This window comes from Mycobacterium sp. SMC-21 (assembly GCF_045310825.1).
Taxonomy (GTDB): domain Bacteria; phylum Actinomycetota; class Actinomycetes; order Mycobacteriales; family Mycobacteriaceae; genus Mycobacterium.
The window spans coordinates 338105-393692 of record NZ_JBJIAO010000001.1; the positions used below are offsets into that span (position 1 = coordinate 338105).

General features: G+C 66.9%; 56 protein-coding genes and 2 pseudogenes (2 of these 58 cut by a window edge). 29 read left to right on the forward strand and 29 right to left on the reverse strand.

Going from position 1 to position 55588, the window contains the following annotated elements:
• On the forward strand, positions 1 to 189 hold the end of the coding sequence (locus ACJH6H_RS01595; RefSeq protein WP_226519841.1) for a hypothetical protein. The gene continues 1005 nt to the left of window position 1, outside the view; 189 of the gene's 1194 nt are visible here — the last part of the coding sequence; its start codon lies beyond the left edge, outside the window; it ends in the stop codon at positions 187 to 189.
• A 90-nt stretch (positions 190 to 279) separates the two neighbouring features.
• Here the strand turns inward: ACJH6H_RS01595 and ACJH6H_RS01600 are convergent, their stop codons facing one another.
• The 3 genes from ACJH6H_RS01600 to ACJH6H_RS01610 all read right to left on the reverse strand — a co-directional run bounded on the left by ACJH6H_RS01600 (position 280) and on the right by ACJH6H_RS01610 (position 1791).
• A complete protein-coding gene (locus ACJH6H_RS01600) occupies positions 280 to 792 on the reverse strand; it encodes a DUF6130 family protein (RefSeq protein ID WP_226519840.1) in 513 nt (170 codons plus the stop codon).
• Entirely contained in the window at positions 789 to 1295 is a 507-nt protein-coding gene (locus tag ACJH6H_RS01605) for a DUF1097 domain-containing protein (protein WP_226519839.1), read from the reverse strand. Before ACJH6H_RS01605 ends, ACJH6H_RS01600 begins: the two co-directional genes overlap by 4 nt.
• 73 nt (positions 1296 to 1368) lie before the next feature.
• Complete coding sequence (locus ACJH6H_RS01610; protein ID WP_226519838.1) at positions 1369 to 1791, reverse strand: organic hydroperoxide resistance protein; 423 nt, start codon at positions 1789 to 1791, stop codon at positions 1369 to 1371.
• A gap of 155 nt (positions 1792 to 1946) precedes the next feature.
• On the opposite strand from ACJH6H_RS01610, the gene ACJH6H_RS01615 reads away from it, so the two are divergent.
• Positions 1947 to 2411 carry a MarR family winged helix-turn-helix transcriptional regulator gene (locus ACJH6H_RS01615; protein WP_226519837.1) on the forward strand — a complete coding sequence of 155 codons (465 nt, stop codon included), beginning with the start codon at positions 1947 to 1949 and terminating at the stop codon, positions 2409 to 2411.
• Between the two features lie 4 nt (positions 2412 to 2415).
• On the opposite strand, the gene ACJH6H_RS01620 is transcribed toward ACJH6H_RS01615, so the two are convergent.
• Positions 2416 to 3270, reverse strand: a complete 855-nt coding sequence (locus tag ACJH6H_RS01620; protein WP_226519836.1) for a LysR substrate-binding domain-containing protein — start codon at positions 3268 to 3270, stop codon at positions 2416 to 2418.
• Between the two features lie 71 nt (positions 3271 to 3341).
• On the opposite strand from ACJH6H_RS01620, the gene ACJH6H_RS01625 reads away from it, so the two are divergent.
• Positions 3342 to 4346 carry a bile acid:sodium symporter family protein gene (locus ACJH6H_RS01625; protein WP_226519835.1) on the forward strand — a complete coding sequence of 335 codons (1005 nt, stop codon included), beginning with the start codon at positions 3342 to 3344 and terminating at the stop codon, positions 4344 to 4346.
• Between the two features lie 182 nt (positions 4347 to 4528).
• On the opposite strand, the gene ACJH6H_RS01630 is transcribed toward ACJH6H_RS01625, so the two are convergent.
• Positions 4529 to 5341 carry an amidohydrolase family protein gene (locus tag ACJH6H_RS01630; protein WP_406774108.1) on the reverse strand — a complete coding sequence of 271 codons (813 nt, stop codon included), beginning with the start codon at positions 5339 to 5341 and terminating at the stop codon, positions 4529 to 4531.
• A gap of 37 nt (positions 5342 to 5378) precedes the next feature.
• Between ACJH6H_RS01630 and ACJH6H_RS01635 the strand changes: the two genes are divergently transcribed.
• On the forward strand, positions 5379 to 5840 hold the full coding sequence (locus tag ACJH6H_RS01635) for a MarR family winged helix-turn-helix transcriptional regulator (RefSeq protein WP_226519834.1): 462 nt from the start codon (positions 5379 to 5381) through the stop codon (positions 5838 to 5840).
• Between the two features lie 60 nt (positions 5841 to 5900).
• On the opposite strand, the gene ACJH6H_RS01640 is transcribed toward ACJH6H_RS01635, so the two are convergent.
• Both ACJH6H_RS01640 and ACJH6H_RS01645 read right to left on the reverse strand, forming a co-directional pair.
• Complete coding sequence (locus ACJH6H_RS01640) at positions 5901 to 6476, reverse strand: hypothetical protein (RefSeq protein WP_133426406.1); 576 nt, start codon at positions 6474 to 6476, stop codon at positions 5901 to 5903.
• Between the two features lie 22 nt (positions 6477 to 6498).
• Positions 6499 to 7560, reverse strand: coding sequence for a ferredoxin--NADP reductase (locus ACJH6H_RS01645; protein ID WP_133426475.1), 1062 nt, complete (start codon positions 7558 to 7560; stop codon positions 6499 to 6501).
• A 155-nt stretch (positions 7561 to 7715) separates the two neighbouring features.
• Here ACJH6H_RS01645 and hsaA point away from each other — a divergent pair, with 155 nt between their 5' ends.
• Genes hsaA through ACJH6H_RS01670 form a run of 5 tightly spaced genes read left to right on the forward strand, consistent with a single transcriptional unit; the run spans position 7716 to position 12622 of the window.
• On the forward strand, positions 7716 to 8906 hold the full coding sequence (gene hsaA / locus ACJH6H_RS01650; RefSeq protein WP_053855346.1) for a 3-hydroxy-9,10-secoandrosta-1,3,5(10)-triene-9,17-dione monooxygenase oxygenase subunit: 1191 nt from the start codon (positions 7716 to 7718) through the stop codon (positions 8904 to 8906).
• Positions 8906 to 9772, forward strand: coding sequence for a 4,5:9,10-diseco-3-hydroxy-5,9,17-trioxoandrosta-1(10),2-diene-4-oate hydrolase (hsaD, locus tag ACJH6H_RS01655; RefSeq protein ID WP_133426407.1), 867 nt, complete (start codon positions 8906 to 8908; stop codon positions 9770 to 9772). The genes hsaA and hsaD overlap by 1 nt, the downstream gene beginning before the upstream one ends.
• A 12-nt stretch (positions 9773 to 9784) precedes the next feature.
• Complete coding sequence (gene hsaC / locus ACJH6H_RS01660) at positions 9785 to 10687, forward strand: iron-dependent extradiol dioxygenase HsaC (protein ID WP_064984852.1); 903 nt, start codon at positions 9785 to 9787, stop codon at positions 10685 to 10687.
• A gap of 11 nt (positions 10688 to 10698) precedes the next feature.
• Positions 10699 to 11268: a 3-hydroxy-9,10-secoandrosta-1,3,5(10)-triene-9,17-dione monooxygenase reductase subunit gene (gene hsaB / locus ACJH6H_RS01665; protein ID WP_133426408.1), complete on the forward strand. Its 570-nt coding sequence runs from the start codon at positions 10699 to 10701 to the stop codon at positions 11266 to 11268.
• A gap of 7 nt (positions 11269 to 11275) precedes the next feature.
• Entirely contained in the window at positions 11276 to 12622 is a 1347-nt protein-coding gene (locus ACJH6H_RS01670; RefSeq protein ID WP_318985426.1) for an MFS transporter, read from the forward strand.
• A 280-nt stretch (positions 12623 to 12902) separates the two neighbouring features.
• On the opposite strand, the gene ACJH6H_RS01675 is transcribed toward ACJH6H_RS01670, so the two are convergent.
• The 6 genes and pseudogenes from ACJH6H_RS01675 to ACJH6H_RS01700 all read right to left on the reverse strand — a co-directional run.
• Positions 12903 to 13709, reverse strand: a complete 807-nt coding sequence (locus tag ACJH6H_RS01675) for an Abi-alpha family protein (RefSeq protein WP_133426410.1) — start codon at positions 13707 to 13709, stop codon at positions 12903 to 12905.
• 60 nt (positions 13710 to 13769) lie between these two features.
• Positions 13770 to 14945: a pyridoxal phosphate-dependent aminotransferase gene (locus ACJH6H_RS01680; protein WP_226519827.1), complete on the reverse strand. Its 1176-nt coding sequence runs from the start codon at positions 14943 to 14945 to the stop codon at positions 13770 to 13772.
• A 9-nt stretch (positions 14946 to 14954) separates the two neighbouring features.
• Positions 14955 to 15893 carry an acyl-CoA dehydrogenase family protein gene (locus ACJH6H_RS01685; protein WP_406774109.1) on the reverse strand — a complete coding sequence of 313 codons (939 nt, stop codon included), beginning with the start codon at positions 15891 to 15893 and terminating at the stop codon, positions 14955 to 14957.
• Positions 15894 to 15895: 2 nt separating this feature from the next.
• The gene (locus ACJH6H_RS01690) at positions 15896 to 16861 is read right to left on the reverse strand and encodes an acyl-CoA dehydrogenase family protein (RefSeq protein ID WP_406774110.1); all 966 of its coding nucleotides are present in this window, start codon (positions 16859 to 16861) and stop codon (positions 15896 to 15898) included.
• 14 nt (positions 16862 to 16875) lie between these two features.
• A complete protein-coding gene (locus tag ACJH6H_RS01695) occupies positions 16876 to 18000 on the reverse strand; it encodes an acyl-CoA dehydrogenase family protein (RefSeq protein WP_406774111.1) in 1125 nt (374 codons plus the stop codon).
• A pseudogene (locus tag ACJH6H_RS01700) lies at positions 18001 to 18120 on the reverse strand (hypothetical protein); the annotation flags it as partial.
• 102 nt (positions 18121 to 18222) lie between these two features.
• On the opposite strand from ACJH6H_RS01700, the gene ipdE1 reads away from it, so the two are divergent.
• Positions 18223 to 19371: an acyl-CoA dehydrogenase IpdE1 gene (ipdE1, locus tag ACJH6H_RS01705; RefSeq protein ID WP_133426415.1), complete on the forward strand. Its 1149-nt coding sequence runs from the start codon at positions 18223 to 18225 to the stop codon at positions 19369 to 19371.
• Positions 19371 to 20159, forward strand: coding sequence for a (5R,7aS)-5-hydroxy-7a-methyl-1-oxo-2,3,5,6,7,7a-hexahydro-1H-indene-carboxyl-CoA reductase (ipdF, locus tag ACJH6H_RS01710; protein WP_406774112.1), 789 nt, complete (start codon positions 19371 to 19373; stop codon positions 20157 to 20159). Before ipdE1 ends, ipdF begins: the two co-directional genes overlap by 1 nt.
• 136 nt (positions 20160 to 20295) lie before the next feature.
• On the opposite strand, the gene ACJH6H_RS01715 is transcribed toward ipdF, so the two are convergent.
• On the reverse strand, positions 20296 to 21537 hold the full coding sequence (locus tag ACJH6H_RS01715) for a CaiB/BaiF CoA transferase family protein (protein WP_406774113.1): 1242 nt from the start codon (positions 21535 to 21537) through the stop codon (positions 20296 to 20298).
• 253 nt (positions 21538 to 21790) lie between these two features.
• Between ACJH6H_RS01715 and ACJH6H_RS01720 the strand changes: the two are divergent.
• Positions 21791 to 21962 (forward strand): annotated as a pseudogene (locus ACJH6H_RS01720) (TetR family transcriptional regulator); the annotation flags it as partial.
• A 58-nt stretch (positions 21963 to 22020) separates the two neighbouring features.
• Here ACJH6H_RS01720 and ACJH6H_RS01725 read toward each other — a convergent pair.
• Positions 22021 to 22635 carry a hypothetical protein gene (locus tag ACJH6H_RS01725; protein ID WP_318985432.1) on the reverse strand — a complete coding sequence of 205 codons (615 nt, stop codon included), beginning with the start codon at positions 22633 to 22635 and terminating at the stop codon, positions 22021 to 22023.
• A 163-nt stretch (positions 22636 to 22798) separates the two neighbouring features.
• Between ACJH6H_RS01725 and ACJH6H_RS01730 the strand changes: the two genes are divergently transcribed.
• The gene (locus ACJH6H_RS01730; RefSeq protein WP_212807241.1) at positions 22799 to 23401 is read left to right on the forward strand and encodes a TetR/AcrR family transcriptional regulator; all 603 of its coding nucleotides are present in this window, start codon (positions 22799 to 22801) and stop codon (positions 23399 to 23401) included.
• 44 nt (positions 23402 to 23445) lie between these two features.
• Complete coding sequence (locus ACJH6H_RS01735; RefSeq protein WP_226519812.1) at positions 23446 to 24600, forward strand: acetyl-CoA C-acetyltransferase; 1155 nt, start codon at positions 23446 to 23448, stop codon at positions 24598 to 24600.
• A gap of 2 nt (positions 24601 to 24602) precedes the next feature.
• Here the strand turns inward: ACJH6H_RS01735 and ACJH6H_RS01740 are convergent, their stop codons facing one another.
• Both ACJH6H_RS01740 and ACJH6H_RS01745 read right to left on the reverse strand, forming a co-directional pair.
• Positions 24603 to 24971: a hypothetical protein gene (locus ACJH6H_RS01740; RefSeq protein WP_406774114.1), complete on the reverse strand. Its 369-nt coding sequence runs from the start codon at positions 24969 to 24971 to the stop codon at positions 24603 to 24605.
• A 20-nt stretch (positions 24972 to 24991) separates the two neighbouring features.
• Positions 24992 to 25567 (reverse strand): QsdR family transcriptional regulator, encoded by a 576-nt coding sequence (locus tag ACJH6H_RS01745; RefSeq protein ID WP_406774115.1) that lies wholly within the window; start codon positions 25565 to 25567, stop codon positions 24992 to 24994.
• Between the two features lie 136 nt (positions 25568 to 25703).
• Between ACJH6H_RS01745 and ACJH6H_RS01750 the strand changes: the two genes are divergently transcribed.
• From ACJH6H_RS01750 to ACJH6H_RS01760, 3 genes are read left to right on the forward strand one after another with little or no spacing between them, the layout of a single operon-like run.
• Positions 25704 to 26486, forward strand: a complete 783-nt coding sequence (locus tag ACJH6H_RS01750) for an SDR family NAD(P)-dependent oxidoreductase (protein ID WP_406774116.1) — start codon at positions 25704 to 25706, stop codon at positions 26484 to 26486.
• A 30-nt stretch (positions 26487 to 26516) separates the two neighbouring features.
• On the forward strand, positions 26517 to 28049 hold the full coding sequence (locus ACJH6H_RS01755; RefSeq protein ID WP_318985436.1) for a wax ester/triacylglycerol synthase family O-acyltransferase: 1533 nt from the start codon (positions 26517 to 26519) through the stop codon (positions 28047 to 28049).
• Positions 28050 to 28069: 20 nt separating this feature from the next.
• A complete protein-coding gene (locus ACJH6H_RS01760) occupies positions 28070 to 29032 on the forward strand; it encodes a cation diffusion facilitator family transporter (protein ID WP_212807235.1) in 963 nt (320 codons plus the stop codon).
• Here ACJH6H_RS01760 and ACJH6H_RS01765 read toward each other — a convergent pair.
• The gene (locus ACJH6H_RS01765) at positions 29029 to 29925 is read right to left on the reverse strand and encodes a LysR family transcriptional regulator (RefSeq protein WP_212807234.1); all 897 of its coding nucleotides are present in this window, start codon (positions 29923 to 29925) and stop codon (positions 29029 to 29031) included. The two genes, ACJH6H_RS01760 and ACJH6H_RS01765, sit on opposite strands and share 4 nt — an antisense overlap.
• Before the next feature lie 92 nt (positions 29926 to 30017).
• On the opposite strand from ACJH6H_RS01765, the gene ACJH6H_RS01770 reads away from it, so the two are divergent.
• The gene (locus ACJH6H_RS01770) at positions 30018 to 32315 is read left to right on the forward strand and encodes an FdhF/YdeP family oxidoreductase (protein ID WP_406774117.1); all 2298 of its coding nucleotides are present in this window, start codon (positions 30018 to 30020) and stop codon (positions 32313 to 32315) included.
• 60 nt (positions 32316 to 32375) lie between these two features.
• Here the strand turns inward: ACJH6H_RS01770 and ACJH6H_RS01775 are convergent, their stop codons facing one another.
• The 6 genes from ACJH6H_RS01775 to echA20 form a co-directional block, all read right to left on the reverse strand.
• The gene (locus tag ACJH6H_RS01775) at positions 32376 to 33311 is read right to left on the reverse strand and encodes an FUSC family protein (RefSeq protein ID WP_406774118.1); all 936 of its coding nucleotides are present in this window, start codon (positions 33309 to 33311) and stop codon (positions 32376 to 32378) included.
• A 216-nt stretch (positions 33312 to 33527) separates the two neighbouring features.
• Positions 33528 to 34346: a lysophospholipid acyltransferase family protein gene (locus ACJH6H_RS01780; RefSeq protein WP_406774119.1), complete on the reverse strand. Its 819-nt coding sequence runs from the start codon at positions 34344 to 34346 to the stop codon at positions 33528 to 33530.
• A 504-nt stretch (positions 34347 to 34850) separates the two neighbouring features.
• The gene (gene ipdC, locus ACJH6H_RS01785) at positions 34851 to 35921 is read right to left on the reverse strand and encodes a (3aS,4S,5R,7aS)-5-hydroxy-7a-methyl-1-oxo-octahydro-1H-indene-4-carboxyl-CoA dehydrogenase (RefSeq protein WP_212807230.1); all 1071 of its coding nucleotides are present in this window, start codon (positions 35919 to 35921) and stop codon (positions 34851 to 34853) included.
• A 3-nt stretch (positions 35922 to 35924) separates the two neighbouring features.
• Entirely contained in the window at positions 35925 to 36674 is a 750-nt protein-coding gene (ipdB, locus tag ACJH6H_RS01790) for a cholesterol ring-cleaving hydrolase subunit IpdB (RefSeq protein ID WP_212807229.1), read from the reverse strand.
• The gene (ipdA, locus tag ACJH6H_RS01795; protein WP_212807228.1) at positions 36671 to 37570 is read right to left on the reverse strand and encodes a cholesterol ring-cleaving hydrolase subunit IpdA; all 900 of its coding nucleotides are present in this window, start codon (positions 37568 to 37570) and stop codon (positions 36671 to 36673) included. The genes ipdB and ipdA overlap by 4 nt, the downstream gene beginning before the upstream one ends.
• A 1-nt stretch (position 37571) precedes the next feature.
• Positions 37572 to 38327, reverse strand: coding sequence for a (7aS)-7a-methyl-1,5-dioxo-2,3,5,6,7,7a-hexahydro-1H-indene-carboxyl-CoA hydrolase (echA20, locus tag ACJH6H_RS01800; RefSeq protein WP_212807227.1), 756 nt, complete (start codon positions 38325 to 38327; stop codon positions 37572 to 37574).
• 57 nt (positions 38328 to 38384) lie between these two features.
• On the opposite strand from echA20, the gene ACJH6H_RS01805 reads away from it, so the two are divergent.
• Positions 38385 to 39149, forward strand: coding sequence for an SDR family oxidoreductase (locus ACJH6H_RS01805; protein WP_226519803.1), 765 nt, complete (start codon positions 38385 to 38387; stop codon positions 39147 to 39149).
• A gap of 13 nt (positions 39150 to 39162) precedes the next feature.
• The gene (locus ACJH6H_RS01810) at positions 39163 to 40068 is read left to right on the forward strand and encodes an SDR family oxidoreductase (protein ID WP_212807226.1); all 906 of its coding nucleotides are present in this window, start codon (positions 39163 to 39165) and stop codon (positions 40066 to 40068) included.
• 64 nt (positions 40069 to 40132) lie between these two features.
• Here ACJH6H_RS01810 and ACJH6H_RS01815 read toward each other — a convergent pair whose 3' ends face one another.
• From ACJH6H_RS01815 to ACJH6H_RS01830, 4 genes are all read right to left on the reverse strand, one after another.
• Positions 40133 to 41050 carry an LLM class F420-dependent oxidoreductase gene (locus tag ACJH6H_RS01815; protein WP_212807225.1) on the reverse strand — a complete coding sequence of 306 codons (918 nt, stop codon included), beginning with the start codon at positions 41048 to 41050 and terminating at the stop codon, positions 40133 to 40135.
• Between the two features lie 97 nt (positions 41051 to 41147).
• Entirely contained in the window at positions 41148 to 42551 is a 1404-nt protein-coding gene (locus ACJH6H_RS01820; protein ID WP_244872756.1) for a histidine phosphatase family protein, read from the reverse strand.
• 187 nt (positions 42552 to 42738) lie between these two features.
• Positions 42739 to 43233, reverse strand: a complete 495-nt coding sequence (locus ACJH6H_RS01825) for a nitroreductase family deazaflavin-dependent oxidoreductase (protein WP_293017988.1) — start codon at positions 43231 to 43233, stop codon at positions 42739 to 42741.
• A 22-nt stretch (positions 43234 to 43255) separates the two neighbouring features.
• Positions 43256 to 44407 (reverse strand): steroid 3-ketoacyl-CoA thiolase, encoded by a 1152-nt coding sequence (locus tag ACJH6H_RS01830; RefSeq protein WP_293017986.1) that lies wholly within the window; start codon positions 44405 to 44407, stop codon positions 43256 to 43258.
• A gap of 157 nt (positions 44408 to 44564) precedes the next feature.
• Between ACJH6H_RS01830 and ACJH6H_RS01835 the strand changes: the two genes are divergently transcribed.
• From ACJH6H_RS01835 to ACJH6H_RS01875, 9 genes are all read left to right on the forward strand, one after another.
• A complete protein-coding gene (locus tag ACJH6H_RS01835) occupies positions 44565 to 45836 on the forward strand; it encodes a cytochrome P450 (RefSeq protein ID WP_064859670.1) in 1272 nt (423 codons plus the stop codon).
• A 48-nt stretch (positions 45837 to 45884) separates the two neighbouring features.
• Entirely contained in the window at positions 45885 to 46889 is a 1005-nt protein-coding gene (locus ACJH6H_RS01840) for an acyl-CoA dehydrogenase family protein (RefSeq protein WP_293017983.1), read from the forward strand.
• Positions 46889 to 48052 carry an acyl-CoA dehydrogenase FadE29 gene (fadE29, locus tag ACJH6H_RS01845; RefSeq protein WP_406774120.1) on the forward strand — a complete coding sequence of 388 codons (1164 nt, stop codon included), beginning with the start codon at positions 46889 to 46891 and terminating at the stop codon, positions 48050 to 48052. Before ACJH6H_RS01840 ends, fadE29 begins: the two co-directional genes overlap by 1 nt.
• Before the next feature lie 11 nt (positions 48053 to 48063).
• Entirely contained in the window at positions 48064 to 49044 is a 981-nt protein-coding gene (locus ACJH6H_RS01850; protein ID WP_406774121.1) for a bifunctional MaoC family dehydratase N-terminal/OB-fold nucleic acid binding domain-containing protein, read from the forward strand.
• The gene (locus ACJH6H_RS01855) at positions 49026 to 49451 is read left to right on the forward strand and encodes a MaoC family dehydratase (RefSeq protein WP_406774122.1); all 426 of its coding nucleotides are present in this window, start codon (positions 49026 to 49028) and stop codon (positions 49449 to 49451) included. The genes ACJH6H_RS01850 and ACJH6H_RS01855 overlap by 19 nt, the downstream gene beginning before the upstream one ends.
• A gap of 2 nt (positions 49452 to 49453) precedes the next feature.
• Complete coding sequence (locus ACJH6H_RS01860; protein WP_226522271.1) at positions 49454 to 50608, forward strand: lipid-transfer protein; 1155 nt, start codon at positions 49454 to 49456, stop codon at positions 50606 to 50608.
• Positions 50609 to 50716: 108 nt separating this feature from the next.
• Positions 50717 to 52507 (forward strand): DUF2339 domain-containing protein, encoded by a 1791-nt coding sequence (locus ACJH6H_RS01865; protein ID WP_226519795.1) that lies wholly within the window; start codon positions 50717 to 50719, stop codon positions 52505 to 52507.
• Between the two features lie 92 nt (positions 52508 to 52599).
• Positions 52600 to 53724, forward strand: coding sequence for a hypothetical protein (locus tag ACJH6H_RS01870; RefSeq protein WP_138250840.1), 1125 nt, complete (start codon positions 52600 to 52602; stop codon positions 53722 to 53724).
• Between the two features lie 16 nt (positions 53725 to 53740).
• Complete coding sequence (locus ACJH6H_RS01875) at positions 53741 to 54502, forward strand: hypothetical protein (RefSeq protein WP_226519794.1); 762 nt, start codon at positions 53741 to 53743, stop codon at positions 54500 to 54502.
• Positions 54503 to 54581: 79 nt separating this feature from the next.
• On the opposite strand, the gene ACJH6H_RS01880 is transcribed toward ACJH6H_RS01875, so the two are convergent.
• Positions 54582 to 55588, reverse strand: partial view of a DUF1942 domain-containing protein gene (locus tag ACJH6H_RS01880; protein ID WP_406774123.1) — the 3' portion only. It continues 160 nt past the right edge of the window; the window shows 1007 of its 1167 coding nt (coding positions 161-1167); the start codon falls outside the window, past its right edge; the stop codon is at positions 54582 to 54584.

The window sequence follows — 55588 nt, forward strand, 5'->3', positions numbered from 1 at the left end:
GAGCCGGGGACCAAGGCGACGGGGGCAACCTCGTCTGACGCCGATTCGGCGGGCAAGCCGGACAAGTCGGGCAAGCTGACCGAGAAGGCGGCGAAGGCCGAGAAGGCGCAGAAGACCTCGAAGGCGCCGAAGGTCGCCAAGCAGCCAAAGAAGGCGTCGGCGACGCAGCAGTCAGCCAACGCGGGTTGATGGGGGGACGAGATCGGCGAAATGGTTGCGAAAGCCATTCGGCAGGAAACCATTTCGCCGATCTCGGCTCGCGTCCGAAGTAGCCCGGGTTCAGGGGACCACGAAGTCGGTGGTGACGCGGTCGAGCGGATGGTGATTGGCATCCGCGAGGATGATCTCGACCTTGTGCGGTCCGTGCGGCAGGCCGACCAGGATCACCGGTTCACCGCTGGCGTCCGCCCAGTGCCACGGGGCCCCGTCGACGACGACGTGGATATGGCCGATGCGCGGAGTCACCTTGAGTGCCTCGGGGCCGAAAACCGGTTCGATGCGCAGGTTTTCGGCGCGATATTGGATGAACACCTGTCCCTTGGCGAGGGCCTCGGGAACTGGTGGATCGACGATCAGTTTGGCCGGCGGCTGCGGCGCGGTCAGCGGCACCACGCCCGGAGGGCCGAGCACGTCCGCGGCGCTGGGTGCTCCGGCGGCGTGCGAAGTCGTAGCGGGAGCGGAACTCTCGTGACTCGAGTGGTCCGAGGTCTCGACGGTCGTGCCACATGATGCGATGAGCCCCGCAGTGGCCGCGATGACCGCACAGCCCATGAGGCGCGGCAGCTTCGTCATTCGTTTCCCTTCTGAAAGCGGCTCTGACAGTAGTCGGAAAGCGCTGCGCCGGTGGCTCCGACGGCTCCCGCCGTTCCGAGCGCAATCACCGTTGCGACCGTGGGCGCGTGCCCTGCGTAGAAGAAACTGGTGATGCCGAGAAAATATGCCGGCGGATAGTTGAACACGGGCAGCGCTCGCAGACACATGACAATGGCGACGAGGGCAAATATCACAATGCCGGTGGCGGCCAGACCGAGTGATGGCTGCAGTCGATTGATCACCAGCGTCGTCACGGCGCCGAAGGCCAGGCCGGCCACGTACGACGCGAGATTGGCATAGCGGTGACGCACGGTGTCGCCGGTGACGCCGTAGGCGACCCAGCCGAGAAACATCGCAGGCGCAGAGAGCATCGCCCAACCCGTACCGAACGTGACGACGGCCGCGACGCCGGCGACGATCAGCGTGATGGTGTGAAACGGGATCGCGGGCGTTCTGGCCGCGCCGGTCGAGGTGATGCTCACGTGCGTCTCCTGGTGGTTGATCGGTGCGGCTTCCGTTGGCGAAGTGGACATTTCGCTGTACTGCCGAGTCCGCTCAGGCCACGCTGAGCACGACGTCGATGTTGCCCCGGGTGGCCTTGGAATACGGGCAGGTCTGATGTGCGGCGTCCACGATGGACACGGCGGTGTCCCGCTCGATGCCCGGCAGGCTGACGTTCAGGCGCGCCTGTAGGAAGTAGGCGCCGTCGATGCTGCAGAGGTCGACCTCGGCGTCGACGGCGGTATCGGCCGGCAGTTTGACGTTCGCCTTAACGGCCGCGATCTGCATGGCTCCGATGAAGCATGCGGACCAGCCTGCAGCGAAGAGCTGCTCGGGATTGGTGCCGGGCCGGTTGCTGCCGGGGGAATCGAGGCGGATGTCGAGCCGGCCGTCGGAGCTTTGCGCGTGTCCGTCACGGCCGCCGGTGGTGCGGGTCTTGCCGGTGTAGAGGACGGCGTCCTGGGTGCTGGTGCTCATGTGTGACTCCTGGGAAGGGCGTGCGGATAATCAATCGCATCCGATTGACTCGGATGCGATGAGACTAGCGCACGACGTCGAGATGTCAACCCATCCGATTGAATCGCATCCGATAGAATCGCTTCGGGATGTCACTGAAGCGTCAGGAGTTGTCGATGGCTGTCGAGCGTCCAACCGAGGCTGCCGGTCCCCGGCTTGCCGACTTCATGTGTTTCGCGATCTACTCGGCGAATCTCGCCTACGGCAAGGCGTACAAGCCGATCCTCGACGAGCTCGGTGTCACATATACCCAGTACATCGCGATCGTCGCGCTCTGGGAGAACGATCATCAAACCGTCCGCAGCCTGGGCGAAAGCCTCTTCCTGGAGTCGAACACGCTGACCCCGATCCTCAAGAAGCTCGAAGCCCAGGGGTACGTGCGCCGCCGGCGCGATCCGTCCGACGAGCGTCAGGTCATCGTCAGCCTCACGGATGCGGGCCGGGCGCTGCGTGAGAAGGCCCTCCCGATGAACCTGGTGGCAGCGACCGGCTTGCCGTCCGATGAGTTCGACAAGCTGCAAAAGGCGGTGGTTACCCTGCGCGACAACCTTCGCGAGCACGCGCAGACGCACGCCCGGTGAACTGTCAGTGCCGCATGCGGTGTGCACCGGCGACGATGGCGTCGTGCAGCGCGATCTCGGCTTCGGATGGCGTGCTCCGGCGGTGCAACAGGACGAACTCCAGATGACCCAGGTTCGGTAGCCGGCTGCCGGCAATCGGTTGAAGCCCTTGCGGCAGAACCGATTCGGAATGCGCGATGATCCCGAGCCCGGCGAGTGCCGCAGCCTGCAGGCCGAGCAGACTGTCGCTGACGCACGCGATGCGCCAACTGCGGCGCTCACGTTCCAGTTCGCGTAGCGCGATATGGCGGGTCAGGCTCGGTGGTGGGTACGTCACGATCGGCACCGGGTCCGTGATGTCGGTCAGCCCGGGGCGGCCGGCCCACACGAGGCGATCGCGCCACAGCAGCTCGCCGTGTTGTTCGCCGGGTAGTCGTTTGGCCACCATGAGGTCCAATTCGCCTGCGGCCATGCGCGTTTTCAGGTTCTCGCTCAGGCCCACAACCAGTTCCAGGTCGACACCGGGGTAGGACCGCCGAAACTCGACCAGCACGTCCGAGAGCATGCGGCCGACCAGATCGTCGGAGGCGCCCAGCCGGATGAGACCCGTGGGTTGGGATTCGGAGAAGTAGCGGTCGGCCTTGGCCTGCGCGTCCAGGATGTCGTGCGCAAAGCCCACCATCGCGGCGCCGTCAGCGGTGAGGGCCAGGTTGCGGGTGTCGCGCCGGAACAACTCGCGGCCGACGGCCTGCTCCAGTCGGGCGATGTGGCCGCTCACCGTCGACTGGCGCAGGCCCAGCAGACGTCCGGCCGCAGTGAATCCGCCGGCGCGCTCCACGGCCAGAAAGGTGCGCAGCAAGTCGGGATCGAACACATTCATCACAATATTCGGTTAGAGATATCGAATCTATCGCCTGGAAACATTAGTCGAGGCAGCAGTACGTTTGTTCGGTGAATCTGCTCGCCAAGCTCCGCATCGATGGCTTTCTGCTCGGGCTGTTCGCCGCGATGGTCATCGGTGTGCTGCTTCCGGCCCGCGGCGACGCGGGTCAGGCCGTCGAAACCGCCACCAAAGTCGCGATCGCCGTGTTGTTCCTGCTGTACGGCACGCGCCTGGAGCCGCGCGAGGCGCTCGAGGGGCTGAAGCACTGGCGGCTGCACACCACGGTGCTGGCCGCGACCTTTGTGCTGTTCCCACTGCTCGGGCTGGCGATGAAGGTGCTGGTGCCGTCGGTCCTGACCGACGAGCTCTACGTCGGCATGCTGTACCTGTGCCTGCTGCCGTCGACGGTGCAGTCGTCCATCGCCTTCACTTCGATCGCCCGCGGCAACGTCGCGGCGGCCGTCGTCAGCGCCTCGGCGTCGAACCTGTTGGGCATCTTCCTCACCCCGTTGTTGGTGACCCTGCTGATGCAGACCACCGGCGCGGCCACGGTGTCGGCGAATTCGGTCCTGGAGATCGTCGTGCAGCTCTTGCTGCCGTTCCTCGCCGGCCAGTTGTTGCGGTCCAAGCTGCACCGCGTGCTGGCGCACACCACGCTCACCAAGGTTGTCGACCGCGGTTCGGTCTACCTCGTCGTCTATGCGGCGTTCAGTGCCGGCATGGCCGAACACATCTGGGTGGGCATGAAGGTCACCAACGTGCTCGCGGTGATCGCCGTCAGTGTGGTGCTGCTCGCCGTGGTGCTGGGCATCACCGCCGGGGTGGCGCGGCTGCTGAAGTTCGATCGCGCCGACCGCATCGTGATCATCTTCTGTGGATCTAAGAAGAGCCTCGCCACCGGTCTGCCGATGGCCACCGTGCTGTTCGCCGGACATCCGGTCGGCCTGATCGTGTTGCCGCTCATGATCTTCCATCAGATTCAGCTCTTCACCTGCGCGGTCCTGGCCGGCCGCTGGGGACGGCAGGCTGACGCCGAGGCGGAGCGGCAAGAACTCGCGGTCGCGCCGAGCTGATACCTGGACCTGCGCGCGGGTGCACCCGCGCCCGTTGGCATCGAACAATCTCGGCATCTTGGCCGCGGACGCGTTGGTGGGCGCCGTCAGGTCGCTCGACTCGAAGTCCTGACACGCGGCAATTGATCTGCGGCAGCGAGTGATTCGGTGCCGCAGATCAACTCGCGGCACAGTACTGGCTGTCAGACCCGGAAAACCCGGGCCGCATTCCCGCCGAGGTAGAGGTCGCGCGCCTCGGTATCGAGGTCCAGGCTGTCAAGCTGTTCCAGGCACCGCTCGGCGGACAGCATGGGCCAGTTGGTGCCGAAAAGCACTCGGGTGCGGCCGGATCCGCGCATGTAGTCCACGAGCGCCGCGGGTAGGCGGTGCACGGCGTAGGCCGAGGTGTCGATGTAGAAGTTCGGAAACTTCTTGGCCAGGAACAGGACTTCGTCGATCCACGGTGCGCCGACATGGCCACCGATGACCACGAGTTCCGGGAACTCGAGCAGAACCGTCTCCAGGTAGGGGATCGGCCGGCCGGGTTCGGACGGGCACAGCGGGCCGGTGTGCCCGATCTGCGTGCAGAACGGGATGCCGAGTTCGACGCAGGCCTGCAGCAGCGGATAGTAGCGGCGGTCATCGGGTGGCAGGTTCCACAGCCACGGGACGACCCGCAGTGCCACCATGCCCAGTTCGGTTACCGCCCTGCGTAATTCGCGGACAGCGTCGACCGGCCGGGTGAGGTCCACGGCGGCGACACCGGCGAACCGGTCGGGATGTGCGCGCACGTGCGCCGCCGTCTCGTCGTTGTCGATCAGTGCGCCGTGCGGCCCGACCCATGCGCACAACAACGACTTCTCGACGCCGGCGTCATCCATCGCTTTCAGGGTGACGTCGATGGGCAGGGCCGGCAGGTCTTCCTGGCGGGTCCAGCGCAGCAGCGGCCGAAGCCAGGGCTGCCGCATGAACAACTCGTTCGGCTGCTGGGACCACGCGTCGATCACTCGTGTCATACCCCAATTACTTCACTAGTGAAGTAATAATGCAAGAGTGTATCCGAAACACAGGTCACCGGCAGGCAGGCGGCGCGCGTACTTCCAGCTGCAGACCGTCGCGCAGCGGCTGCGCACCACCGCCGACCGGCTGTTCACCGAGGAGGCCGGCATCACGACGGCGCAGGCTGCCGCACTGATGCTCATCGCGAACCACGCCGGGTGTCGCCAGTCGCTCATCGCGGCACAGCTCGGCCAGCGGGAATCGGCGGTCACGGCGATGGTTGGCCGGCTGGAGGCCGCGGGGTTCGTCGAGCGCAGGCCCAGCCAGAGCGACGGCCGCGCCTGGGAGCTGTGGCCGACCGAATCCGGCGCGGACGCGCTCCGGCGACTGGACGCCGCGCTGGCCACCGTCAACGGTTACATCGACGAGGCCTTCGGGGTCGACGAGGTCGACGGCGTCGTCGACGCACTGCTGCGGTTGAGCGATCTCCTCGACGGCACCGACAGCCGAACGTGAACTTGATCGCGAAAAATCAGCGAAAGTTCGCGATCTACTTCACGTTCGGCGATGCGATGCTCAGTTGTAGTGCGTCGTCGCGCACGCGGTCGGCGTCGTGAGGTTCACGCCGGGGTAGGTGACCTGAATGTCGGCGCAGGCAATGAAATTAGCCTCGGTGTTGGGCCTGCCGGTCCGCACATCGAGCGTCAGCGACGTGCCGTCGACCGCGAACTCCTCGAACGTACCGCCACCGTTGAACGTGACCGAGACCAGAGCGCTGTTCTGCGACTTGAGCTGCCGTGAGTTCACCGGGCCGTTCCACGAGCCGCGGTTGATCGGCGGGGCTCCGGTCGGTGCACTGTACGAGACGTCTTGGTACACATTGCGGTTGGAGCTGCGCAGCGTGATGTTCTCGCGCGCCCAGGTGTTCGGCGGCAGCGGAACCGGATTGCCCCCGACGACCAGGTTGGCGGCGGTGTTGAAGGTGCACGCACCTCCCGAGCACTGTGCCGTCACGTGAATCTGAATCTTCGTGGCGTCGTCGACGGGCACGAAGGCGTCGGCCGAATTGACTGCGGCAGCAGCCGTCGCGGGGGACATCAGAGCCGTCGCGGTCAGCACAGCGGCCGCGGTTGCTGCGGTAAGCCGGTTCACAGTCAAGAAAGTAATCCGTTCGCTACTCGTCGTAGGTGACTTCGACGGAATCCGTCTTGGGCACCGCCTGGCAACCGAGGATGAGGCCCTCTTCGAGGTCGGACGGCTCCAACACGTCGTTGATCGCCATGTCGACGTCGCCCTTCTTCATCAGCACCGCACATGCCCCGCAGTGCCCCTCGCGGCAGGAGAACGGTGCGTCCAGTCCCTTGTCGAGCAGCACGTCGAGCAGCACGGCCTTGCGCGGCCACTGCAACTCGTGCGTCTCACCGTCGAGCGTGACGATTGCGGTGGCCGGGCCCTCATCGCTGTCATCCTCGGCGAGTACGACAGCGGCGAACGGGTCGGAGTCCAGTGACTGGAACACCTCGAGGTGCACATTGCTCTTGTCGGCGCCCGACTTGAGGAGCGCCTCCTCGGCGGCGGCCATGAACGGGGCCGGGCCGCAGATGAACGTCTCGCGTGTGGTGTAGGGCGCCAGCTGCGTGGCCAGGATGGTCGGGTTGGGCAGGCCCTGCACCGACTCGAGCCAGTGCACGACGGACAGCCGGTCGGGGTACAGCGACGTCAGTTCGCGCAGCGCCTTGCCGAAGATCACCGACTTCTCGTCGCGGTTGGCGTAGAACAGCGTCACCTTGCCGGTGCCCTCGGACAGCGCGGACTTGAGGATCGACAGCATCGGGGTGATGCCGCTACCGCCGGCCAGCAGCAGGAAGTCGGTGTCGAGGTTCTTGGGGACGAACGTGCCGGACGGCGCCAGCACGTGCATCCGCATGCCGACATGTGCGTTGTCGCACAGCCAGTTCGACGCGTAGCCGTCCGCGGTGCGCTTGACCGCGACGGTCAGCGCCTCGTCGGCATGCGGCGAGCTGCACAGGGAGTAGCAGCGGGCGACCGATCCGGTGCGGGTGCTCGGGACGCGCAGGGTCAGGAACTGACCGGGGGAGTACTTCAGTCGCTCTGGCGGGATGTCGCTGCCTTCGGGCGTCTTGAACACCAAGACGCGCGCGTCGTTCGTCTCGGCGACGACATCGGCCACCACAAGTTCCAGTACGTGGCTGCCCAGCGGCTCGTCCACAACGATCACCCTTCGTTCGAACCGGCCTGACGGCCAGTAACTAGAACAGGTTACAAAAGTGCAGTTATGCGGGTCTACCTGCTGCAGTACCGCCATGCTCGACACAAATCGTAACGTGTTCTAATCTTCTGTCTAGACGACCACTCCCCGGGAGGCAATCCGTGACGTCAATTGAACAACTCGACGTGCAGGCCGTGCTGGCTGGCATCGACGACCTGCTGCCGGTGCTGCGCGAACGCGCACAGCTGACCGAGGACCTGCGCCAGGTGCCGCAGGAGTCTATCGACAGTCTGAACGAGATCGGCTTCTTCAAACTGCTGCAGCCCGCCCAGTGGGACGGCCTCGAGGCCGACCCCACTGTGTTCTACGAGGCGGTCCGCCGCATCGCCAGTGCCTGCGGTTCCACCGGCTGGGTCGCGTCGATCATCGGCGTGCACAACTGGCACCTGGCGCTGTTCGATCAGCAGGCCCAGGAAGACGTCTGGGGCGACGACTCGACCGTCCGCATCTCCTCGTCCTACGCCCCGATGGGCGCCGGCGTGGTGACCGAGACCGGCGACGGCTACATCGTCAACGGCGCCTGGAACTGGTCCTCCGGTTCGGAGCACGCCACCTGGGCGTTTCTCGGCGGCCCGGTCATCAAGGACGGCCGCCCGGTCGACTTCGGCAGCTTCCTGATCCCGCGCACCGAATACACCATCGACGACGTGTGGAACGTGGTCGGCCTGCGTGGCACCGGCAGCAACACCATCGTCGTCAAGGACGTGTTCGTGCCGCGGCACCGCTTCCTGTCCTACAAGGCGATGAACGACGGCACCGCCGGCGGCTACCAGACCAACACCGCCCCGGTCTACAAGATGCCGTGGGGCACCGTGCACCCCACCACCATCTCCGCCCCGATCGTCGGCATGGCCTACGGCGCCTACGCCGCGCACGTCGAGCACCAGGGCAAGCGCGTCCGTGCCGCGTTCGCCGGTGAGAAGTCCAAGGACGACCCGTTCGCCAAGGTCCGCATCGCCGAGGCCGCCAGCGACATCGACGCCGCCTGGCGCCAGCTGATCGGCAACGTCGCCGACGAGTACGCCCTGCTCGTCGCCGGCAAGGAGATTCCGTTCGAGCTGCGGGCCCGTGCCCGTCGTGACCAGGTACGCGCCACCGGCCGCGCCATCGCGTCCGTCGACCGCCTCTTCGAGGCCGCCGGCGCCACCGCGCTGGCCAACGGCACCCCGCTGCAGCGCTTCTGGCGCGACGCCCACGCCGGCCGGGTGCACGCGGCCAACGAGCCCGAGCGCGCCTACCTGATCTTCGGTAACAACGAGTTCGGTCTGCCCCCGGCCGACACCATGGTCTGATGACCGCCGCGGTATCCGAGGTCACTTTCGAGTCCACTTCGCGGTATGCGCAGGTGAGCGATGATTTGCGCCTGCACTACCACGAGGCCGGCGACCCGGCCGCCGAGACGATCGTGCTGCTGCACGGCGGCGGCCCGGGTGCGTCGAGCTGGTCGAACTTCTCGAAGAACATCGCGGTGTTGGCCGAGCGGTTCCATGTGCTGGCCGTCGACCAGCCGGGCTACGGATATTCGGACAAGCCCACCGACCACGTGCAGTACCACCGCCACAGCGCGACGGCGCTGCTGGCGCTGTTCGACCACCTCGGTATCGAACGGGCGGCGCTGGTGGGCAATTCGCTCGGCGGTGGCACGGCGGTCCGGTTCGCGCTGGATCATCCGGAGCGGGCCGGCCGGCTGGTGCTGATGGGCCCCGGCGGGCTGAGCGTCAACCTGTTCGCGCCCGATCCCACCGAGGGCGTGAAGCTGCTCGGCAAGTTCGCCTACGCACCGACGCGCGAGACCCTCGAGGCGTTCGTGCGCATCATGGTCTTCGACCAGAGCCTGGTCACCCCGGAGCTGATCGACGAGCGGTTCGCCATCGCCAGCACACCCGAGTCGCTCGCCGCACTGCGCGCGATGGTCAAGTCCTTCGCGGGGCCGGACTACGAGCTCGGCATGATGTGGCGCGAAGTGCACAAGCTGCGGCAGCGGGTACTGCTGATCTGGGGCCGTGAGGATCGGGTCAACCCGCTCGACGGCGCGTTGGTGGCGCTCAAGCAGATTCCTCGGGTCCAGCTGCACGTGTTCGGTCAGTGCGGCCACTGGGCACAACTAGAGAAGTTCGACGAGTTCAACAAGCTGACCCTCGATTTTCTGGGCGGCTAGAGGAGACATGGCATGACGACGATCAAGGCCCTTGGTTACATGCGCATCGAGGCCACCGATGTGGCGGCCTGGCGCGAGTTCGGGCTCAAGGTGCTCGGCATGATGGAGGGCGAGGGCACCAACCCGGATGCCCTCTACCTGCGGATGGACGACGTCGCGGCGCGTCTGGTGATCGTGCCCGGCGAGAAGGACCGGTTGCTGGCCTCGGGCTGGGAGGTCGCCGACGCGCCTGCCCTCGAGCAGCTGAAGGAAACCCTCAGCGCCCACGGCGTCCCGTTCAAGGAAGGGACCAAGGAAGAACTGCTCGACCGCAAGGTCGAGGGCATGATCAGCTTCCAGGACCCGGCCGACAACACCCTCGAGGTCTACTACGGCATCCAGTACCTGGGTCGTCGCTTCGTCAGCCCCTACGGCCACAAGTTCGTCACCGCCGAGCAGGGCCTCGGCCACGTCGTGCTCACCTGCAATGACGACGCCGCGGCGCAGGCGTTCTACCAGGATGTGCTGGGCTTCCGGCTGCGCGACTCGATGCGGCTGCCCCCGCAGATCGCGGGCCGCCCGGCCGACGGCGACCCGGTGTGGCTGCGCTTCTACGGCTGCAACCCGCGCCACCACGCGCTGGCGTTCATGCCCATGCCCAACCCGACGGGCATCGTGCACCTGATGGTCGAGGTGGAGAACTCCGACGACGTCGGCCTGTGCCTGGACCGCGCCAACCGCAAGAAGGTCAAGATGTCGGCCACGCTGGGCCGGCACATCAACGACAAGATGCTGTCCTTCTACATGAAGACGCCGGGTGGCTTCGACATGGAATTCGGTTGCGAGGGACTCGAAGTCGAGGACGAGAGCTGGATCGCGCGCGAGAGCGTCGGCATCAGCCTCTGGGGTCACGACTTCAGCGTCGGGTTCAAGTAGGCTCGCGCGGCATGACTTCGACCCCGCAGATCGACCCCCGCACATTCCGTAATGTGCTCGGGCAGTTCTGTACCGGCATCACCGTCATCACCACCGTGAATGACGGTGTGCCGGTCGGTTTCGCCTGCCAGTCGTTCGCTGCCCTGTCACTGGACCCGCCGCTGGTCCTGTTCTGCCCGACGAAGCAGTCCCGGGCCTGGAAGGCCATCGAGGCCAGTGGCAAGTTCTGCGTCAACATGCTGCACGAGAACCAGCAGCACGTCTCGGCGCAGTTCGGCTCCAGGGCCGAGGACAAGTTCGCCGGGATCGATTGGAGCCCTTCGGGATTGGGCTCCCCGGTGCTCGACGGCACGCTCGCCCACATCGACTGCACGGTGCACTCGGTGCACGACGGCGGTGACCACTTCGTGGTGTTCGGCGCGGTGCAGTCCATGTCCGAGCCACAGGCCATCAAGCCGCGTCCGCTGCTGTTCTACCGCGGCGAGTACACCGGCATCGAGCCCGACAAGAACACCCCGGCGCAATGGCGCGACGATCTGGATGCGTTTCTCACCACGACGACCGAGGACACCTGGCTATAGTCGCGCAATGAGCGCGCCGATCCGGTCCGGATTGCGTCGGGTCGTCCTGGCTTCCATGGCCGGCACCGTCGTCGAGTGGTACGAGTTCTTCCTGTACGGCACCGCAGCCACCCTGGTGTTCAGCAAGGTGTTCTTCGGGCAGAGCGGCAGCGATCTCGACGCGATCTTCGCCGCCTTCGTCACCTACGCGGTGGGCTTCGTCGCCCGGCCGCTGGGTGGCGTGGTGTTCGGTCACTTCGGCGACAAGTTCGGTCGCAAGACCCTGCTGCAGTTCTCGCTGCTGCTGGTCGGTTCGGCCACGTTCCTCATGGGCTGCCTACCGACCTATGGCCAGATCGGCTACTGGGCGCCGGCGCTGCTGGTGGTGCTGCGGTTCATCCAGGGCTTCGCGGTCGGCGGTGAGTGGGGCGGCGCGGTGCTGCTGGTGGCCGAGCACAGTCCCGCGCAGAGCCGCGGATTCTGGTCCAGTTGGCCACAGGCTGGGGTACCGGTCGGCAACATCCTGGCCACCGTCGTGCTACTGACGTTGACGAAGACGTTGTCCGAGCCGGAGTTCCTGTCGTGGGGCTGGCGGGTCGCGTTCTGGCTGTCGGCGGTCGTGGTGCTGGTTGGTTACTACATCCGTACCAAGGTCACCGATGCGCCGATTTTCGTTGCGGCACAAGAAGAAGCGGAACGCGTCAAGGCGTCGTCGATGAGCGTCGTCGAGGTGCTCCGGTACTACCCGGGCAAGGTGCTGACCGCCATGGGGCTGCGGTTCGCCGAGAACATCATGTACTACCTGGTGGTCACGTTCTCGATCACGTATCTGAAAGTGCATGCGGGCGTGGGTACTTCGCTGATCCTCTGGTACCTGCTGGTGGCCCACGCGGTACACCTGGTGGCAATCCCGTTGGTGGGCAGGCTCTCCGACCGCATCGGCCGTCGCCCCGTCTACCTCATCGGGACGCTGCTGACCGCCGCCTGGGGCTTCGTCGCGTTCCCGATGATGGACAGCAAGCACTACTTCGTCATCATGACGGCGATCACCGCGGGCCTGGTCGCGCATGCGTTCATGTACGCGCCGCAACCGGCGCTGATGTCGGAGATGTTCCCGACCCGGATGCGCTATTCCGGTGTGTCCCTTGGCTATCAGGTGACGGCGATCTTCGCCGGGTCACTCGCACCGATCATCGCGGTCCGGCTGCTGAAGGACTACCACTCGTCGGTGCCGATCGCGATCTACCTGGCCGGGGCCTGCGTGGTGACGCTCGTGGCGCTGGCGTTCGCGCACGAGACCAAGGGCATCGACCTGGCGGATGTGGATCGGGCCGACAATGAGCGCGTTGTTGCCGCCGGCGTGCCCCGTCCGTGACGGTTCGCGCGCCGAGTGTGCGTACAGATCGTCATATCCGTGGCTGAGACGCGCTGTACGCACACTCGCGCTGATCCCTGATTCAGCGACTTCGCGAGTGTGCCCACAGATCGTCGGATCCGCGGTTGCGCCGCTCTGACTGCACATTCGTGTGCGTGAATGTGCTGGGCACTCGACAAGCAAATGCCTTGTGGGCGTTGACCGTGCGCGGGCGCATGCAAAGTGCGAGAAGCGAAGACCCAGGGCGCACGATCAACGTGTGGCCGACGGGAAAGGTCGACTACGACTCGTCCTGCATCGCGGCTTCCCACAGCCCGCGGCCCAGCTCCGACAGCCGCAGCGCAAGCTTCTCGACGCGCGCGGGGAAGGGGCCCCGCGAGGCGTCCTTGATGGCCTTCAACACCATCGACTCCGCGCTGAGAATCTCGTAGTCGGCCTTCAGCTCGGGGTCCTCGGGAACGGTCTCGACCAGCCCGAGCGCCAGCAGGTGGCTGACGTACTGCGGCACCATCTGCGGCAGCGCGACGTTGGCGGTGCGGCCGATCAGGCACGCGTTCTCCAGCGTCGCGACACTGCGGTTCCGAGGGTAGATGTTCACCAGCGGCGACGACTCGTTGTCGGACAGCGCGCCGATGATGCGGGCCTCGTCGGCAACCAGCTGATCGAGCAGCCGGTGATAGAGCTCGGTCTTCCCGTCGGCAGTGCTCTGGTCGAGGGCGCGGTCCAGCAGGCCGCCGAGCTTGCCGTGCAGGGACTCCTTGGCGGGCTGTTTCTGCGGGGCGGGAGCCGGCGTGCGTTCGGGGGCCATCTCGATGGCCTCGACGGTGGTCTTGGTCGCGATCGCAATCTGCTCGCCACCCCAGGCGGCCAGCTTGAAACCGAACTTCGCGACGCCGAGGGCGCGGTTGGCCAGGCCGAGCGGGTCGAATCGCTTCGGGATCGCCAAACCACCGCGCGGCGTCGAGATCGCGATGGCGATCTCACCGATGGGCGTGGACAGCTTGATGCCGTGCCGTTCGAGGCCCTCGCGGTTCACCGGTAAGTCGTCGGTAACTTCCGGTTCTGGGTTGTCGGTTTCCTGGGACATTGCGGACCGATGGTACCGGCCTGCCGATTGTTCTCGCCCCTTGTGTGGCAAACGCGACAGCTACCCCTGCCGGTATGCGGCGAGCCAGGGACCCAGGCGACGCAGCGCTTCTTCGATGTCGGACTTCGGTCCGGCGAACGACAACCGAACGAACGATCCGCCGTGCCGGGTGTCGAAATCCACGCCCGGCGCGATCGCCAGGCCGGTGTCGGCCAGCAGCTTCTCGCAGAAGGTCAGGGAGTCCGTCGAGTACGCCGAAATATCGGCGTAGACGTAGAACGCGCCGTCGGCGGGTGCCAACTTGTCGAGCCCCACGTCGGCCAGCCCGGCGAGTAGCAGCGCGCGGTTCTCGGCGTAGTGGTGGACGAGGGAGTCGGCTTCGGCGATCGCCTCCGGCGTGAACGCCGCGACGGCCGCGTACTGGGGGAGTGTGGGAGGGCAGATGGAGAAGTTGCCGGTCAGGCAGTCGACGGCCCGGCGCAGCGGCTCAGGCACCAGCAGCCAGCCCAACCGCCAGCCGGTCATGGCGAAGTACTTCGAAAAGCTGTTCACCACAATGGCGTTGCGCGAGGTCTCCCAGGCGCAGCTGGTCGCGGGCGCGTCGTCGTAGATGAGCCCGTGGTACAGCTCGTCGCTGATGAGCTGCACCGAGTTGTCGTCGCACCAGGTGGCGATGGCGGCCAGATCCTCGGCAGGCAGCACCGTCCCCGTCGGGTTGTTGGGGCTGGCGATGATCAGCCCCTTCACTGGCGGGTCCAGCTGCTCCAACATGGAAATGGTTGGGTGGAAACGGGTTTCGGGACCACACGGTATTTCGACGACCTCGCAACCGAGCGCCGACAGGATGTTCCGATAGCAGGGATAGCCCGGGCTGGCGACCGCGACGCGGTCGCCGATGTCGAAGCACGACAGGAACGCGAGCAGGAATCCGCCGGTGGACCCGGTGGTGATGACGACGGCGTCCGGCTCCACCTCGACGCCGTACCGGTCGAGATACGACTTGGCGATGGCCTCCCGCAGCTCGGGAATGCCCAGCGCGACGGTGTATCCGAGGTTGTCATTGGCCAGCGCCTCGGCGGCGGCGGCCCGGATGGGCGCCGGTGCCTGTGCGGCGGGTTGTCCCGCCGACAGGTTCACCAGGTCGCCGTGGCTGCGCTGGCGCTCGGCCGCGGCCAGCCACACGTCCATCACATAGAACGGTGGGATGCCTGCGCGCAGCGCTACCGGATTGGTCATACCTCGACGTTAGGCCAGAACTTCGGCTTCGAGGCGACGCAGGTGCTCCCGCGACGACCCGAGCAGCTGCGCACTGCCGTGCGCGCGCTTGAAGTAGAACTGGATGTCGCTCTCCCAGGTGATCGCGATGCCGCCGTGCATCTGGATCGCTTCGCCGGCAACGGCATTGAACGCCTCGGTGGCCATGTAGCGGGCCAGCGACGCATTCGTGGGGGTCGGGTCGGCGAGGGCGTCGTTGACGATCGAGCGGGCGGCCGAAACCTTGACGTACAGGTCCGACATGCGGTGCTTGAGCGCCTGGAAGCTGCCGATGGGCCGGCCGAACTGCACGCGGTCCTTCGAGTAGGCGACGGTCAGGTCCAGGCAGCGGCTGGCTGCGGCGACCTGCTCGACGGCCATCAGGATGGCCGCGGTGTCCGCCAGGCCGGGGTCGGCACCGAGGGTGGTGGTGCTGCCCGGGCTGACGGCCGCGAGGCGACGCGTCGGGTCCATGGTGGTGGCCGGGGCGACGGTGTTGTCGGTCCAGCGGGTCAGCTGACCGTCCTGCGCGGCGATCACCACATCGGCGACGTCGCCGTTGATGACATAGCCGGCATCGAAAACGACGGTGCCGATGGACGTGCCCTCGGCCAGGCCCTCCAGCGGCTCTTCCGCACCGACGGCGAGCAGCGCCAGTTCGGCCAGCGTGGTGCCGAGCAGCGGCGTCGGGACCAGCCCCTTGGCCAGTTCCTCGAGAACGACTGCGGCGTCACCCAATTCGCCGCCGGCGCCGCCAAGCTCCTCGGGCACGACCAGCGCCGCGGCGCCGACCTGCTCGCACAGCATCTGCCAGAGCTTCTCGTCGTAGCCCTTTTCGGACTCGATGGCGGCGCGCACGGCCTCAGGGCCTGCGTGCTTCTCGACCAGCGCTGCGACGGTGGCGCGCAGCATCTCCCGTTCTTCGCTCATGCTCACAGCCCTTCCAGTACGCGGGTCCGGTGCCACGTCGAGTCGCCCCACGCCGAGCGCAGTGCTTGCGTTCGCAGCAGCAACAGGGACAGGTCGTGTTCCTGCGTGAAACCGATGGCGCCGTGCGTCTGCAGCGACGACCGGGCGGCCAGCAGCGCGGCTTCGTTGGCGGCCACCTTGGCGGCGCTGACGTCGCGGGCCAGCGTGGGCGACCCGTCGGCCAGGGCCAGGGCCGCGCCGTAGACCAGCGGACGGGCCAGCTCGACGGCGATGTGCACGTCGGCCAGCTTGTGCTTGATGGCCTGGTACGAGCCGATCACGGTGCCGAACTGCGTGCGCTGCTTGGCGTACGCGACAGCCATGTCGAGCATCGCCTGGCCGGCGCCGACCAGCTGCGCTGCGGTGGCCAGCGCACCGAACTCGAAAGCCTTTGCCGTATCGGCCGATTGGGCCTCGCCGGTGGCGGTCACGTCGAACAGGTGACGGGCCGGGTCGACGGACTGGTGGTCGGCGCCGATGGTGGCGTCCTGCACCTGACCATCCCCGGCCAGCAGGATCAGACCGGCGGTGTCGGCGTCGACGGCCCGCGGGGCCAGCGGCGGCAGGGCGACGGTGGCGATGAGCTCGCCGGAGGCCAGGCCTTCCGATCGCTTATCTGATGCCAGCAGCACCGGAGCCACGGCAATGGATTCGGTGACCGGACCCGGCACGGCCCAGTAGCCCAGACGCTCGAGGGCGACAACCAGATCCACCGGATGCGCGCCGATGCCGTCGAGCTCTTCCGGCACGTTCAGTGCGGTGACACCCAGGTCGGCCAGGGTTGACCACACCTTGCGGCCGGGTGCGGCGTCGGCCGCCTTCTCGACCCCGCCCCACGCCCGAACGGCGGCGGGCACGTCTGCCGCACCCAGCGCGGCGTCGATGCTCGCAGCGAAATCGCGCTGCGATTCGTCCAATTCAAAGAACACGTGAACAATTCCTCTTATTTGCGGGGCAGGCCCAGCAGGCGCTCGGCGATGATGTTGCGCTGAATTTCGTTGGTACCGGCGTAGATCGGGCCGCCCAGGGCGAACAGCAATCCTTCGGTCCAGTGGTCGTACAGCTCGGCGTCGGGGCCGCGCAGGTCGAGTGCGGTCTGGTGCAGGGCGACGTCGAGGTCGGACCAGAACACCTTGGTCACCGAGGACTCGGCGCCCAGCTCGCCGCCGTTGGCCAACCGGGTGACGGTGCCGAAGGTGTGGAGGCGGTAGGCCTGGGCCTTGATCCAGGCGTCGGCGACGCGCTCGGCGTAGGCCGGGTTCTTGTCGGTCTTCCATTGCGCGACAAGGTGTTCGGCCGGGGCGACGAAGCGGGCCGGGCTGCGCAGCGACATGCCGCGCTCGTTGCTCGACGTGCTCATGGCGGCGGTCCAGCCGCCATGCACCTGACCGATGACGTCCTCGTCGGGCACGAACACGTCGTCGAGGAAGATCTCGCCGAAGCCGGTCTCACCACCCAGCTGGGCGATGGGCCGGACGGTGATGCCCTCGGCCTTGAGGTCGAACATGAAGTACGTCAGACCCTTGTGGCGCTGCGCTTCCGGGTCGGAGCGGAACAGGCCGAAACCGCGCTCGCCGAACGGGGCGCGCGAGCTCCAGATCTTCTGGCCGTTGAGCTTCCAGCCGCCGTCGACCTTGGTCGCGGTCGAGCGCAGGGACGCCAGGTCGCTACCCGACTCGGGCTCGGACCAGGCCTGGGCCCAGATCTCTTCGCCGGAAGCCATTTTCGGCAGTACGCGCTGCAGCTGCTCCTTGGTGCCGTGCGCGAACAGCGTCGGCGCCAGCATCGCGGTGCCGTTGGCCGAAGCCCGGCCGGGGGCGCCGGACTTGAAGTACTCCTCCTCGTACACCACCCACTGCAGCATGGTGGCGTCGCGGCCGCCGTACTCCTTGGGCCACGCGATGACCGACAGGCCGGCGTCGAAAAGCACCTTGTCCCAGGCACGGTGCTGCTCGAAGCCCTCGAGGGTGTCGTAGGACTTGGTGGGGAACTTGTCCCTGTTGGCCGCCAGGAAGTCGCGGACCTCGGCCCGGAACTCCTCGGTTTCGTCGTCGAATGTCAGATCCATTTACCGATTCATCTCTCGCAGTTGTGGTTTGACCACTTTGCCCCCAGGGTTGCGTGGCAGCGTCTCGAGGAACGCCACCGAACGCGGCGTCTTGAAGTTAGCCAAATGTTCTTTGGTGTAGGTCTGCGGTGGGGTCTGCCGACCGGGCTGCTGGGTGCCGTCGGACCCACTCATTGGAACTCCCTCTAACAAAGCAAGTGCTTGGTAGGTTAGCCTATAAGGGTGATAGAGGTCCAGACGTTCCGGGCGGAGGTCCGGCAATGGCTCGCAGACAATCTCGTCGGTGAATTCGCAGCTCTCAAAGGTCTTGGTGGCCCCGGCCGTGAGCACGAGGCATACGAAGAACGACGCGCGTGGAACCAGCACCTTGCCGCGGCAGGCCTGACCTGCCTGGGCTGGCCTGAGGAGCACGGTGGCCGCGGGTTGTCGGTCGCGCACCGCGTCGCCTTCTACGAGGAGTACGCCAAGGCGGACGCCCCGGACAAGGTCAACCACCTCGGTGAGGAACTGCTCGGCCCGACGCTCATCGCGTACGGCACCGAAGAGCAGAAGAAGCGTTTCCTGCCGAACATCCTCAACGTCACCGAGCTGTGGGCCCAGGGTTACTCCGAGCCCGGCGCCGGCAGCGACCTGGCCAACGTCTCGACGTCGGCCGAACTCGTCGGCGACGAGTGGGTCATCAACGGTCAGAAGGTCTGGACCTCGCTGGCGCACTGGGCGCAGTGGTGCTTCGTGGTGGCCCGCACCGAGAAGGGCTCGAAGCGTCACCATGGCCTCTCCTACCTGTTGGTGCCGCTGGACCAGCCGGGCGTCGAGATCCGCCCGATCGTCCAGCTGACCGGCGACTCCGAATTCAACGAGGTGTTTTTCGACGACGCCCGCACCGAGGCGTCGCTCGTCGTCGGTGAGCCAGGGCAGGGCTGGGGCGTCGCGATGGCGACGCTCACGTTCGAGCGCGGCGTTTCCACACTGGGCCAGCAGATCCGTTACAAGCGCGAGCTCGAAGGCCTGATCGGTGTCGCCAAGACCACCGGCGCCATCGACGATCCGCTGATCCGGCACAAGCTGACCGAGTCGTGGACCGGCCTGCAAGCCATGCGGTCCTACGCCATGGCGACCATGGACGTCGAGCAGCCCGGTCAGGACAACGTGTCAAAGCTGTTGTGGGCCAACTGGCATCGCGAGCTCGGTGAGATCGCCATGGACGTGCAGGGCATGGCCGGGCTGACGCTGCCCGGCGGCGAGTTCGACGAGTGGCAGCGCCTCTACCTGTTCTCGCGTTCGGACACCATCTACGGCGGGTCCAACGAAATTCAGCGCAACATCATCGCCGAGCGCGTGCTCGGCCTACCCCGAGAGGCCAAGGGCTGATGGATCTTTCAGTTGCTCCTACCGAGGTTGAGGGCCACGGCCTGCTGAAGGGCAAGGTCGTCCTCGTCACGGCCGCCGCCGGCACGGGCATCGGCTCGTCCACCGCCCGTCGCGCACTGCTGGAGGGCGCCGACGTCGTGGTGTCCGACTACCACGAGCGTCGCCTGGGCGAAACGCGTGACCAGCTGGCCGCTCTCGGCCTGGGCAAGGTCGAGGCCGTCGTCTGCGACGTCACCTCGACCGAGGCTGTCGACGCCTTGATCACCGCGGCCGTCGAGAAGATGGGCCGGCTGGACGTCCTGGTCAACAACGCCGGCCTCGGCGGGGAGACCCCGCTGGTCGACATGACCGACGACGAGTGGGACCGCGTCCTCAACGTCACTCTGAACTCGGTGATGCGCGCGACCCGCGCCGCGCTGCGGTACTTCCGCGGCGTCGAGCACGGCGGTGTGATCGTCAATAACGCCAGCGTGCTGGGCTGGCGCGCGCAGCACTCACAGTCGCACTACGCTGCCGCCAAGGCCGGCGTCATGGCGCTGACCCGTTGCAGCGCAATCGAAGCCGTCGAGTACGGGGTGCGGATCAACGCGGTGTCCCCGAGCATTGCGCGGCACAAGTTCCTGGAGAAGTCGGCCGATGCCGCGCTGCTGGACCGGCTGTCCTCCGACGAGGCCTTCGGCCGTGCCGCCGAGCCATGGGAAATCGCCACCACCATCGCGTATTTGGCCAGCGACTACTCCAGCTACCTGACCGGCGAGATCATTTCGGTGTCGAGCCAGCGGGCGTAGTTTTCATCCGGCCGCGAGGTTCGGATATGTGCACTTGCCCGCCTATTTGCGACAACGCTGTCGCAATTAGGCGGGCATTTTCATGTGTGGCAGGCTCGCGATCTCGCGAGCCTGACCTGTTGGCGGACCCTCTCCATCAGATGATCGCCTGCTCCTGCAAGCCCGCGATCCGCGCCGCGTCATAGCCCAGTTCACCGAGTATCTCCGCGTTGTGCTCGCCGATCACTGGCGGCGCGAGGCGGATCGTCGCTGGCGTGGCACCCATGCCCGCCAGCGGGCTGCCGATCAGGTCGACCGATCCGGCGGCGGCCCATGCATGCGGCGTCGTCGCGCGCAGGCCCCGGTGCTGCACCTGCGGATCTTCCCAGACCTCGGCCAGATCGTTATAGCGCGCGGCCGGGATGCCCACGCTGTCGAACTTCGCCTGGAGCTCCTCCGTCGTGAACTGCCGGCTCCACACGTTGATGATGTCGATCAACTCCGCGCGATTGATCTTGGCCCGCTTGGCGTTGGTGTCGAAGCGCGGGTCGTCGTAGAGCTCGGGCTGGCCCATCAACTCCGACATGCGCCGCCAGTGAGCGTCGCTCCCGGCCGTGATGTACGTCATGCCGTCGCGCGCATGGATGAGGTCGGCGGGGCCGCCGCCGTTGCCACCATTGCCCAGACGCTCCGCCTGGACGCCGCTGATCAGATAGTCCTGCATGATGTGGCAGATCATCGCCACGGAACTGTCGAGCAGCGCCATGTCGATGTACTGGCCCTCGCCGGTGTTGTTGCGATGGTTCAGCGCGGCGAGGATCGCGATGGCGCTGTTGTGGCCGGTCACGAAATCGACCAGGCTGGGACCGGCTTTCACTGGCCCCGCGCCGGGTTGGCCTTCGGGTATGCCGGTCACGGCCATCATGCCGCCGCTCGCCTGGAACAAACCGTCGTAGCCCGCGCGCGCCGCCATTGGCCCGGTCTGGCCAAAGCCGGTGATCGAGCAGTAGATGAGGCGGGGATTGATCGCCTTCAGGCTCTCGTAGTCCAGCCCGAACCGCTTGAGGTCGCCGACCTTGTAATTCTCGATCAGGATGTCCGCGGTCTTGACCAGGGCACGCAGGATGTCCTGCCCTTCCGGCTTGGAGTGGTTGACCGTGATCGACCGCTTGTTGCGGTTCGACGCGGTGAAGAAGCCGGACTGGCGAAGGTCCTTGCCGTCCTTGCCCTCGACCGAGGCAAGACCGTAACCGCGCCCTTCGTCACCGCTGCCCGGTCGCTCCACCTTGATGACGTCAGCGCCGAGGTCGCCCAGTATCTGCGCGCTGATCGGGCCGGCGAAGACGCGGGTCATGTCGATGACCCGGATACCCTCCAGGGCACGCTGTGTCGTGCTCATGATCTCCTGCTACTCATCCATTTCAAGTCGTGCTGCGCGCAAGCATAGGACTGCGAATCGCAGCGCCCGACGCTTTACGCGCCCCACCTATCGGTCGCGGTCGAGAACCGCGCTTGTGACCTCGCCCGCTCTCAGAGCCGCGATCGCCTCAACGCGCGCGACCCCTGTGAGCACTCGTTCTTTGTGTACGTAGTGGCCAAGTCAACACCGGCCCGACCTACCCTAGCAAGCGCTTGGTTTCCATGCTGTTGCGATGGCGTCTGAATCGCCCAGTCAACCCGCGAGCAGGCGCGACGAGCTTCTTGAGCTCGCCGCGGCCACGTTCGCTGAGCGTGGGCTGAAGGCAACCCACTGACCGGGACATCGCAGACTCGGCAGGAATCCTGTCAGGCAGTCGCTACCAGCACTTCAAATCGAAGGAACAGTTTCCCGCGCCGAACGTGAGCTTGTGTGCGAAAAATTTGCGATTCTTCGCACACAAGCTCACGTTCGACGACGCGCTTGTCGTTCGTACGCGGCAGTTTTCGTGATCGAATGCCGTCCGCCGTAGTACATCGCCAGGTACCCCAGTGGGAAGAGCGCGATCGTCAGAATCGAGACGAGCCCGAACTGGATGTATTGGCCGGCCGTAATCGGGTTTCCGAGGAGTCGGTCGAGGTAGCCGAACCGCATGCCGACGAGGACCGTGCCTGCGACATAGGCGACCAATTTCCAATCGCGCACACCGTCGTCGATGAGGGCGAGCACCGGGTACATGAAAACTATCGCCACGACCACGAGCAGCCACCACGTCTTCGGCGTGCTGAGGTTCATGCCGTAGGGCTCGGGCTCGGCGCTGAATAGCGTTCGGGTCTTCCCTCCGACCTTGAGATACGGCGTCCGGACGTACGTGCACAACAGGATCAAGCACACGGAGAGGAGAAGCCCCTCGAGCGCTCCTGACCAGCCGCGCGGGATGCCGATGAGGGTTGCCGCCGCCGTGGTGATCGCCGCACCGGTCCAATAAATGCGGGCGGCCGTGGCCGGATCGTCTCGGAACGCGGCGACGCCCATGACGACAAGCCCGACCACGAACGCCCCGACAGCGATGTCCCCCACCTCCACAGACTATTGCGCCGCCACCTCGTCGAACGTGAGGATTATGGCGATATTCAGGCGATTTCTCGCCATCAAGCGCAGTTTCGGCGGGGAAATGCGCAGTGGCGACAGTCACCAGCCTCCACAATCGACCTAACAAGCGCTTGGTTGCTATGCTGTGTCGATGGCGTCTCCATCGCCCAGTCAACCGGCGACCAGGCGCGACGAGCTTCTTCAGCTCGCCGCGGCGATGTTCGCTGAGCGTGGGCTGAAGGCAACCACTGTCCGGGACATCGCAGACTCGGCAGGAATCCTGTCAGGCAGTCTCTACCATCACTTCAAATCGAAGGAACAGATGGTCGAAGAGGTCATGCGTGACTTCCTCGATTGGCTGTTCACCCGGTACGAGCACATCATCGCCACCGAGCCCGATCCGCTGGCGCGTTTCAAGGGTTTGTTCATGGCGTCGTTCGATGCCATCGAGCACCGGCACGCGCAGGTCGTCATCTATCAGGACGAGGCCAAGCGGCTCGGGGTCCTGCCGCAGTTCGCCTTCGTCGACGAACGCAATCGCCAGCAGCGCAAGATGTGGGTCGACGTCCTGAAGCAGGGCATGGCCGAAGGCGTCTTCCGGTCCGACCTCAACGTCGATCTGGTCTACCGCTTCATCCGTGACACCACCTGGGTCTCGGTGCGCTGGTACCAGCCGGGCGGCAAGTTGACCGCGGAAGACGTCGGGCAGCACTACCTGACCATCGTGCTCGGCGGCGTCGCGGTAGCCCCGTAACGCCTTGCCGCCAAATGAGTTTCACCCAAAGAAGGAGATGAGAAATGGCCGCATCTGAGGCGTACGTCATCGACGCTGTGCGCACCGCCGTCGGCAAGAAGGGCGGTGGCCTCTCCGGTTACCACCCGATCGATCTCGGTGTGGAGGTGTACCGCGGGATCTTCGCGCGCAACGACGTCGACCCCGCCGCGTTCGACGACGTCATCGTGGGCTGCGTCGACGCCATCGGTGGGCAGGCCGGCAACATCGGCCGCCTGACCTGGCTCGCCGCCGGCTACGACGAGGGCGTGCCCGGCACCACCGTGGACCGGCAGTGTGGTTCGTCGCAGCAGGCCATTTCCTTTGGCGCGCAGGCCATCATGTCCGGCACCGCCGACCTGATCCTGGCCGCCGGCATCCAGAACATGAGCCAGATTCCGATCAGCTCGGCGATGATCGTCGGTGAGCAGTTCGGCTTCACCTCGCCGACCAACGAGTCGAAGCGCTGGGTGGAACGCTATGGCGACCAGGAGATTTCGCAGTTCCGCGGCGCCGAGATGATCGCCGAGCAGTGGGACATCTCCCGCGAGGACATGGAAGAGTTCGCATTCAACAGCCACCAGCGGGCGTTCACCGCGATCCGTGAGGGCCGCTTCGACAACGAGATCATCCCGGTCGACGGCTTCAAGGTCGACGAGGGCCCGCGCGAGAGCACCCGCGAGAAGCTGGCCTCGCTGAAGGTCCTGGTCGAGGGCGGCCGGCTGACCGCCGCGCTGGCCAGCCAGATTTCGGATGGCGCGTCGGCAACGCTGCTGGCCTCCGAGGCAGCGGTCAAGGCGCACGGCCTCAAGCCGCGGGCCCGCATCCACCACATCAGCTGCCGCGGCGACGACCCGGTGAAGATGCTGACCGGCCCGATCCCCGCGACCAAGTACGCGCTGGAGAAGACCGGCCTGACCATGGACGACATCGACGTCGTCGAGATCAACGAGGCGTTCGCGTCCGTCGTACTGGCGTGGGCCAAGGAGCTCGACGTCGACCTGGCGAAGGTGAACCCCAACGGCGGCGGCATCGCGCTGGGCCACCCGCTCGGCGCCACTGGTGCCAAGCTGTTCGCCACCATGCTCAACGAGCTGGAGCGCACGGGCGGCCGCTACGGCCTGCAGACGATGTGCGAGGGCGGCGGCACCGCCAACGTCACCATCATCGAGCGCCTCTGATATCACGCACGACGAAACTGCCCCTTTCCTCCGGGAGAGGGGCAGTTTTGTGTCTGTCCGGGTTTACCGGTTCGAATGAACGGGCATTCGGCAATCATGTTGAGGTCCATCGTCGTCGTGTCCGCGGCAGCAGCAGCTGCTCTCGGTGCAAGCGCCTGTTCGGACGAGTCGCCACCGCCGTCGCAGCCCACCTCCAGCACGAGCACGACGGTGACTTCGACGGAGATCATCCCGGGAGTTCCGGTCGGTCCGTCGACGCCGCCGACGACCCCGTCGACGAGGGCCAGCACCAGCACCGTCACCGTCACGGTGCCGCCGCCCAGCGTGACGATTCCCAATCCACCGCCGGTGCCGGCTGTGCCCGGACCCATGGGCCCCGGGCGGTAGGGAATTACGTGGGTCGGTGGCCCAGCAGCGCGCCGATGGCCTGCTCGGCCTTGCCGACCTCCAGCGGTTCGCCGGTGATGATGTCGGCGTAGAGGAACGACTCCACGATGCGGACGATGAGGAACGCGAGGTCGCGCGGGGGCAGCGGCGGGTCTAGTTGACCCGCGGCGATCTCGTCGTTGAGTAGCTCTTCGATCGCGCCGACGAGGCGGCCCTGCAACGTCCCGGCACGGGTGGCCAGAATCCGTAGGGCGCGTTCGGGTTCGCGCCGCAGGAACGCCTGGAAGAAGCCGGCTTCATCGATCACGGTGGCGAAGTGGCCGACGGCCCGCGCGATGTGCGCGGCGCCGTGCCCGGGTGCCGCGTCGATAGAGGCCTGGAGTGTCGGCTCGGCCAGCGACCACAGGATTTCCGCGATCAGTTCGTCACGCCCGCCGACCCAGCGGAACAGCGTGGCCCGGTTGATGCCGAGTTCGGTTGCCAGTTCCTGCATTTCGATGCGGCGACCCTCGATGAACCAGCGGCGCGCGATGCGGAACGCCTCGAGTGGATCGGGGCGCCGGTCTGTCGACGCGAGCATGCGACCCAACGGTGTCTCGCTGATGGCGCACCTCCTGTTCATCTCGCAGTCTCCGCATCATGGTAGCGGCTGATGTCTGAGTGAGATATATCTCGATCAGTCTCGTCTGTGCAACGTATCTGGATATGATGCACGAGTGACCCAGAGCGACGCAGCTTCGATCCTTGATCTCTTCCGTCTCGATGGCCGCGTCGCGGTAGTCGCCGGCGCCTCGAGCGGCCTCGGCGTCGGATTCGCGCAGGCATTGGCGCAGGCCGGCGCCGACGTCGTGCTCGGTGCGCGTCGAGAAGACCGGCTGGCCGAGACCAAGGCGTTGGTGGAAGCCGCCGGTCGCCGGGCCGTCGCCGTGCGCACCGACGTCACCAATCCGGACGACTGCAAGGCCCTCGTACAAGCTGCGGTCGATTCCTTCGGACGGGTCGACATTCTGGTGAACAATGCGGGAGTGGGCACGGCCGTCCCGGCGACGCGCGAAACGCCCGAGCAGTTCCGGTCCGTCATCGACCTGAACCTGAACGGGTGTTACTGGATGGCGCAAGCGTGTGCCACCCACATGCAGCCCGGCAGCTCGATCATCAACGTCAGCAGCATTCTCGGCCTGACCACCGCGGGCCTCCCGCAGGCGGCCTACGCGTCATCGAAGGCGGGCCTGATCGGCCTGACGCGCGACCTCGCCCAGCAGTGGACGGGACGCAAGGGCATCCGCGTCAATGCCCTGGCGCCGGGATTCTTCGCCTCCGAGATGACCGATCAGTATGCGGACGGCTACTTCGAAACCACCGTCCTGCCCCGGACCCTGGCCGGAAGGCTCGGGCGCACAGAGGAACTCAGCGCCGCACTGATCTTCCTGGCCAGCGACGCCAGCAGCTACGTCACCGGAATCACCCTGCCCGTCGAGGGTGGCTTGCTCACCAGCTGAGCTGGAAACCCAACAAGGAGAAGAACACTCGTGAAGCAGCTCAGCGGCATGGACGCCACCTTCCTCTACCTGGAGACGCCGACGACGTTCGGTCACGTCACCGGGCTGATGATCTTCGAGCGGCCCAGCGAGGAGTTCGACCCCTACGCGGCCGTGCACGCCAAGTACGCGTCGCTCATCGGTGAGCTCGAACCACTGCGGCGGCGACTGGTCGAGGTGCCGCTGGGTCTCGACCATCCCTACTGGGTGGACGACCCGAACTTCGATCTGGACTTCCACATCCGCGAAATCCATTTGGCCCGACCGGGAATGGTCGATCAGCTGGCAGACCAGGTGTCGCGCATCGTCGGCCGCCCGATGGACCGGAGCCGGCCGCTGTGGGAGGTCTACGTCATCGATGGCCTGGACGACGGGAACTGGGCGATGCTGACGAAGTATCACCACGCCACCATCGACGGCGCCGCCGGGCAGTTGATGCTCAACATCCTGACCGACACCGATCCGAACGCCACGCCGCCCGCTCCCGGCCGGGCGTGGGAAGCCGAGCCGCTACCCAGCGATATCGATCTGCTCCGCCGCGCCGTCATCAACCTGGCGGGCCATCCGGTCAAGGCATTGCGGTTCCAGACCCGGCTGGTCGGCCAGCTCGCCGACGCGGCCGGCATCGACAGCATCGGCAGCGCCGCCAGCAAGGCCGGTTCGGCCATCAAAGCCATTGCGCGCCTTGGCAAAGAAGACGGCCCGAAGATTCCGCTGCCCACCTCGGCGGCGCCGCCGACGCCGTGGAACAAGCCCATCACCGGGCATCGCCGGTTCGCCATGCGCACCGCGTCGCTGGAAAACGTCAAGCAACTCAAGACCGCAACCGGCGGCACGGTCAACGACATCGTCATGGCGATCTGCGCCGGCGGCCTGCGCAGCTACCTGCTCGCCCACGACGCGCTGCCCGACGGTCCGCTGCGCGCCATGGTGCCGGTGTCGATCCGTACCGGCGACGAGGAGGACCCGTGGACCAACCGGGTGTCCGCGATCTTCCCCGAACTGCCGACCGACTGCGCGGACCCGCTCGAGCGCGTGGCCCGCTGCCGCGAGGCCATGCTCGACGCCAAGCGTCTGCTGGACCTGGTGCCCGCCAGCCAACTCGGCGACATGGCGCAGGTCTCGGCACCGGTGCTGTCGACGTCCGCCATGCGGCTGGCGTCCCGCTTCGGGCTGGCGCACCGGATCGCGGCCACGCCGTTCAACCTGGTGATCTCGAACGTGCCCGGTCCGCGCAAGCCGCTGTACTTCGCAGGCGCGCAGCTGGTCCATCAGTTCCCGGTGTCGATCGTCACCGAAGGACAGGGACTGAACATCACCGTGGTGAGCTATCTGGACCGGCTGGACTTCGGCTTCATCGTCGACCGCGAGCTGGTGCCCGACGTGTGGGACCTGGCCGACATGCACATCGATGAGATCGGCCGGCTGATGGCGGCCAGTGGCGCCGAATGGGTGCAGGAGCCGCAACCCCCGGCGCCGCGGCGTGGACCGGTCCGCATCGTGCAACCCGGCGACGCCTACTGACGGGCTCTAGTGTTCAGGGCATGAGTGGATCGGACGACAACAGCTTCCTCACGGTGGTCGTCGCACTCGGTGCCAACGCCCTGATCGCGGTGGCCAAGACCGTCGCCGCCGTCGTCACGGGCAGCGCGTCGATGCTCGCCGAGTCCGCGCATTCCTGGGCGGACACCGGTAATGAGGTGTTCCTGCTCATCGGCACCCGCCAGTCGGACAAGCCGGCCGATGCCCAACATCGGCTGGGTTACGGCCGCGCGGGCTACATCTGGTCGATGTTCGCGGCTTTCGGCCTGTTCACCGTCGGCGCCGTGGTGTCGATCTGGCACGGCATCCAGTCCCTCAAAGGCGAAGCCGAGGCGACGTCCTACGGCTGGGCCTATGCGGTGCTCGCGGTTTCGTTCGTGTTGGAGGGATCGTCTTTCCTGCAAGCGTTTTCGCAGACGAAGTCCGGCGCTCTCGAACGGCGGATCCATCCGTTGCGCTATATCCGCGTCACGTCGAACCCCATGCTGCGGGCCGTCTTCGCCGAGGACCTCTCGGCCCTCATCGGCATCGTGCTCGCGACGTGCGGCATCTTGGCGCACCAGCTCACCGGCAACGCGGTCTGGGACGCCATCGGCTCGATCCTGGTCGGTCTGCTGCTCGGGGGCGTGGCGCTGTTCCTCATCGAGCGCAACATGGATTTCCTGACGGGGGAGACGGTCACGCCGCTTGCGCGCAACAACGCGCTGCTGGCCCTGCTGGACCATCACGACATCGAGCGGGTCAGCTATCTGCACATGGAATGGGTTGGGGCGAACCGGATCTACCTCGTCGCCGCCGTCGACCTCGTCGGTGACGCGGCCGAATCGAACGTCGCCGCACGGCTCAACGCCATCGCCGACGCGTTGGCCGCGCGCCCCGAGATCGTGCGGGCCGTGCTGACGCTGACCCGGCCGGGGGACACCACCGATCTGCGGCCCAGCGAGCTTCCCGGGTGGTATCGCTAGTCGGGCTTCATCGGCGCGCGGTGCGCCGTCGCGACCAATGCTCGCGCCAGCACCGAACCGGGTTCGGCAGCGCTGGTGACCAGCGCGACCGTCGCCGTCACCTGAGGTTCCTCCAGCGGCACCACTCGCACGCCGTCCGGCGGGCGCAACGTGTGCAGCCAGGTCTGGGGGACGATGCTCGCCCAGCGGCCACCGCTGACGTGCGCCAGCAGGGACACCACCGAGTCGGCTTCGAGCCGCGGTGTGGCCGTCAGGCTGTGCGCCGCCAGGACATCGTCGAGCAGCTGCCGGCCCCGCATCCCCGTGTTCAGCAGGCACAGCGGGAGTTCCAGGGCGTCGGACCAGGTCAGCGGATTCGGCTGGCTGGCAAGCAGTTCGGCGCCCGCGATCAGCACCTGCCGTTCTTCGTAGAGCGGTGTGACGGTCAGGCCTGTGGTGTCGACGCCGTCGGGGTAGATGATGCCCGCGTCGAGTTCGAAGCGGCGGATGCGCTCGACGATGCCCGCCGAGCGCAGGCTGCTCTCCAATTGCACTCGTACCAAGGGGTGTTCGAGGCAGAACGGATCGGTCAGCAGGGCCACCGTGCCCGACGCGGCCGGGATGACGCCGAGCCGCAGCTCGCCCGTCAGACCCGTCTGCAACGCGGTGACCTCGTGGATGAGGGCATCGTGATCGGCCAGGATCCGGCGCGCCCACAACACCAGCCGTTCACCTTCGGGCGTGAGGCCCTCGAAGCTCTGCCCGCGCCGCACCAGTGGGACCTTGAGTTCGTTCTCGAGCTTGCGGATGGCCTCGGACAATGCCGGCTGCGAGACGTAGCAGGCGGCAGCGGCGCGCGCGAAGTGCTTCTCGCGGGCGAGCGCCACGAAGTATTCGAGCTGGCGAAACAGCATGGACTATTCGACCACGGTCGATAGGCGATGCCTATCAGGCTCACGGAAATTGCCCTTGGACTCAGGCGTCGGTTTCCGAGCAGACTTATCGCATGACCGACCGGAGCATTGAGCAGCGAGTCGATACCGAGGGACACGGCGAGCCCGAGTTCCATCCCTACCACCATCCCGCGGCCGGCTGGGGCGCGGCGATCAGCGTCACGAAGTTCCTGGCCCGCGAGCGCGAACCCATCAGCGGACCGCACGCGATCATGAAGATGAACCACGAGGACGGTGGCTTCGACTGCCCGGGCTGCGCCTGGCCCGACGACATGAAGGGCCTCAAGCTCGACATCTGCGAGAACGGCATCAAGCACGTCACGTGGGAGATGACGCACAAGCGCTGCGGGCCGGAGTTCTTTGCCCAGCACACGGTTTCGGAACTGGCGGGGTGGAGTGACTTCGCGCTCGAAGACACCGGCCGACTCACCGAACCGATGGTGTACGACGCCGAGACCGACCGCTACAAGCCCATCAGCTGGCGCGACGCCTTCGACCTCGTCGGCCGGGCGCTGGCGGAACTCGACGACCCGAACCAGGCGTCGTACTACACGTCGGGCCGGCTCGGTAACGAGGCGACGTTCCTCTATCAACTGATGGCCCGCGAGCTGGGCACCAACAATCTGCCCGACTGCTCCAACATGTGCCACGAGGCCAGTGGCCGCGCCATGCAGGCGGCCCTCGGCACCGGCAAGGGCACCGTCGACCTCGAGGACTGGGAGACCGCCGACGCGCTGTTCGTCATCGGCGTCAACGCCGCCTCCAATGCGCCCCGCATGCTCACCGCGCTGTCGGAGGCCTATCGCCGCGGCGCGCAGATCGTGCACATCAACCCGCTGGTCGAGGCCGGCGCCACCAAGACCATCATCCCGCATGACTTCCTGCGGATGGCGACCTTCAAGTCCACCAAGACCAGCACGCTGAACCTGCAGCCCCGGATCGGCGGCGACATGGCCCTCATCCGTGGCATCGCCAAAGCTGTTCTGGAACAAGCAGAAACGGATCCGAAGGCGCTCGACATCGAGTTCATCGAGCGGTACACCACCGGGTTCGAGGCCTATCGGGCCGCGGTCGAGGCGACGTCGTGGGACGAGATCGTCTACAAGTCCGGGGTGTCGCAGCGCGATATCCGCAGGGCCGCCAAGATTTACCGCGACGCGGACCGCAGCATCATCAGCTGGTGCCTCGGCGTCACCCAGCACGAACACGGCGTCGACAGCGTCCGGGAAATCGTGAATCTGCTTCTGCTGCGCGGCAATCTGGGCCGTGAGGGCGCCGGACCGTCGCCGGTGCGCGGGCACAGCAACGTGCAGGGCAACCGCACGTGCGGTATCGACCACCGGCCGACCGAGGAGTTCCTGGACCGGCTGGCCGAGGTCTGCGGCATCGACCCGCCCCGTGCGCACGGGCTCGACACCGTCCACACCATCGAGGGCATGCACAGCGGTGACGTCAAGGTGTTCATCGGTATGGGCGGCAATTTCGCCAGTGCCGCACCGGATACCGCGTACACCTTCGAGGGCCTGCAGAAGTGCGACCTCACCGTCCAGGTCAGCACCAAACTCAACCGCAGCCACGTGATTCACGGCCGTCAGGCCCTGATCCTGCCGTGCCTCGGCCGCACCGAGAAGGACCAGCAGAAGGAGGGCATCCAGTCCACGTCGGTCGAGGACTCGATGAGCATGGTGCACCTGTCGGTCGGCATGAAGAAGCCGGCGTCACCGCACCTGCTGTCCGAGCCGGCGATCATCGCCGGTATCGCCGCGGCCGCGCTGCCGAACAGCCAGACGCCGTGGCACTGGTACGTCGAGGACTACGACCGCATCCGCGACACCATGGCCAAGGTGCTCAACGGGTTCGAGGACTTCAACCGGCGGGTGCGGCTGCCGCTGGGCTTCCGGATCAAGCAGCCCGCGCGGGAGCTGGTCTTCCTGACGCCGTCGGGTCGCGCCGAGTTCTCGGCCGTCGAGCTGCCCGACGACACGGTCAGTGAGGGCACGCTGATCCTGGCGACGCTGCGCTCGCATGATCAGTGGAACACCACGGTGTACTCCGACAACGATCGCTACCGCGGTATCAAGAACCTGCGCACGCTCATCTTCATGAATGAGCGCGACATGGCCGACCGCGGCATCAAGGAGTTCGACGACGTCGACATCGTCGCCACCGCGCGCGACGGCAGCGTCCGCTCACTGCGCCGCTACAAGGCAGTGCCCTACGGCATCCCGCGCGGCAATGCGGCCGGCTACATGCCGGAGATGAATGTGCTTTGTGCCATCGGTGATTTCAGCTCGCAGAGCGACCAGCCCATCATGAAGAACGTCAAGGTGACGGTGACGAAGTCTGCCTAGTCGAACCTGAGCTTGTGTGCCAGATTCCCCGCGGGACTGGCACACAAGCTCATGTTGGCGCTAGTCGCGGGCACCCGGCAACAGCATCGACACCGCGATCGCGGCGGTGACGCCGATGATCGTGTCGATGCCACGAGCGGTCAGCAACACCAGCGGTTCGGTGGGCGCGGCAAGGTCGGTCATCAGCATGATCAGCGGCGTGAAGAAGCCCAGCGCGACCGCGTGGTGGTGCGCCATGAACAGTTCGGTTGGGAACAACAGGACCATGACGCAGATCGCCAGCACATACTCGCTGGGCCCCGGCACGAGCAGTGCGGCCGCCACGGCCAGGCCGATGAAAGTGCCACCGAGGCGGTGGATTCCGCGCCTGATGCGACCACTGGCGTCGGCGGCCGCCAATGGTCCGGCCGCGGCAGCGATGGCCAGCGCGTAGCGGCCTGCGTGGATCAGCACATCGCGCCGGTTCGGCAGGGAAAGCCGGGCAGGTGGCGTCACGGCTCGCGGCGCGTCGAGCACACCCAGCAGGACGCACAACAAAGCTGTTGCGGCACAGAGCAATATCGCCGATGAAGACGTGACGCGGCCGGCGGGCACCGTGGCGATGGCGCCGAGCGCGAAGACACCGTAGAACGGCCCCTCGGGCTTGAGCGCGAGGTAGTCGGTCACCACCGAGCCGATGGATGCGAATGCCACGGCGGCGATGACCAGGACCGCCGGTGGCACATGGGAATTGGCCAGCGCCACGCCGATGGCCACGCCGAGGACCAGGATCACGCCGCCCTGGGTCTGATGCGCGAACCGCCGGCCGCGCGTTTCCGTGCGGCCGTACATGCCGGTGATCGCACCGAACACCGCGTAGATGATCAGGTCGGGGCGTCCCGCGGCCAGCAGCGCGACACCCGGGATGGCCAACCCGAGCGCGACCCGTAACGCGGGCCGGTGGTCTTCCGTCGGTGGGGTTATGGCCCGGCGCACGCGCAGGTAGACGGTGCGCATGGGCCCACTCCGATCGATGACGATGTCAGCCCCAATAAGGTTTCCGCAGCGGGGAACGGCCGTCAAAGTGGAAGTTCCGAGCACGTGATCGGCGGTGCCTATCGGCCGACGGCAGCTACTCGCGAGCAGACGCAAAACTGTCGTTTTGGTGGGGAAATTGACAGTTTTGCGTCTGCTCGCGGCCGGCGTGAGGTGCCCTACTCGCGGGGGCAACCTTTACCCGAAGACAGGGAAGCTGCGGCGCTTGGCCAGCCGGTCCATGCCAGACTGGATGGCGAACTGCACCTCGTCGTACACCTTATCGACGTAGGCGGCATCGTTCGCGCGCTCGGGGTCGGTGTCGACGTAGATGGGGTCGAGCAGCTCGGTGCGGATTTTCGCGGGCAGCGGCAGGTGCATCGGCAGCACCTCGACCGCGAGCGGGAACGGGAAGCCGGCGATGATCGGCATGTTGGCGCCGCGCAACCGCTTTCCGAGGCCGCTCCACTTGGCCAGGAACTTGCCTTCGTTCAGCACGAAGACGGTGTCGTGCCCACCGATGGTGGCCACGGGGACGATCGGCACACCGGACCGGATCGCCTGCTTCACAAAGCCTTTGCGGCCGGCGAGGATCGCCTTGTCACGGTCGCGCCAGGTGCGCATCGCGTCGAGCTCACCGCCCGGCCACACCACGACGTCGCGGCCCGCAGCCAGCGCGTTGGTCACCCCGTCGCGCGACGCGGGTATGACGCCGACGGCACGGAAGTAGTCACCGAGACCGGGGGCACCCATCAGTACGTCGTGCGCGGTGCCATGCAGGACGCGCTGCCCGTCGAAGTGCCGGTACCAGGAGTGCACCAGGGTCCAGGCGTCCATGGTCAGCGAGCCGCCGGAGTGGATGCCGATCAGCAGCGACGGCTCGTCGGGCACCTTGTGCCAGCCGTCGATCTCGAGCCGGAAGTAGTGGTCGCACAGGAAGTTCCAGATCGGGTTCTGGACGTACCGCATGAACGTCGGGTTGGGGACGGCGAGCGGTGCGGCGGTCGGCGTGGTCATGAGTCCTCGTTTGCGGGGTCTGGCCGTCCGCGGCGCCTACCGATCGCGCGGACTATGGCGTTGATCGCGGCAAGGGTCAGAACGGGGAGCAAGGTGACGACGATGTAGGCCACACCACCGATGGCAGTCATTCGACCGGTTACCTCTCTGGTGCGGTTTGTCGAGCCTGTTATAGCAGGTAGGAACCTTGCCGCTGGGGTCGATGGCTACGCTACGGAGCTCGGGGAGGAGTTTCGACATCCTCGGCAGCCGAAGATTCGGCACGGATCCGGCGATATGTTGTCGCGAGAAGCCAACGTCCACGGCCGGGGTTGACAGGCCGGGCGAATGTTGCTGCTCGCGTTGATCCTGTGTCCAGGAGAGGCTCGCGACTGTGCCGCCAGCGCGTCTGAAGAGTGGAACTGACGATCTGTACGCACCCTCGGCGCGAACCTCGCTGCCGCGCACAGGCGTAAGCCCCCAAATCCACAAAGATCTGGGGGCTTACGACTGCTCGTGCAGCAGTTAGACGATGTAGCTCGTCGCAGCCTGCAGGTGGGCGATGGCCTCGTCGGCGATCCGCGGCACCAGCTCGGCGCACGACGGCAGACTGTCGATGATGCCGGCCACCTGGCCCGAGGCCAGCACGCCCGCCTCGGTGTTGCCTTCCACCAAACCGGCTTTCAGCAGCATCGGGGTGTTGGCCGCCATGACGACCTGCGACCAGGTCAGGTCCTTGCCGTGGCGCATGGCCAGGCCGTCCTTGATCATCGACCGCCAGGTCATGCCCGACATCTTCTTGAACTTCTGCGCGTTGCCGACTGCGGCGACGAAACCGCGCACCGGAGAACCGCTTTCGAGCTTCTCGACCAGACCCGTGCGCAGCACCCGGTGCGGCATGCCGTCGACGCGGGTCGACACCACGGTGCCGTCCAGTGCGGCTTCCAGGTAGCGCTGCTTGACGGCGTCCGGCACGGTCGAGTCCGAGGTCAGCAGGAACCGCGTGCCCATCGCGACGCCGGCGGCGCCGTAGGACAGCGCGGCCGCCAGGCCACGACCGTCGAAGAAACCGCCCGCGGCGATCACTGGCATACCGGTGTCCTTGACCGCGTCGAGCACCGACGGCAGCAGCAGCGTGGTGGCGATCGGGCCGGTGTGGCCACCGCCTTCGCCGCCCTGCACGATCACCGCGTCGGCACCCCAGCTCGCCACCTTCTTGGCGTGCTTCGCCAGGCCGACCGACGGGATCACCACGACGCCCGCATCTTTCAGCTTGGCGATCAGCTCGGGCTTGGGAGCCAGGGCGAAGGAGGCGACTTTGACTCCTTCGCGGATCAGGAGGTCGCAGCGGGCATCCGCATCGCCGGCGTCGGCTCGCATGTTGATGCCGAAGGGCTTGTCGGTGGCCGCCTTGACCTTGGTGACGGCGGTCTGCAGCTCTTCCAGTGTCATCGTCGCCGACGCCAGAATGCCGAGACCACCGGCGTTGGAGGTGGCCGCGACCAGTCGCGCGCCGGCCACCCAGCCCATGCCGGTCTGCACGACCGGGTACTCGATGCCGACCAGTTCGGTCAGCGGTGTCCTGAGCTTGCCCATGACTTAGGCCTTGACCTCTTTGTCCCGCAACGACTTCGGGTCGATGACCTCACGCAGCAGCTGCAGTTCCTCGGCGGTCGGCAGGCGGGTCTCGCCGGCGGCGTCGAGGCCGTGCACCTCGAACGAGGTGTTGTCGGCGACCTCGTCGGCCGTCACACCCGGGTGCAGCGACACGGCGCGCATCTGGTGCTCGGGTCCGTTGAAGTCGAACACACCCAGGTTGGAGACCACCTGGTATACGTTCAGGAAGCGGTATGCCGGGTTGGCCGGATCGACCTTGTCCCAGCCGATTCCGGAGACGATGTCGACGGACTCGGCGAACACGCGCTTGGTGTGGTTACCCACGAAGTAGCTCGTGGCGTGGTTGATGCTGTTGCCGGGCGCGCCGCGGACACCGAACATCTGGCGCGTCGGCTGCTGGATCGGGCCGAAGGCCGACAGGTTCTGGTTGCCGTAGCGGTCGATCTGGTTGGCGCCCATGACCACATGGCGACGGCCCCAGGCCAGCGTCTCGAAGACGCGGTTGAACGGCATCCAGCCCTCGACGGCGAACGGGGCGCCGATCGCCGGGGTGTCGGCCAGCATGCGGGCCTCACCGTCGGTGATCACGATGTCGGGGGAGAAGGTCAGCCGGGCCAGGCGGGCGCCGATCTGCACGACGGTCGTCATGGGACTGGCCATGATTTCCCCTGCGTCACGGAACAATTCGGCACAGGCGACGGCACAGACCTCGGCGCGGGTTGCGTCACTCACTTGGCGGCCTCCTTCTGGGCTGCTTGGGCCTCGGCGAACTTACGGACCGCGGCCTGGTAGTCGGCCTCGGTTCCGGACAGGTAGGTCTTCACGAACTCGGCCCACGTCTCGTCCGAGCCGGCGGCCTCGGCGTAGTGGCGCTGGAACTTCTCGTCGCGCCGGTAGTCGGGCTCGTTGGTGGTGAAGTGGGCGCCATTGGGGGCCTCGACCACGGTGTCGACCATCATGCGGTTGATGATCTGCTGCTGCGGCACAACCGATTTCACCAGTTCTTCGGTGGAGACGATCTTCTCGACCGACAGGTGGCGGCGCTTGGCCGACATCAGGAACAGGTCGTCGAAGTAGGGATCGATGCCGGTGTAGGCGGCATTGCCCTTCACGTCACCGAGGTTCATGTGCACGAACGCGGCGTCGAGGTTCAGCGCCGGCATGGCGATGAGTTCCTCGTGGGCACCGTCGGTCTCGTACGGCGAGGTGACGGTCTTGAGTTCGTCACCCCAGAAGGCGCGGACGTCGCTGCCCAGGCCGGCACGGATCGGCAGGAACGGAAGACGTTGTGCGGCAGCCTGCAGGCCACAGCGCAGCATGCCCTCGTCCATCTCGCGGGCCTCGATGGCGCCTTCGGTGCGGCGGCGCGCGAACCACGGGTCATAGAACGGCGGCGAGTCGAGCGACACGAAGCCGTAGTAGACGCGCTTGACCTTGCCTGCGGCACAGAGCAATCCGAGATCCGGGCCGCCGTAGGTGACGACGGTCAGGTCGGTCACGTCGGTGCGCAGCAGCGCCCGCACGAACGCCATCGGCTTGCGGCGCGAACCCCAGCCACCGATGCCGATGGTCATGCCGCTTTCGATCTCGGCTACGGCCGCATCGAGAGTTGTTGTCTTGTCTGCCATATTATTTCGACCCCTTGTTGGTCCCCGCGAACTCGTCGCGGTGCTCGTCGGACACGCCGGACAGATTCAGTTCGAAGGTGAAGCCCTGCTCCATGCGGTAGCGCGCGTTGACGGGCTGCACGTCGATGAAGTTCAGTGCCTCCTTGGCGGCGCGGATGACGCGGGTGTCCTTGCTCGCGATGTCGCGGGCGACGCGCAGCGCGGCCTCGTCGAGTTCTTCGCGCGGGACGACCTCGTGCACCGAACCGAAGTGCTGCAGCGTCGAGGCGGGCACGGTCGCGGCGGTGAAGAACAGCCGGCGCATCATGTGCTGGGGGACCAGGCGCGACAGGTGGGTCGCCGCGCCCAGGGCGCCGCGCTCGACCTCGGGGAGACCGAACTTCGCATCGTCGGACGCGACGATGACGTCGGCGTTGCCGACCAGGCCGATGCCGCCACCGACGCAGAAGCCGTTGACGGCCGCGACGACCGGGACCTGGCATTCGTACACCGCGCGGAACGCCTCGTAGCAGCCGCGGTTGGCGTCGATCAGCGCGCCGAAGCCCTCGGTGTTCTGCATTTCCTTGATGTCGACGCCGGCGTTGAAGCCGCGCCCCTCGGCCCGCAGGATCACCACGTGGGTGCTCTTGTCGCGCCCGGCGGCGGTGATCTGGTCGGCCAGCTCGAACCAACCGGCCGACGGGATGGCGTTGACCGGGGGGTAGTTCACGGTGACCGAGACGATGCCCGGTTCGACTGTCTTGGTGGTGATGGTCATCAGTCACTTCCTGGGGGACGGGTACCTAAGCAAGCACTTGCTTGGTACGCTAGCACAGTGACTGCTGGAATCAATCTGCAATTGGCCGGTCGCGTGGTGCTGGTCACCGGCGGTGTGCGCGGCGTCGGCGCCGGCATCAGCGCGGTGTTCGCCGAGCAGGGCGCCACCGTGATCACCTGCGCGCGGCGCGAGGTCGAGGGCTTGCCCTACGAGTTCCACGCCTGCGACGTTCGTGACGACGCGGCGGTCAAGGCCATGATCGACGCCATCGTCGCCAAGCACGGCCGGCTGGACGTCGTCGTCAACAACGCCGGTGGCTCGCCGTTCGCGCTGGCCGCCGACGCGTCGGCCAAGTTCAGCACCAAGATCATCGAGCTCAACCTGATTGCGCCGCTGCTGGTTTCGACGCACGCCAACGCGGTGATGCAGCAGCAGGACGCCGGCGGCGTGATCGTCAACATCTCCAGCGTCAGCGCCCACCGACCAACTCCGGGCACCGGTGCGTACGGTGCCGCCAAGGCCGGCATCGACAGCCTGACCACGACGCTCGCCGTCGAATGGTCGCCCAAGGTCCGGGTGAATTCCGTCATCGTCGGCATGGTCGAGACCGAGCAGTCCGAGCTGTTCTACGGCGACGCCGAGTCGGTCGCCGCCGTGGCCGCGACGGTGCCGCTGAAGCGGCTGGCCAAGCCCACCGACATCGGCTGGGCCGCAGCATTTTTGGCCTCCGAGGCCGCGTCGTACGTCAGCGGCGCGTCCCTGCAGGTCCACGGCGGCGGCGAGCCGCCGCACTACCTCGAAGCGTCAAGCGCCAACAAGTAAAGGGAGAGATCAAATGGGATTGCTCGACGGCCGCGTGGTCATCGTGACGGGTGCCGGTGGCGGAATCGGGCGTGAGCACGCGCTCGCGTTCGCCGCGGAAGGTGCCCGCGTCGTGGTCAACGACATCGGTGTCGGCCTGGACGGTTCGCCCGCCGGTGGCGGCAGCGCCGCGCAGAACGTGGTCGACGAGATCGTCGCCGCCGGCGGCGAGGCCGTCGCCAACGGCTCGAACGTCGCGAACTGGGCGGAGGCCGAGGCCCTGATCCAGCAGGCCGTCGACACGTACGGCACCCTCGATGTGTTGGTGAACAACGCCGGCATCGTCCGCGACCGCATGTTCGCCAACGCCACCGAAGACGAATTCGACGCCGTCACCGCGGTGCACCTCAAGGGGCATTTCGCCACCATGAAGCACGCCGCCGCGTACTGGCGGGCCAAGTCCAAGGCCGGCGAGACCGTCGATGCCCGGATCATCAACACCAGCTCGGGCGCCGGCCTGCAGGGCAGCGTCGGCCAGGCCACCTACAGCGCCTCCAAGGCCGGCATCGCGGCACTCACGCTGGTCGCCGCGACCGAGATGGGTCGCTACGGCGTCACCGCCAACGCCATCGCGCCGTCGGCCCGGACCCGCATGACCGAGACGGTCTTCGCCGACATGATGGCCACTCAGGACCAGGCCTTCGATGCCATGGCGCCCGAAAACATCTCGCCCCTGGTGGTGTGGCTGGGCAGTGTCGAGTCGCGTGACGTCACGGGCAAGGTGTTCGAGCTCGAAGGCGGCAAGATTCGCATCGCCGAGGGCTGGGCGCACGGCCCCGAGATCGACAAGGGTGCCAAGTGGGACCCGGCCGAGCTGGGCCCCGTCGTCGCGGATCTGCTGGCCAAGGCACGTCCCGCGGTGCCGGTCTACGGCTCGTAACCGCCACGATTGCTGAAGCGTCCCCGCAACCAATCATGTTGCGGGGACGCTTTTTTGGTCTGCTTCACAGCGCGGCGGCGACATCCCAGATCGGTTCGAGCGCTGCGATGCCCGTGCGGACGAGGGGACTGAGCACGACATCGGTCGCCCCTGCCGCGAAGTAGCGGCGGAGTTGAGTCGACACCTGCGCGGCAGTACCGACGGCCGCGAGATCGATGACCGAGTCGACGCCTTCGCGTTCGATCACCTTCGCGTACGACGGGATGGTCGCGTAGAACTCGAGGGCCTCCGCGGCGGTGGTCCGGCCTTCGTCGACGTCGTCGGTCACCAGGACGGGTACCGCGGCAATCACTTTGGGCGCGGGCCTGCCGGCTGCGCTGGCCGCTTCGGAGATGGTCGGCACGATGAATTCCTCGATGGTGCGCGGCCCGGCCAGATAGGGCAGCGTGCCGTCCGCCAATTCTCCTGTCACACGTAATGCCTTGGGTCCCATGGCCGCGACGTAGACCGGCAGGGGCGTGCCGCCGGCGACCGTCACCGGAAACTCTGGGGCGGCGGTGAATTCGTCGCCGTGGAAGTCGACGGTGCCGGTGTCGAGGATCGACCGGAGCACCTGCAGGTGTTCGCGCAGCCGGCCGATGGTGTTGGGCCATGCGGTGCCGAAAGCCACCTGTTCGGGGCCGTGCGCTCCCAAACCCAGACCGAGGCTGAAGTTCCCGCCGGTGGCCGCTTGGGCGGTCAGGGCCTGCGAGGCGAGCGTCAGTGGGTGGCGCGGATTGATCGGTACGACGAAGGTGCCGACGGCAAGGCCGGGTACCGCGGCGCCGACGTATCCGGCGAGCGAGATGGCGTCGTGATCGAACTGCTGGGCGATCCACACCTGGCCCACGCCGGCGTTGTAGGCGCCGCGGGCCTGGTCGATCGCGGCAGCGACATGATTGGGGGAAGTACGGTCGGGGTCCAGCACAACTCCGGTTGGCATATCAACGACAACGACCGCTGCCGAGGCACTCATTCCGTCTCGGAAAGAAAAACTCCCCCAGAACGAAACTCGTTCTGGGGGAGCCTCTTTGCTGTTGTTACTTGGCGGCCTCGGCCTTGGCGGCCTTGTCCTTCTTCTGCTTCTTCGGCTTTTCGACCTTCGGCTTTTCAGCCTTCGGCTTGTCGGCCTTGTCGGACTTGTCCTTCTTCGACTTGTCCTTCTTGACCTTGGTGCCCTGACCTTCGGTGCCCTTGTCGTCGGCTTTGGTGCCGCCCGCGGTCGCGTCGTCGGCCTTGGTGTCGCCGGCCTTGACGTCGTCAGCCTTGGTGGTGTCGGCCGGGGTGTCGTCGACCTTGGTGGTCTTGACGGTCTTGTCCTTGGCGCCAGTGGTGGCCGGCTTCAGGGCGGAGACCTGCTTGGCGAGCGTCGGCGTCACCGCAGGCTTGTCGGTGCTGTCGGATTCCTTGGCCGCGGCCGCATTCGGGGTGACGGCCTGCACCGACGAAGGCGGCGGTGCCGCCTTGAAGACGGTGCCGGTCTGGACGGACTTCACGACGCTCTTGACCATGTTGACGGGGAGGTTCACGACGGCCTTGGCGGTATCGAACACGCCGTCGCGAATGGCGTTGGCGATGTTGGAGATGTTGCCGGTCCGCAGCGCCTTCGCCACGTTGTAGAGCGCCATCTGCGGCACCTTGACGGCGTCGCGGACGTTGACGAACAGCTTGGTGGGCAGCGCCGGGTTCTGCGTGACGGCGATACCGCCCCAGTTCTCCAGGGTCCAGCCGTCTTCGGGGTTGCCGGTCACGGTGACGATCTCGGTGTTGCCCAGCGGGTGCTTCAGCATCAGCGTGAGGTCGGGGTTCTCGACGTTCATCAGCGTCCACGCCATGATCGACATGCCGTGCGCGAAGGCCACCGGGTTCTGTGCGCCGCTGTTGTAGATGTCGTCGACCGCGCCGTTGAATCGGTCCTGGAAGACCATGCCGTTGGCGTCGGGCGAACCGGGCATCGGCATCAGGAGGTTGCCGGTGGCCCACGACAGCGGGATCAGCGCGTAGAGGATGCGGGCGAAGCCGGAGTCCTGCGACTGGCCTTCGAAGATGCCGGCCTGCACTTCATGGAGACCGCTGAGCACCGTCACCGGCATGCCGGTCGCGGTGGCGTACGGCGCGGCGGTCTGCTGGGTGCGCACCATGTCCGAGGCGAAGATGGCGTCGTGCGCCAGGCCGTCGTTGGCGAGGACGCCGGCGACGGTCTGGGCCTGTGTCTGGCCCGTCGCCGTCAGGTCGGGGCCCGGAATCTTGGTGTCGATGAGGCCCGAGGCGTTGCCCGCCGATTCGCCGTGCCGGACGAACGTGATGGTGATGTTGGTTGCGGCCCAGGCCGAGAAGGCCGAGGTGAGGAACATGAACACGGCCGCGACCAGGACGGCCGCGCCTCGTGCTCCGCGTTTGAATGTCCGGCTGTGCGACAGCCCCCGACGGAACATTGATGACATAGACGGCTCCATAGTGTTGCCCTGGATGTGTGCAGGGCCACACTATGTACACATCTATGAATCTGTCTAGTCCGTTCCGTCAATTAACTGAAGAACTTTGCTGGCGCGATCGCCGGGCCTGATCGGTTCACCGCCCACGAAAAACTCCCCTGGACAACGGGCGTCCAGGGGAGTTTTCGGTCGGTGCTCAGGCCGGATCGAGCAGGATGATCGGAATCTTGCGGTCGGTGTGCGAGCGGTAGTCGACGAAGTCCGGGTACATGGCGTCGAGCTTGGGCCAGTACTCGTCGCGTTCGGCATCGGTGGCCTCGCGCGCGAGCAGCTGCAGCTTCTCGCCGCGCACCTGGAACTTCACCTCGGGGTTGGCAACCAGGTTCAAGTACCACATCGGGTGGGTGTCGCGACCGCCCTGGGAGGCGACGACGACGATCCGGTCGCCTTCGCGCAGGTACAGCAGCGGGCTGTCACGGGGCTCGCCGGATTTGCGGCCGATCGTGGTCAAGATGCCGACGGGCGGGGGCGTGGCGACGGGCTTGGAGCCCAGCCGCCACTTGGCGCCGATCCGGCCGTCGGTGGCCCGGAACGCCCAGGTGTTGATTCGCGACATCCACTTGAAGCCGACCTGCATTCCCTTGGAATTCAGGATCTTCAGCTGCCTGTCGCTCATTTCCCCGTCGGCCATGGTGGCGACCCTGCTCCTCGCTCTAGATGCGCTCGATGATCGTGCCGGTGGACAACGCACCGCCGGCGCACATCGTGATCAGCGCCGTCGATTTGCCGGTCCGTTCCAGCTCGTGCAGCGCGGTCGTGATGAGCCGCGAGCCGGTGGAACCGACCGGGTGGCCCAGCGCGATGGCGCCGCCGTTGACGTTGACCTTATCCATGTCGGCCTTGTGCACCTGAGCCCAGGACAGCACGACGGACGCGAACGCCTCGTTGATCTCGACCAGGTCGATGTCGGCCATCGACATACGCGCCTTTTCGAGCACCTTGGCGGTCGACTGCACCGGGCCGTCCAGGTGGTAGTAGGTCTCCGCGCCGACGTTGGCCTGCGCGATGATCCGGGCGCGGGGCTTGAAGCCGAGGGCCTTCGCCTTGTCCTCGTCCATCCACAGCACCGCGGCCGCGCCATCGGAAATCTGCGACGAGGTGCCGGCCGTGTGGATGCCGCCCTCGATGACCGGCTTCAGCGACGCCAGGCCCTCGAGGGTGGTGTCGCGCAGTCCCTGGTCGCGGGTGACCCAGTTCAGCTCGGCGGTCGGCTGCTTGTTCTCGTCGATGACCGGCGCCTCGATGGGCGAGATCTCACGGTCGAAGCGACCCTCGGCCCAGGCCTGCTTGGCCTTGGCCTGCGAGGCGAAGCCCAGCGCGTCGATGTCGGCGCGGGTGATGCCCCGGCGGTTGGCGATGCGCTCGGCCGCCTCGAACTGGTTGGGCAGGTCGATGTCCCATGACGCGGCGCGCGCGCCACCGCCGTTGGCGCCCAACGGCACCCGGCTCATGGCTTCGATGCCGCAGGCGATGCCGATGTCGATGGCGCCGGTGGCGATCAGTCCCGCGATGAGGTGGTTGGCCTGCTGGGCGCTGCCGCACTGGCAGTCGATGGTGGTGGCGCCGACGTGTTCGGGCAATCCGGCGACCAGCCAGGACTGCCGGGTGATGTTGTTGCCCTGCTCGCCGTACTGCGTGACGCAGCCGCCGATGAGCTGCTCGATGTCGCCGGCGTCCAGCCCGGCCTTCTCGACGAGAGCCTTCTGCGTGGCGCCCAGAAGTTCGGTCGCGTGCAGGCCGGACAGCCAGCCACCTCGCTTGCCGATGGGGCTACGAGTGGCTTCAACGATGACAGGATTACCCATGAGCTCAGGCTAGAACACGTTTCATTACTCTGACAAGCAACGATCGGGACGTGCCTTTTATCTGCGGTGAAGGCGTGTTTCAATGGTCGCAACGCCGAACTAGAAGGATTTGTCTCGGAACCTGGTTCTGAGGCGTTGGATTCCCCGAGGAGACACCATGCCCTGCCCGATCCCGTCCGACTTCGACTTGCTGGACGCGAACCTGAACCTCCAAGGCCTGCCCATCGAGGAGCTCGCCGCGCTGCGTAAGTCAGAGCCGGTGCACTGGGTGGACGTGCCCGGCGGCACCGGCGGCTTCGGTGACAAGGGGTACTGGATCGTCACCCGCTACGAGGACGTCAAAGAGGTCTCGAAGCGCAACGACATCTTCGGCAGCGCACCCGACGGCGCCATTCCGGTGTGGCCGCAGGCCATGACCCGCGAGGCCGTCGACGTGCAGCGCGCGGTGCTGCTCAACATGGATGCTCCGCAGCACACCCGGCTGCGCAAGATCATCTCCCGCGGCTTCACCCCGCGTGCCATCGGCCGCCTGCAGGCCGAGCTGAACGAGCGGGCCCAGAAGATCGCCGAGACCGCGGCCGCTTCCGGCACCGGCGACTTCGTCGAGCAGGTCTCGTGTGAGCTGCCGCTGCAGGCCATCGCCGGTCTGCTCGGTGTGCCGCAGGAAGACCGCGACAAGCTGTTCAACTGGTCCAACGAAATGACGGCCGGCGAGGACCCCGAGTACGCGCACATCGATCCGGCGGCGTCGTCGTTCGAGCTGATCACCTACGCCATGGGCATGGCCGCCGAGCGCTCGAAGAACCCGACCGAAGATATCGTCACCCAGCTGGTGCAGGCAGACATCGAGGGCGAGAAGCTGTCCGACGACGAGTTCGGTTTCTTCGTCGTGATGCTGGCCGTGGCCGGTAACGAGACCACCCGTAACTCGATCACGCACGGCATGATCGCCTTCGCGCAGAACCCCGACCAGTGGGAGCTGTACAAGAAGGAACGCCCGGAGAGCGCAGCAGACGAGATTGTCCGTTGGGCCACACCGGTTTCCGCGTTCCAGCGCACCGCACTCGAGGACACCGAGCTCGGTGGTGTGAAGATCAAGAAGGGCGAGCGGGTCGTCATGTCCTACCGTTCGGCCAACTTCGATGACGAGGTGTTCGAGGATCCGCACACCTTCAACATCATGCGGACGCCGAACCAGCACGTCGGCTTCGGTGGCACCGGCGCCCACTACTGCATCGGTGCCAACCTGGCGCGCATGACCATCAACTTGATGTTCAACGCGATTGCCGACCACATGCCGGACCTGGCTTCGATCGGTGAGCCCGAACGCCTGATGTCGGGCTGGCTCAACGGCATCAAGCACTGGCAGGTTGACTACACGGGTAATCCCCCGCAAGCGGGAGGTACCCCCAGCCCCGCCGAGCACTGACGGCGACTGACTGCAGTAGTCCGGTAACACGAATCAAGGAGGATTCGGGTGGATTTCACACCGAGCCCTGAGCAGCAGGCTGTCGCCGATGTGGTGACATCTGTGCTCGAGCGGGAAAACACTTGGGACGCACTGGTTTCCGGTGGCGTCGTGGCACTCGCGGTGCCGGACCGCTTGGGCGGTGACGGGCTGGGGCTGCCGGAGGCCGCCACCGCACTGACCGAGATCGGCCGGCGTGGCACCACCGGACCGGCGCTGGCCACCATCGGGCTCGCCCTGGTTCCGCTCGTCGACCTGGCCACCGAAGCGCAGCAGGACCGGTATCTCGCGGGTGTCGCCTCGGGTGCGGTGCTGTCCGCCGCGCTGAACGAGGCCGGCAACCAGCTGCCGGAGAAGCCGTCGACCAGCTACGCGGGCGGCAGGCTCAACGGCACGAAAATCGGTGTGCCCTATGCCGAGACGGCGCAGTGGCTGCTGGTCACCACCGACAGTGGTGTCGTTGTGGTGTCGCCCACGGCCGCCGGTGTGACGGTCGAGAAGACCCCGACCGCCAACGGGTCGGACGAATACGTCGTCACTTTCACCGACGTGGCAGTGACCGGCGACGACGTGCTGGCCGGTGCCACGGTCGCGCGGGTGAACGAATTGGCGCTGGCCATGATCGGCGCGTTCGGTGCCGGGCTGGTGGCCGGTGCGCTGCGGCTGACCGCCGACTACACCGCGACCCGCGAACAGTTCGGCCGGCCGCTGTCGACCTTCCAGACCGTGGCAGCGCAGCTGTCCGAGGTTTACATCGCTTCGCGGACAATCGATCTGGTCTCCACCTCCGTGGTGTGGCGGTTGTCCGAAGGGCTCGACGCGTCCGAGGACCTGGCGATCCTGGGCTACTGGCTGACCTCGCAGGCCCCGCCGGCCATGCGGCTGTGCCATCACCTGCACGGCGGCATGGGCATGGACATCACCTACCCGATGGACCGCTACTACTCCTCGGTCAAGGACCTGAACCGCCTGCTCGGTGGTCCGTCGCACCGTCTCGATCTGGTGGGAGCCTGATGTTTATCGACCTGACCGCGGAACAGCGCAAGCTGCAATCCGAACTGCGCGAGTACTTTTCGACGCTGATCACGCCCGAAGAGGCGGCGGCGATGGAGACCGACCGGCACAACGAGGCCTACCGCGCCGTCATCAAGCGGATGGGCAGCGACGGCAAGCTCGGGGTGGGCTGGCCCAAGGAGTACGGCGGCCTGGGCTTCGGGCCCATCGAGCAGCAGATCTTCATCAACGAGGCCAACCGCGCCGACATCCCGCTGCCGATGGTGACCCTGCAGACCGTCGGCCCCACGCTGCAACTACTGGGTACCGAGGAGCAGAAGAAGAAGTTCCTGCCCGGAATCCTCGCCGGTGAAGTGCATTTCGCCATCGGCTACTCCGAGCCCGAGGCCGGTACCGACCTGGCGTCGCTGCGGACCACCGCGGTGCGGCACGGCGACGAGTACATCGTCAACGGTCAGAAGATGTGGACCACCGGCGCCCACGACGCCGACTACGTGTGGCTGGCCTGCCGCACCGACCCGACGGCCGCGAAGCACAAGGGCATCTCGATCCTGATCGTCGACACCAAGGACCCGGGCTACTCGTGGACCCCGATCATCCTGTCCGACGGTGCGCACCACACCAACACGACGTACTACAACGATGTGCGGGTGCCCGCCGACATGCTGGTCGGCGAGGAGAACGGCGGCTGGAAGCTGATCACCACACAGCTCAACCATGAGCGCGTCGGCCTCGGCCCGGCCGGTCGCGTGGCCGGCATCTACGAGCAGGTGCACGCGTGGGCTTCCGAGGCGGGCTCCGATGGCGTTGTCCCGCTGGACAACCCGGAGGCCAAGCGGCTGCTGGGTCAGATCAAGTCGATCATGCGGCTCAACGAACTGCTCAACTGGCAGGTCGCCTCGTCCGGTGAGAACATCGCCGTCGCCGATGCGGCCGCGACGAAAGTCTTTTCCACCGAGCGCATTCAGGAAGTGAGCCGGCTGGCGGAAGAGGTCGTGGGACGCTTCGGCAACCCTGCCGACCAGCACACCGCCAAGGTGCTGCAGTGGCTGGACACCATGGCCAAGCGCAACTTGGTCATCACGTTCGGTGGCGGGGTCAACGAGGTCATGCGCGAGATGATCGCCGCATCGGGCCTCAAGGTGCCGCGGGTCTCGCGGTAGGAGGGCGATCGATGACTGATCTTCAGGCCGGTATCGACGAGATCGTCGCATCCGGGCGCAGCAAGCCGACCCTGAGCCGGGATCCGGTGAACCAGCCCATGATTCACCACTGGGTCGACGCGATCGGCGACAAGAACCCGATCTACGTCGACGAGGAGGCCGCCAAGGCCGCCGGGCACCCCGGCATCGTGGCGCCGCCCGCCATGATCCAGGTCTGGACCATGATGGGCCTGGGCCGCACCCGGTCCGACGACGATCCGCTGGCCCGGATCATGAAGTTGTTCGACGACGCCGGGTACGTCGGCGTCGTCGCCACCAACTGCGACCAGACCTATCACCGCTACCTGCAGCCGGGCGAACGCGTCAGCATCAGTGCCGAGGTCACCGACGTGGTCGGTCCGAAGCAGACGGCGCTGGGCGAGGGCTACTTCGTCAACCAGAAGATCCGCTGGCACGTCAGGCATGAAGATGGAGCTGACGAGGAAGTCGCCGACATGGACTGGCGCATCATGAAGTTCCTGCCGGCCAACAAGCAGGGCAAGCAAGCGGCCGAAACCGGTTCCATCCCAGCCGATCTGGACCCGGACAAGCTGATGCGCCCGTCGTCGTCGCGCGACACCCAGTTCTTCTGGGACGGCGTCAACGCGCACGAACTGCGGATTCAGAAGCGGCCCGACGGCTCGCTGCAGCACCCGCCGGTGCCCGCGATCTGGCAGGACAAGGATGCCCCGATCGACTATGTCGTCTCGTCGGGCCGGGGCACGGTGTTCAGCTACGTCGTGCACCACGCGCCGAAGGTGCCCGGCCGGAGCCTGCCGTTCATCATCGCGCTCGTCGAACTCGAAGAGGGTGTGCGCATGCTCGGTGAGCTGCGCGGCGTCGAGCATGACGACGTGAAGATCGGAATGCCGGTCAGCGCAACGTTCCTCGACTTCCCGGACAGCGATGTCAGTCCGGCCTGGAGTCTGTACGCATGGGAGGCCGCAAAGTGACCGCCGCCGCTGTCAGCACCGCCGTGGGCACCAAGCTGCCCGAGCTCTCGATCTACGGCGACCCGACGTTCATCGTCTCGACCGCCATCGCCACCCGGGACTACCAGGATGTGCACCACGACCGGGACAAGGCGCAGGCCAAGGGTTCCAAGGACATCTTCGTCAACATCCTGACCGACACCGGTCTGGTGGGGCGTTACGTCACCGACTGGGCCGGCCCGAACGCCATCATCAAGTCGATCAAGCTGCGTCTCGGTGTGCCGTGGTACGCCTACGACACCATCACCTTCCGTGGTGAGGTGACCGCTGTCGAGGGCGACCTCGTGACACTGAAAGTGGTGGGCAGCAACAGCCTTGGCGACCACGTCATCGCCACCTCGACGCTCACGATGGGAGCCGCGCAGTGAGCATCTCCGGCAAGGCCGTCATCGCCGGTATCGGCGCCACGGACTTCTCCAAGAACTCCGGCCGCAGTGAACTGCGGCTGGCCGCCGAGGCGGTCACCGACGCCCTGAACGATGCGGGCCTGTCGCCCAAGGACGTCGACGGTCTGGTGACCTTCACGATGGACTCGAACCTGGAGACCGCGGTCGCCCGATCCACCGGCATCGGGGAGCTGAAGTTCTTCAGCCAGATCGGCTACGGCGGCGGTGCCGCCGCGGCGACCGTGCAGCAGGCCGTGCTGGCGGTGGCGTCCGGGATCGCGGAAGTCGTTGTGGCATACCGGGCTTTCAACGAACGCTCGGAGCACCGCTTCGGCCAGGTGATGACGGGTCTGACCGTCAACGCCGACTCCCGCGGTGTCGAGTACAGCTGGTCTTACCCGCACGGGCTGAGCACCCCGGCCGCCTCGGTGGCCATGGTCGCGCAACGCTACATGCACGAATACGGTGCCACCAGTGCCGATTTCGGTGTGGTATCGGTGGCCGACCGCAAGCACGCGGCGACCAACCCGAAGGCGCATTTCTACGGTAAGCCGATCACCATCGAGGACCACCAGAACTCGCGCTTCATCGCCGAGCCGCTGCGGCTGCTGGACTGCTGCCAGGAGACCGACGGTGGTGTCGCGATCGTCGTCACCACGCCCGAGCGCGCGAAGGACCTCAAGCAGCGTCCGGTCGTCGTCGAGGCGGCGGCCCAGGCCGCCGGTGAAGACCAGTTCACCATGTACTCGTACTACCGCGACGAGCTCGGTCTGCCCGAGATGGGTCTGGTCGGCAAGCAGCTGTGGGGTCAGAGTGACTTGACGCCCAACGACATTCAGACGGCGATCCTGTACGACCACTTCACCCCGTACACCCTGATCCAGCTCGAAGAGCTCGGTTTCTGCGGCCGGGGCGAGGCCAAGGACTTCATTGCGAACGGTGCGATCGAGCTCGGCGGCAAGCTGCCGATCAACACGCACGGCGGTCAGCTCGGTGAGGCCTACATCCACGGCATGAACGGCATCGCCGAGGGTGTGCGGCAGCTGCGTGGTACCTCGGTCAACCAGGTGCCCGATGTCGAGCACGTACTGGTCACCGCCGGCACCGGCGTCCCGACGTCAGGCCTGATCCTGGGCTGAGTTCTCCTCGCAAACTGCCCCCCTTCTACGGAATGGGGGCAGTTTTGCGTTCAATGCGGGTAGTCCTACTCATCCGAACTCCAATGGCTCGGCGCGATGATGACCTGCATGACCGAACCGCAGCGGGCGATGGTTGCCCGGCTCTCCCAGGATGTCGCAGCGATCTCCCATCATCTGGCATGGGTGTCGGCCTGCCTCACCGAACTGGATCGGTCGATGGCCTACCAGCAGCCGGCCGCGCAGCCCGTCACGTATGCGGCGCCGCAACAGTATTGGCAGCCGCCCCAGACCGCGCCGGTTGCGGGACCGACGCCTTTACCGACGCCTCCGCCGACGCCGCAGCCGGCACCGCAACCGCGACCCGAGCGCTCGGACGGCTGGATCGGCAAGGCGCTGGCCGCCGCCGGTGTCGCGGTGACGCTGATCGGCGTCGCCCTGCTGCTGGTGCTCGCCGCGCAGGCCGGCCTGCTGCGGCCCGAGTTCCGCGTCGGCGCGGGGGCCGTCCTGGCTGCGGGTCTGGTGTTCGGGGCGGCCCGCCTGAAGACGCGCCCCGGCGGCACCGTGGGCGCGGTTGCCCTGGCCGCCACCGGTATCGCCGCGGCGTACATCGACGTCGTGGCGGTCACCACGATTTATGAATGGCTTTCTGCGCCGGTCGGTTTGGTGCTGGCGGCGGTGATAGGTGGCGGCGGCCTGACCCTGGCCCGGCGCTGGGATTCCCAGCAGCTCGCACTGTTGGTGCTCGTGCCCCTGGCCGTGCTGGCGCCCGTGGTGGCCGACGGCGTCTCGCTGCTGCTGATCGGGTTCATGCTGGCGCTGTCCGCGGCGTCGCTGCCGGTGCAATTCGGCAAGGACTGGGTAGCGATGTTCGTGGCCCGCACTGCCGCCTGCACCTTTCCCATGCTGGTGGCGTTGGCCTCTGCGGCGTTCGGCACCGACCGGAATCCGGGACTCGCGGGGGCCTGCGCGGCGGCAGCAGTGCTGGCCGTCGGCGGTGCGGTGCTCCTGTTGCCCACGACGTCCAACCGTTCGTTGCTGGGCTTGGCCACGGCAGGCGGTGCGTTGCCGGTGCTGTTCGTCTCGGCGGTGGTCGGTCCGCTGATCGCCGCGTCGATCATCGCCGCGGTGGCGGCCCTGTTCCTGGCCGTCGTGCTGGCCGGTAGCCGACTGCCCGGCGTCGCCGGCGTGGTGCGGCGGATCTGGTCGGCGGTGGCGGCGGTCTGCGCGCTGGTGGCGGTGCTGGTGGCCTTCGGCGGCAGGACCGGCGGCGCCGTGTTGCTCGCGATGTCGGTCGTGGTGGCCGTCGCCGGGCGTCGCGACGCCATCGCGCGCTGGGTCGCTGCCGGTTTCGGGGCCGTGGGCGGTGCCGTCTATCTCAGCTACTCGCCGCCGGACCTGCTGTTCCGCGCGGTGGAGCTGACTGCGCACAGCGCCGTGTCCACCGTCATCGCCAGCATCCTGGCGGTGGCCAGTGCGGTGGCCGTGGTGTGGTCGTGGACCGGCAGGCGTGACGACGACGAACTGCGGCTGATGTGGGCGGGCGCGGTCGTGGTCGCCGCCTACGCGTCGACGATGTCGACCGTCACCGCGGGCGTGCTGATCGGCGGTGTGAAGGGCGGTTTCCTCGCGGGTCACATGGTCGCGACGATCGGCTGGATCGCCGTGGCGGCCGCGTTGTTCGCGTACGCGGCGCGCCAACCGAGGGCGCAGCGGTCCCTACCCATCGGCGGTGGCCTGACATTGGTGGCCGCTGCGATGGCCAAGCTCTTCCTGTTCGATCTCGGAACACTGAGCGGCATGTTCCGGGTGGCGGTGTTCATCGTCGTCGGGCTCGTGCTGCTGGCCATGGGGACCGGCTATGCCCGGCTGCTCGCCCGACAGGATCAGCCGAATCCGTAGACCGGCCGCACCGACAGTTTGCGTCGGGTAGGTGGCCGTCGGGGCGGTAGGCTCGAACCGACGCGGTATGTCTGGGGAAGGGGGCCGTGTCTATGGGGATTCAGCCGGACAGCAGTCCGTTCGGATCGCAGACGGTGACGGGCCCGGGGTGGCCCAACGTCAATGAGGAACAGCTCGAAGAAGCTGCCGCCCACTATACGAAGCTGGCCACCAAGATCAGCGGATCAGTGGTGCCCCAGCAGACCAGCCAGCTGATGAACCTCACCGACCAGTGGCAGGGCGCGGCCTCGCTGGCGGCGGCGGGCGAGGCCGGCACCATCATCGGCGGCCACGAGGCCAATGGTGCGCAGGCGGCGGCAATCGCCGCGAAGCTGCAGTCCATGGCGGCTGCAGTCGTCAAGACCAAGAACCTGGTCAACGCCACCGCCGAGGAAGTCCAAGCGGAGTGCATGGCCCTGTCGGCGGCGCCGTTCCCCAACGTGCAGGAGCTGATCCAGAGCCGGATCAAGATGGGCCTGTCCCAGAACATCGCCGCGGTGACCGCGAGTGCCACCGAGGTGGCCAACTTCGTCGGTGCGCCCCCGAGCATCCCGACGGCCGGCGTGCCGCCGCAGGTGGCGCAGACCGCGCAGAAGACCGCGGAGTCGGCGGGCAAGGGCGGTGACCAGATGGGCCAGATGATGGGCCAGATGATGCAGATGGCCGGTCAGCTCCCGCAGATGCTCGGGCAGCTGCCGCAGCAGGCCATGCAACCGCTGCAACAACTTTCGCAGCCGCTGCAGCAGTTGACGTCCCTGTTCTCCGGCGGCGGTCAGGGCAAGGCCGGCCTCGGCGCGTCGCCGTTCGGCGCGTTCTCGAATCATCCGCTGGCCGGCGGTTCCGGGGCCGCCCACGGCGCGGGGTTGATGAAGGGCGGCATGCCCGGCGGTGGCGGCGGCGGTGTGGGCGCGGCCTCGGTGCAGACGCCGCTATTGGCCAAGATGGTCGGCCCCGGTCCAGCCGGACCCGGGGTGATGCCGGCGAGCGCCGCGGCCGGCATGGGTGCCGGCGGCCTGGCTCCGGTTGCCGCCGCCGCGGGTGCAGGCGGCGCGATGGGTGCCATGGGCGGCATGGGGCACCGCGAAGGTGGTGGCGGCGGGGGCCGCATCACCCAGCTGGCGGTGCCCGAAGCGCTCGAACACGGTTCCTACGACGAAGACATCGACGACGACTGGTGAGTAGGGGGGATATTTGATGTCGATGATGCAGACACCGGACAACATCAGCTGGAACGCGGCTTCCGTCGAGCTGCCCGAGATGCCGATGATCCAGCCCGGCGAGGACGCCATGAGCGCGACGATCGCCGCGGTCCTGCCGGCCATGGCAGCCGACATGACCGCCAATGTGGCCTCGCTGCAGGCCAAGGAGGGCATGTTCTCCGGCAAGGTCGGCATGGCCCAGTCGGCCTACGACAACGCCGACAGCAAGGGCGGCGAGGGCGTCGGCCAGATGGGTCAGATGCTCGGCCAGCTCGGTCAGATGGGCCAGCAGGCGGGCCAGATGGCGGGCCAGGGTGGCGGCCTGGGCCAGATGGGCCAGCAGGCCGGCCAGTTCGGGCAGATGATCCAGCAGGCCATGGGCAAGGGCGGCGGCAAGGAAGGCGGCATGCCGGGCGGCGAACCGCCGGAGGGCCAGCCCGGTGGGCCGGCCGGCGGCGGTGCGCCCATGTCGCCCGAGCAGCGTCAGGCGCAGCAGGATGCCCGGGAGAACCAGCAGAACGACCGGCAGTCCCAACAGGACGCTCGCCAGCAACAACAGGACAACCGGCAGTCGCAGCAGGATCGGCGCGAGGCCCAGCAGGACGCCCGCGACTCCCGTCGGCACACGTCCGCTCCGGCTCAGGCGGCCCCGCCGGTGGCGGGTCCCAGTGCGGGTTCGCACAATGCCGGTCCGGCGCCGGTCGCGCCCGTGGCCCCGCCGCCGCAGCGTGGCGGTGACGTCGGCCGTCAGATGTAGTTACCGAAACAACAAGCCAGACAAAGAAATTGGGGCCAGTCGCGAGAATCGCGACTGGCCCCAATTCAATGGTTGACCGTTAGGAAGCCGGGGCCGGCGCCGGGGTCGGGGTGACCGGCGCAGCCGGAGCGGCCTGCTGGTTACCGGCCGGGGCAGTGGTGCCCTGACCCGCGCTGGAGGCCGGCTGACCGGCGATGGCCTGGCTCGGGGCCGGAGCCGGCGCCGGGGTCAGCGGAGCCTGCGAGACGGCGCCACCGGCAGTGGCAGCAGTGCCGGGGCCGCTTTCAGCGGCGGTGGGAACCGGAGCAGCCTCCGGGACCTGGCCGGCGGCCGGAGGCGTGGCCGGGCTACCCGCGGGGGTGCCGGCCGGAGTGCCCGCCGGAGCCTGGGCGCCGGCCGGAGCCGGAGCGTCAGCAGCCGGGGTGCCGGCCGGGGCCGGAGCAACCGCCGGGGTGCCGGCCGGAGCCGGAGTACCGGCCGGAGCCGGAGTACCGGCCGGGGTGGCGGCAGGGGTCTCACCGTTCGGCGTCGCCGCCGGAACCTGACCGGTGGTGGTGCCGGCCGGAGGCTGCGTGCCAGCGGCGGCGGGAACCGAACCGGCCGGGGTGGCGCCGGGCACGGCGCTGCCGAGACCGGCAGGAGCGGCCGCCGGGGCGGCAGCAGGCGCGGCGGCGGGGGCGGCAGCGGGTGCCGGGGTGGCGGCCGGGGCAGTGCCACGAGCCGGAGCGGCGGCCGGGGCGGCACCAGTGGCGGCTTCGGTGCCCTGCCACTTGAGCACCTCGCGGTCACCGTCGGTGTACACGACGCTGGTCGGAGCGGCGCCCGTCACGTCGAAGTAGACCTTGCCCTTGGACTCTTGTCCCTCGGAGAGGCCGGCGGGGTTGAGGCCCTGCGGCGTGGCAGCGCCCCACAGCACGCGGTAGTTATCACCGTCGGCGGTGCGGGCGTTCAGGTTCGGCACGAACGGCTGGGAGCTACCGCGCTCAGCGGAGTACTCGGCCGTCGCTTCCCAGAGCGTGCCGTTGAGGTGCTGCGACAACACGTCGGTGCTGGGCTTGAGGTTGCTGATCTGCCATTCCGCGACGG

Bases quoted from the DNA above. Each gene is read 5' to 3' on its own strand.
- ACJH6H_RS01600 (WP_226519840.1), bottom strand. From the start codon at position 792: ATGACGAAGCTGCCGCGCCTCATGGGCTGTGCGGTCATCGCGGCCACT.
- ACJH6H_RS01610 (WP_226519838.1), bottom strand. From the start codon at position 1,791: ATGAGCACCAGCACCCAGGACGCCGTCCTCTACACCGGCAAGACCCGC.
- ACJH6H_RS01615 (WP_226519837.1), top strand. From the start codon at position 1,947: ATGGCTGTCGAGCGTCCAACCGAGGCTGCCGGTCCCCGGCTTGCCGAC.
- ACJH6H_RS01620 (WP_226519836.1), bottom strand. From the start codon at position 3,270: ATGAATGTGTTCGATCCCGACTTGCTGCGCACCTTTCTGGCCGTGGAG.
- ACJH6H_RS01630 (WP_406774108.1), bottom strand. From the start codon at position 5,341: ATGACACGAGTGATCGACGCGTGGTCCCAGCAGCCGAACGAGTTGTTC.
- hsaD (WP_133426407.1), top strand. From the start codon at position 8,906: ATGACCGCCGCGGTATCCGAGGTCACTTTCGAGTCCACTTCGCGGTAT.
- hsaC (WP_064984852.1), top strand. From the start codon at position 9,785: ATGACGACGATCAAGGCCCTTGGTTACATGCGCATCGAGGCCACCGAT.
- hsaB (WP_133426408.1), top strand. From the start codon at position 10,699: ATGACTTCGACCCCGCAGATCGACCCCCGCACATTCCGTAATGTGCTC.
- ACJH6H_RS01670 (WP_318985426.1), top strand. From the start codon at position 11,276: ATGAGCGCGCCGATCCGGTCCGGATTGCGTCGGGTCGTCCTGGCTTCC.
- ACJH6H_RS01675 (WP_133426410.1), bottom strand. From the start codon at position 13,709: ATGTCCCAGGAAACCGACAACCCAGAACCGGAAGTTACCGACGACTTA.
- ACJH6H_RS01680 (WP_226519827.1), bottom strand. From the start codon at position 14,945: ATGACCAATCCGGTAGCGCTGCGCGCAGGCATCCCACCGTTCTATGTG.
- ACJH6H_RS01685 (WP_406774109.1), bottom strand. From the start codon at position 15,893: ATGAGCGAAGAACGGGAGATGCTGCGCGCCACCGTCGCAGCGCTGGTC.
- ACJH6H_RS01695 (WP_406774111.1), bottom strand. From the start codon at position 18,000: ATGGATCTGACATTCGACGACGAAACCGAGGAGTTCCGGGCCGAGGTC.
- ipdF (WP_406774112.1), top strand. From the start codon at position 19,371: ATGGATCTTTCAGTTGCTCCTACCGAGGTTGAGGGCCACGGCCTGCTG.
- ACJH6H_RS01715 (WP_406774113.1), bottom strand. From the start codon at position 21,537: ATGAGCACGACACAGCGTGCCCTGGAGGGTATCCGGGTCATCGACATG.
- ACJH6H_RS01730 (WP_212807241.1), top strand. From the start codon at position 22,799: ATGGCGTCTCCATCGCCCAGTCAACCGGCGACCAGGCGCGACGAGCTT.
- ACJH6H_RS01735 (WP_226519812.1), top strand. From the start codon at position 23,446: ATGGCCGCATCTGAGGCGTACGTCATCGACGCTGTGCGCACCGCCGTC.
- ACJH6H_RS01740 (WP_406774114.1), bottom strand. From the start codon at position 24,971: ATGGGTCCGGGCACAGCCGGCACCGGCGGTGGATTGGGAATCGTCACG.
- ACJH6H_RS01745 (WP_406774115.1), bottom strand. From the start codon at position 25,567: ATGCTCGCGTCGACAGACCGGCGCCCCGATCCACTCGAGGCGTTCCGC.
- ACJH6H_RS01760 (WP_212807235.1), top strand. From the start codon at position 28,070: ATGAGTGGATCGGACGACAACAGCTTCCTCACGGTGGTCGTCGCACTC.
- ACJH6H_RS01765 (WP_212807234.1), bottom strand. From the start codon at position 29,925: ATGCTGTTTCGCCAGCTCGAATACTTCGTGGCGCTCGCCCGCGAGAAG.
- ACJH6H_RS01770 (WP_406774117.1), top strand. From the start codon at position 30,018: ATGACCGACCGGAGCATTGAGCAGCGAGTCGATACCGAGGGACACGGC.
- ACJH6H_RS01775 (WP_406774118.1), bottom strand. From the start codon at position 33,311: ATGCGCACCGTCTACCTGCGCGTGCGCCGGGCCATAACCCCACCGACG.
- ACJH6H_RS01780 (WP_406774119.1), bottom strand. From the start codon at position 34,346: ATGACCACGCCGACCGCCGCACCGCTCGCCGTCCCCAACCCGACGTTC.
- ipdC (WP_212807230.1), bottom strand. From the start codon at position 35,921: ATGGGCAAGCTCAGGACACCGCTGACCGAACTGGTCGGCATCGAGTAC.
- ipdA (WP_212807228.1), bottom strand. From the start codon at position 37,570: ATGGCAGACAAGACAACAACTCTCGATGCGGCCGTAGCCGAGATCGAA.
- echA20 (WP_212807227.1), bottom strand. From the start codon at position 38,327: ATGACCATCACCACCAAGACAGTCGAACCGGGCATCGTCTCGGTCACC.
- ACJH6H_RS01810 (WP_212807226.1), top strand. From the start codon at position 39,163: ATGGGATTGCTCGACGGCCGCGTGGTCATCGTGACGGGTGCCGGTGGC.
- ACJH6H_RS01815 (WP_212807225.1), bottom strand. From the start codon at position 41,050: ATGCCAACCGGAGTTGTGCTGGACCCCGACCGTACTTCCCCCAATCAT.
- ACJH6H_RS01820 (WP_244872756.1), bottom strand. From the start codon at position 42,551: ATGTCATCAATGTTCCGTCGGGGGCTGTCGCACAGCCGGACATTCAAA.
- ACJH6H_RS01825 (WP_293017988.1), bottom strand. From the start codon at position 43,233: ATGGCCGACGGGGAAATGAGCGACAGGCAGCTGAAGATCCTGAATTCC.
- ACJH6H_RS01830 (WP_293017986.1), bottom strand. From the start codon at position 44,407: ATGGGTAATCCTGTCATCGTTGAAGCCACTCGTAGCCCCATCGGCAAG.
- ACJH6H_RS01835 (WP_064859670.1), top strand. From the start codon at position 44,565: ATGCCCTGCCCGATCCCGTCCGACTTCGACTTGCTGGACGCGAACCTG.
- fadE29 (WP_406774120.1), top strand. From the start codon at position 46,889: ATGTTTATCGACCTGACCGCGGAACAGCGCAAGCTGCAATCCGAACTG.
- ACJH6H_RS01850 (WP_406774121.1), top strand. From the start codon at position 48,064: ATGACTGATCTTCAGGCCGGTATCGACGAGATCGTCGCATCCGGGCGC.
- ACJH6H_RS01855 (WP_406774122.1), top strand. From the start codon at position 49,026: ATGGGAGGCCGCAAAGTGACCGCCGCCGCTGTCAGCACCGCCGTGGGC.
- ACJH6H_RS01865 (WP_226519795.1), top strand. From the start codon at position 50,717: ATGACCGAACCGCAGCGGGCGATGGTTGCCCGGCTCTCCCAGGATGTC.
- ACJH6H_RS01870 (WP_138250840.1), top strand. From the start codon at position 52,600: ATGGGGATTCAGCCGGACAGCAGTCCGTTCGGATCGCAGACGGTGACG.
- ACJH6H_RS01875 (WP_226519794.1), top strand. From the start codon at position 53,741: ATGTCGATGATGCAGACACCGGACAACATCAGCTGGAACGCGGCTTCC.